A 57,671-nucleotide genomic window follows, 5' to 3' on the forward strand; every position below is an offset into this window, starting at 1 on the left:
GCGCATCTGCTCGACGCTGTGAGGCGCGGCGCGAAATTCGTCGCGTCGATGCAGCAGCGTGATGCGCTTGGCGATCGGGTGCAGGTTGAGGGTCCAATCGAGTGCGGAATCGCCGCCACCGACGATCAGGATGTTCCGGTCGCGGAACTGCTCCATTTTCCGCACGGCATAAAACACCGAGCTGCCTTCATAGGCCTCGATGCCCGGCACCGGCGGCCGCTTCGGCTGGAACGATCCGCCGCCGGCGGCGATCACCACCACCTTGCATTCGAACACCTTGTCCGCATCGGTCTTCACGCGGAAGGCGGGATCGCCGATCTTCTCGATCGTCTCCACCATCTCGTTCAGATGGAAGGTCGGATGGAACGGCTTGATCTGCTCCAACAGCGAATCCGTCAGTCCCTGGCCGGTGACGAGCGGAATGCCGGGAACGTCGTAGATCGGCTTCTCCGGATAGAGCTCGGCGCACTGGCCGCCGATCTTGTCGAGGATGTCGATCACATGGGTCTTCATATCGAGAAGGCCCAGTTCGAACACGGCAAACAGCCCGCAGGGACCTGCGCCGATAATCAACACGTCGGTTTTGATCGCTTCGCTCATATCCGCTTCTTTGTCAGTTGAGTACGAAATGGGAAGGCTGGGCCGGCCGGGCCAGACGGCCTGATCGGGAACGCCATAATAGGGGCGGCAGACGCCGCGGCAACCCCTTGCTGCAACTCGACAACTAGGCTGTAACGGACCGAACCACCTGGAGATTGTGCAAGTGAATGCCCCGATCCGTTCCGACGCCACGCCGCGCCTGGAGGACTATCCCTATCGGCTGTCAGACAATGTGCGCTTTGCCGACCTCGATCCCAATGGGCACGTCAACAATGCGGTCTATGCGAGCTATTTCGAGACCGGCCGCGTCACGCTGATGAAGGATCCCAGCAAGGGATTGGTGCCGGACCGGCTCGCCTGGATCATGGTGCGGCTCGACATCCACTTCCGCGCCGAGTTGCACTGGCCCGGCACGATCGAGCTCGGGCTCGGCGTCGTGAAGTTCGGGCGAACCTCGGTGACCTTCGATCAGGTGGTGTTTTCGCAAGGCCGATGCGTGGCCTCGGCGCAGGCGGTGACGGTGCTGATCGACGAAGCCAAGCGCAAGCCGGTTCCGCTGACGGATGAAGTGAAGGCTAAGCTAAAGCCCTGGATCCGCCGCGGCCTTGATATGGATCAATTGGATTAAGCCTGCCGTTCCGGCGTCGTCACGACGAGCCCGTCAAGCTCGTCGGTGACCTTGATTTGGCACGACAGGCGCGAGTTCGGCCGCACGTCGAAGCCGAAATCCAGCATGTCCTCTTCCATCGGCGTGGGCGCGCCGACCTTCTCGCGCCAGGCCTCGTCGATATAGACATGGCAGGTCGCACAGGCGCAGGCGCCACCGCATTCGGCCTCAATGCCCGGAATGCCGTTGCGGATCGCGCCTTCCATCACGGTCGCGCCGTTCTCCACCTCGATGGTGCGTCTTTCCCCGGAATGGTCGACATAAGTTATCTTGGCCATGATCGCTCGTGCTGCCGGAATACGGATCTGGATGAGGTCCCCGGCAGTCCCTATAAACGGCTCGATCCCGGGAGCGCCAGCGGCCGGGCCCCCTCACGCAAAACCTTTTGACGTGAATTTTGCCGGTCAATTCGGGCTTGATGGCTCGCCGAGGATGGCCTCGATCGCATTCCGCGCCCGCGCGACCGCTTCGGTGAGCGCGGCCAGCGGCTCGGCCGGTTCGGCGCCGCTCGCCAGGACATGTTCCAGCCGGGCGGCGGCATCCGCGACAGCGAAAGCGCCGATCGCACGCGCCGATCCCTTCAGCTTGTGCGCCAATTCGCGCCCATCATGGGGGAGCGAAGACAGGGCCCCGATCAGCTTGGCTGATTGCGCGGCGAACAACGAAAGCACTTCGCGCTCGAGGGCGGCATCGCCGAGCGACATGCGCGCAAGATGTGCAAGATCGATCGGACCGTCACCGGGGGCGAGCGGCGGTGAAGCTATCCATTGGGTCCGTTCGAGGTGACGTGGCATGACCTGATCCAAGGATTGGCCGCCACCTCCTTTTCGGTAGGGCCGTTTGGACGTAAACCAATCACGGAAGTAGTTAACGGATTGTTGGCCGAATTTGCCTCAACTTTGCCCTTTTTCAGACAAAGTACCACCTCAATGGCCGTCTGAAGGCGAGAATTCCGTGTAAGCATAAGGCCTTATGGCACAAAGCTGTTAACGATGATTAAGAATGTCTTAATCGCGGCCATTTCATTCGCATCGCTCAACCAATAGGATGTTTCCGGATGTAGCGGACAAGCGGCCGACGGGCGTGCTTGCGTACCGCTTTACGGGGACGGGACGGCTCGAGCTTGCGGGGGACGATGTTCGCAAGATCGCCGACGCGTAATAGTTGAGAGGGCTCAGACTTAACATGGCGAACAATCCCAAGAAGGTGAAAGATCCCACCGAAGTCGCACTGTCTGCCATTCAGGAAGCTCTGAACATCGGCGAGAACAGTGCCGAGCCCAACCGCGACGTGACCAGTACCAGTAGCGGCGAAGTCGCGCCGCCCGCGATTCCTGCAGCGACCACGCCGTTCCCCGAAACTCCGTTCGAGACGCGTCCGAGCGGCGAACGATCGGTGTTCGAACCGATCGAGGAGCAGCGCAGCCCCCGCCGCGCCGCCAATGACGATCGCGAGGCGATCGGACAGCTCCTGCAGGCGCTGCAGAAGGGCCGCCCTGCCCGCAACGTCTACACCTTTGCGGCGATCTTCACCGGCGTCTGGCTGGTCGGCTGCGGCCTGCTCACGGTGAGCTTCCTGCCATCGCTGCAGGCCACGATCGGCCAGAGCGGCGGCGTCTTGGTGCTCGCAGGCCTCGTCTGCCTGTTCCTGGCGCCGGTGCTGCTGTTCTACTTCCTCGCGAGCCTCGCCTGGCGCGGCCAGGAGATGCGGATGATCGCGCAATCGATGGCGCAGGTCGCAATCCGCTTCTCCGAGCCCGAAGGGGCGGCGAGCGATTCCATGGTCACCGTCGGCCAGGCGATCCGCCGCGAGGTTGCGGCGATGGGTGACGGCATCGAGCGCGCGATCGCGCGCGCCGGCGAACTCGAGACGCTGGTTGCCAACGAGGTTGCGGCGCTGGAGCGCGCCTATTCCGACAATGAGGTGCGCATCCGCGCACTGTTGCAGGACATCGCCCACCAGCGCGACAATCTGGTCGGACAGGCCGAGCAGGTGCGCAGCGCCATTTCCGGCGTGCAGATCGACCTGCGCCACGACATCGCGCTGATCTCGGACGCGATCGCCTCGCGCGTCGACGAAGTCGCCAAGAGCATCACCGGCGCGCTGGAAGAACGCGGCGCCCACATCACCCAGGCACTGAGCCATGCCGGCGACAACATGATCCTCGCGCTCGGCGAGCGCGGCGGCGACCTGCTCGACCGGCTCGAGGAAGCCAGCTCCGAGACCACGCGCGCGGTGCTCGATGCGTCCGAGCGGCTGACCAGCAGCCTCAACTTCAAGACCGGCCACGTCCACGACGAATTCGTCGACCTCGCCGACCGCGTCCATGAGATGCTGAACGAGCGCATCGACCGCATCACCGGCGAATTCGAGCAGCGCGCCGCGAGCGTTGTCGAGGGCATCTCCGAGCGCACCGAACAAGCGCACGATTCCCTGAAGAATTCCTCCGACTCGCTCCTGCTCGAGCTCGAACTGCGCAGCGGCGACCTCGTCAGCAAGATCGACGAAGCCGGCAACCGGCTGGCCAGCCACGTCCTCACCTCCGGCGACAAGGCGAGCGAAATGCTCGACCTCACCGTCAATTCACTGGTCGCCAAGGTGGTGGGCCAGACCGAAACCGCGCACGACTCGCTCTCGCTGCAGATGAACGCCTACGACGAACTGGTGAGAAACCAGGGCGCGGAGCTGGCGGAGAAGTTCGCCCGCGACTCCGGCACGCTCGGCGCGCTGATCACCCGCCACATCGCGGAATTCGACCGCACCGTGAAGATGTTTGGTGGCGAGATCGTCGATCGACTGGGCCAGCGCACCGAGGACATCGCGAGCACGCTGAAGAACTATGTCGACAATTTCGACGCCCGCCTCACCTCCAACAGCGGCGAGATCACGGCGACGCTCGACCAGCGCCTGCTGCAGTTCGAGACCACGCTCGGCGACCGCGTCACCGGCCTCGACTCGTCGCTGGACAGCAAGCTCGCCACGTTCGACAGCTCGCTGGAGAATCGGCTTGGCACGCTCAACGCCTCGCTCGAGACCCGGCTTGGCTTCCTCGACAACTCGCTCGACGGCCGCCTCAAATGGCTCGACGAGTCGATCGAGGGCCGCCTCAAGTCGTTGGAACAGACCTTCGACACCCGCGCCAGCTCGGTCACGCAGACGATCGACGGCCGGCTCGGCATGCTCGCGACCTCGCTCACCGAGGGCGCGGCGCAGGCGATCCAGTCGATCGACTCCCGCCTCGGCCTGCTCACCTCCTCGCTCACCGACGGCACCGCGCAGGCGATCGAGGCGCTCGATCGCCGCATCGCCAGCGTCACCGAAACGGTGGACGGCCGCAGCGCGCATCTGACCGACACCATCTCGGCCCGGTTCCTGGATATCCACCAGGGCATCGAGACCCGCGTTGGCGCCATCGCCAGCGATATCGATACCCGCGTGGCGCAGTTCGAGGACCTCCTCGGCTCGCGCGTGGAGGCGGTGGCGGGCCGCATCGAAAGCAGCGGACGCCAGGCCAGCGACGAGCTGATGGCGCGTGCCGAACTGCTCTCCTCCGGCATCAAGTCGCATGTCGAGGACGCCGAGCGCTCGCTCACCAATCTCGTGGTGAACACGAGCGAGACCATCCAGACCGGCGCGCGCACTGCGCAGCAGTCGCTGCTCACGGTCTCCTCCGATGTCGGCGCGCAGCTCAAGCTCACCGCCGGCGAAGTGGAGGCCGCGCTGACCGCGGTCGGCGCAGGTGCCGCGAGTTCGATCCTGTCCAGCGCCCGCGACGCCCAGGCCTCGCTGATGGCGGCCACGGGCGAGGTCGCCTCCCAGGTCAAGGCGCTGTCGACCGATGTCGAGCGCACCCTGCAGGCTGTCGGCAATACCACCGCCGCCTCGATCCTGTCGGGAGCACGTGAGGCCCAGACCGCATTGATCAGCGCCTCCGCCGACGCGGCAAGCCAGGTCAAGTCGCTGGCCGTCGACGTCGAGCGCTCGCTGACGCTCGCCGGCACCGCCACGGCCGAGGCCGTCACGGCCGGTGCGCGCGACGCGCAGAGCACGCTGATCACGGCATCCACCGACATCACGAACCAGATCAAGTCGCTGGCAGGCGATGTTGAACGCTCGCTCTCGCTTGCGGGCAGCTCGACGGCGGAAGCAGTCGTTGCCAGCGCACGCGAGGCCCAGAGCACGCTGACCACAGCCTCGACCGACATCGCGAGCCAGATCAAGTCGCTGGCGGGCGACGTCGAACGCTCGCTCTCGCTTGCGGGCAGTTCGACCGCGGAAGCAGTCGTTGCCAGTGCGCGCGAGGCCCAGAACACGCTGACCGCAGCTTCGACCGACATCACCGGCCACGTGAAGACGCTCACGATCGACGTGGAGCGCTCGCTATCTGCGGCAGGCACATCGACGGCCGAAGCCGTCGTCACCAGCGCCCGCGAGGCGCAAAATACCCTCGTGTCGGCCTCGACCGAGGCGGCAAACCTGATACGAACGCTGACCGCCGACGTGCAGAGCTCGCTGACGCTCGCCGGCACCGCCACCGCCGAAGCAATCACGACCGGTGCGCGCGAAGCCCAGAACAAGCTGGTCGCCGCTTCCACCGAAGCCGCGAACACGGTCACGGCGCTAGCCGCTGACATGCAGCGTTCGCTATCGATGGCGGGCGCGGCCACCGCCGAATCGATCACCTCAGGCGCCCGCGACGTTCAAAGCACGCTGGTTGCCGCATCGTCGGAGGCAGCCAACCACGCCAAGTCGCTGGCGATCGATATCGAGCGGACGCTGACCGCAGTCGGCGCCGACACCGCCGCGGCCATCCTCGGCAGCGCGCGCGAGGCGCAGACTTCGTTCGCGTCAACCTCCGCCGACGCGGCAAATCAGATCCAGGCCATCTCGGTCCAGATCGAGCGCTCGCTCGCTGCCGTCACCGCGAACACCACCGACACGATCCAGACCTCGGCGCAGAACGCGCAGAGTTCGCTGGTTGCCGCCGCCAACGAGGTCTCCTCGAAGGTCAAGACGACGTCCGCCGATATCGAGCGTTCAGTGCTCGCCGCCTCCAGCCAGTTCGGCTCGACCATGACCGGCAAGACCGACGAGATCGTCACCTATGTGCAGCAGCAGGCCGAGCGGCTGGCACAGATGGTCGACACAAGGCGCGGCACGCTGGTGGAAGCGCTGACCAACAAGAGCGCGCAGCTCGCCAGCGATATCGACCGCGCCACCGCGGACGCGCTGAAGTCGATCGAGATGCGCGGCCATACCTTCGCGCAAACGATGTCGGGCCATGGGGCCGAGGTCGCGCGCAACATCACCTCTGCCGGCGATCTTGCCACCGGCGCGGTGGCGAAGTCGCTGAAGGACCTCGAGCACTCCTCGCGCGCGGCAATCGACCAGTCGCGCCAGGTCTCGATTGCCGCCGTCACCGAGATGCAGGAGACCAGCAAGATCCTGCGCACGGATACGGTCGCGCTGTTCGAGCGGCTGCGCGAGGGCAACATCCTGCTGCAGGAAGTGCTCACCGGCGCCCACGACAACCTCAACTCGCTGGAGCGCGCGCTCGTGACCCGCGTCGCCGACTTCGTCTCGGCGATGAACGACGTCACCTCGCGCAACGGCGTTGCGACCCAGACGCTGGAAGACCAGCTCACCGTGTTCAACAGCAAGACGCAGAAGGCGCTGGAGGACCTCGGCGAGCTGTCGACCCAGTTCGACACCCACGGCCGCGCGCTGGTCGAAGCCGCCGCATTGGTGGAGCAGAGCAACCGCAACACCACGGGCTCGATCGCCGAACGCAAGGCGACGCTGGAATCGCTGGTCACCACCATCGACCTGCGTACCACCGATCTCGACCAGCGGCTGTCGCGCTTCACCGGCCTGCTCGATGAATCGCTCGCCGCGGCCGAGGAGCGCGCCCGCGACATCGCTCGCGTGGTGGCGGAGACCGCCGGCGCCGGTTCGGCGGCGATCAGCCGCCAGTTCGAGGCCGTACGCGCCGCCGCCGAGAACGAGCGGCAGCACACGCTCGATGCCATGAACGACCTGTACCAGCAGAGCACCCAGGAAACGGATGCGATGTTCAAGGAATCGACGGAGAAGTTCTCCGCGATGGTGCAGTCCATGAAGCAGATGGCATCCGAGATGCACAACGAGCTCGAGGCCACCCGCAACGAGCTGCGCCGCGGCGTGCTCGAGATGCCGCAGGAGGCCGCGGAGAACACCGCTCAGATGCGCAAGGTGATCGTCGACCAGATCGAGGCGCTGGCCGAGCTCAACCGCATCGTGGCACAGCACGGCCGCGGGCTCGACGTCGCGACCAACAACCGGGTCAGCGTGCAGCGCGAGGAGCCCGCGATGGTCGCTGCCGCGGGCGGTCGCGCAAGCGATGTGCGCATGCGCGACTATGGCAGCGCATCGACCCTGCCGCCGCCGGACCTCGGCGTGCCGGCGCCAAACTCGCGCCGCACCGAAGCGCCCCCGGTCAGCCCGGCGGCGCCCCCGGACAACGGCCGTGACGGCTGGTTGTCGGACCTGCTCAACCGCAGCGAGACCCCTGCCCCAACGCCGCGCGAAGCGCCGCGTCCCCGGCCGCAGGCTGCCGCCGCCAATCCGCTGGAATCGCTGTCGCTCGACATCGGCCGGCTGATGGACCGCAACCTCGCAGCCGAGATGTGGGACCGCTACCAGCGCGGCGAGAACAAGGCGTTCACCAAACGGCTCTATACCCCGGCCGGCCAGAAGGCCTTCGACGAGGTCGCCCGCAAGTACCGCTCCGACCGTGGCTTCAAGCAGACGGTCGACCGCTACATCGCCGAGTTCGAGCGGCTGCTCGACGAAGTCGCCCGCGACGACCGCGGCCCGCAGACGCTGCGCAACCACCTCACCTCGGAGACCGGGCTGGTGTACACGCTGCTCGCACATGCGGCGGGGCGATTGGGGTAGGACGCGAATAGCAAATGGCGAATAGCGGAACGGAGGCCGAAAGGCCTCCGTTCTGCTTCGGTCCTTGCCAATTGGCCTCCGATCGGCCCATCACGATATCTTGCGGCAAGGGCATAGCCGGATATATATCCAGATATGCCCAACTGAAGGTGATGGCGAACATGGGAAACACCGCGCAAAAGAAAGCGCTGCGGAACTACCGGTCCCGCCTGGTCAAGCGCGGCATGGCGCGATTTGAGGTTCTTGGCCTCGATGCCGATCGCGACCTGATCCGTTCCCTGGCAAGACGCCTGGCCGCTGGCGATGCTGATTCCGCGCAAATCCGAGCAACGCTCGGCCGAGCGATTGCCGGCGAGCCACGGAAGAAAGGTGGAATCCTCGCCGCCTTGCGGCGCTCGCCGCTGGTCGGCGCCGACCTTGATCTGACGCGCTCGCGTGAAACAGGGCGCAAGGTCGACATGTGACGCGCTATCTCCTCGACACCAACATCATCAGCAACATCACGAAACCCGCTCCATCCGCAGCCCTCATGGCATGGATGGCCGAACAAGCCGACGAGGACCTGTTCATTTCGGCGCTGACCGTTGGAGAAATCCGGCGCGGGCTGTTGGAGAAGCCGAAAGGAAGGAAGCGTGCGTTGCTGGAGACGTGGTTCAACAGCCCCGAGGGACCACAAGCACTTTTCGCGGGCCGTGTGCTGCCCTTCGACGAAAGGGCAAGTCTTGTCTGGGCGCGTCTCATGGCGGATGGCACAGCCGCCGGTCGGCCAAGAAGCGCGCTCGACATGATCATCGCAGCGATCGCAGAGGCCAACGATTGCATCGTCGTCACCGACAACGAGAAAGATTTCGTCGGGCTGAAAGTCTTCAATCCGCTTCGCGCTGCAGGCGCCAGCTAGATCACTGCCGCCTGCGTTCCGGCCCCGCCCGCTTCGGCGCGGGCTCAACCGGCCTGCTGTTGCCGGTGCCACAAGAGCCGGGTCGGGCACCCTGATGTCGGGACCTTGATGAGAAAGATTATCGTGATATATAAATAACCACAATCACCTAAACTAGATGTGGAAATCCATGGCCGCAGCCGACAAAACCATTGAGCTGTCAGGCATCGGAACGTTGAGCGGGACGCCGGAACAGGTCCGAACCAAACTCAGCCGCCTGCACGCGGAGCGCGTCATCGCATTGACGCTGGAGCACGGGAACGAAGCCGCCGTCCGAGCGCTTGCGGACACGCTCGCCAATCTCGCGCCGTTGGTCCGGACCATCGTTGAGCGCCGCCAGGACGAAGCGCTCCATTCGATCATAGAGGCGCTCGTCCCGGAGGTCCCCCTTCCTCGACACAAGCTGATCGAAGCGCGCATGACGGCTGAAGCCCGCAAGGCGGTGCTGGAGAGTGGCGATTGGTTAACCGCGGCCCAAATCGCAGAGATCGCAGGATTTAGCGCCAGCAATCCCAGCGCCCAGCCAAACAAATGGAAGAGGGACAGACAGATCTTTGCGGTACGCCACCGCGGCGTGGACTACTTTCCGAGCTACGCCTTAGACCCTTCGACCAACTATCGCCCAGCCAAAGGCCTGGCGCGAGTGCTGGCCGTATTCGGCGAGCGGAAGGACGACTGGGGCCTCGCTTACTGGTTCGCCTCGGTCAATAGTTTCCTTGGCGGCAAGCGACCGCAGGACCTGCTGATAAGCCAGCCCGCGCGCGTGATCGCTGCGGCGGAGGACGAGGTAGCCGGCGTGCTGCATGGCTAAACGGAAATCGGGGGCCGGCCATGCGGCGGCTCGGCCATCGGTTGTGCCGAGACCGCCTGATGATCTAGCCAAATTGGCGAAGATAGTGACTTGGCCGAAGGGCCGGGTCATTCATCGAATCCATCTGCAGATCTACGGGAGCAGCGAGTTCAATCCGGGCCTGAGAGGCAACGCGCGGTTCAGTCCGATCAAGGCCTCAGACGGCGCAAATATCCCCACGCTCTATGGCGGCACGACATTCGATTGTGCTGCCATGGAGACGGTCTTCCATGATGTCCCCTTCAGCGCGGGACTGAAGACGTTCGACAAGTGGAAGCTGACCGATCAGGTCTATTCGCAGCTAACGCCGAAACGCGACCTCAATCTGACTGACCTGAGCGCAACGGCACTCCGCAAGCTCGGCATCCAGCGCAACGAGCTCATTGATACTGAGAAGGACAAATACCCGGACACGCGGAAATGGGCCGAGGCCATCCACGCTGCGTGCCCTGGCGTCGAAGGACTTTTCTGGGTGTCGCGGCAGGATGATCGCGCGTTTGCGGTCGTTCTCTTCGGAGATCGCCTCGCCGCGGCCGACCTCTCGCCAAGTGGAGGTCCATACAGCGTGTTGGCCGACGTCACCGTCTACACGGACCTGCTGGCCCTCGCCGAACGGATCGGAGTCGACATTGTGGGCGGAAAGTAGGAAGCGGCCAGCAGACCAAGCGCCAGCATACCAGCTTTCGCCCCGGAATCCGACGTGTCCCCTACTCGCCACTCACCGATCACTACCGCCGGCGCTCCGGCCCCGCCAGCCTCGGCGGAGCCGGCGGTTCGGATGCGTTGCTGTTGCTGCTGCTGCCGGCGCCGAACAACAGGCGCGTCGGGTTGCGGTCGAGGTTGTTCACGGCACGGCTGATGTCGCCGAGCGTCCTGCGGCCGTCGGCCATCAGGGCGCCGGAGCGCTTGTCGAAATCTTCGGCGAGTTCGCGGATCGATTTCACCATCGCGGCCAGTTCACCGCCGCGATCGCCGCCGGCAACGCTGTTGAGGCCCAGCATCAAATTGTCGGCCTTGCCCATGACACCGTCGACCCTCAGCATCACGTTGTCGATCTTCTCGGAGTTGCGCGCGAGCGCCGCGGTGAAGGTTTCGAGATTACGCAGCGAGTTCTTCACCGACTCCTGATTGTCGGCGACGATGCGGTTGACGTTCTGCAGCGTCGCACGGATCGCTTCGGTGACGTCCTGCAGCGCCCTCGGATCGGCGGTCAGTACCGGAATGCCGTCCTCGTCGAGCGGCACCGGAGGTGCCGTCTCCTCGCCGCCCTTCAGCGAGATCGCGGCAACGCCGGTTAGCCCCTGGAATTCGAGGCCGACCAGCGTGTCCTTGCGGATCGGCGCGTTGTTCTCGACCATCGCCAGTGCGACCACGCGACGCGGATTATCGAGCTTTACCGAGATGACCTCCCCTATCCTGATACCATTGAAATTGACGTTGCCGCCGTTGCGCAGACCCGAGGCCGGGCCTTCGAAGATCACCCGCAGGGGGCTGCGCTGCTTGGTGGTATGCAGGCTCTGGAACCAGAGCACGAAGCCGAACGCAGCCGCGATCACCGCCAGCGTGAAGGCGCCGATCAGGACATAGTTCGCCCGGGTTTCCATCGATTGCTCCAGCTACTGGTCCAAGCTCAGGCGCCGCCGCAGCGGAGCCATCACTGATCCCTTCCTCTTGCGCATGATCTTGTCCGAAAACCGGTTTCCACCTGCCAGGATGACGGGCTAGCCGATGACGGCGCGGGCGCGTTTGCCATGGAAATACTGCCGCAGCCAAGGGTGCTGCGAGGCCTGCATGTCGGCGATCGATCCTGCGGCAATGATCTTACCGTTCCCTAAAACGGCGATGCGGTCGCACGCGGTGTATAGGCTGTCGAGATCGTGGGTTACCATGAAAACGGTCAACCCCAAAGTGCGCTGCAGGGTGCGCACCAGTTCGTCGAACTCGCCGGCGCCGATCGGATCCAGGCCCGAGGTCGGCTCGTCCAGGAACACGAGTTCGGGATCGAGCGCGAGCGCGCGCGCCAGCGCCACGCGCTTGATCATGCCGCCGGAAAGTTCCGAAGGATAGCGGTCGGCGACCTCGGGCTTCAGCCCGACCATCACCAGCTTCGCCACCATGATCTCGTCCAAGAGCCGCTGCGAGACCTTCAGATATTCGCGCACCGGAAACTGGATGTTCTGCCGCACAGTGAGCGAGGAGAACAGCGCGCCCTGCTGGAACAGGACGCCCCAGCGCCGTTCGACCCGGCGCCGCACGCTGGAGCTGGCGGCATCGAGGTCGATGCCGAACACTTCGATGCGTCCAGACACCTTCGGCACCAGCCCGATGATGGTGCGCGTCAGTACCGACTTGCCGGCGCCGGAGGGACCGACAAAGCCCAAGATCTCGCCGCGCCTCACATCGAGGTCGAGGCCGTCGAGCACGCGGGTCTTGCCGAATTGCACCGTGATGTCGCGAACGCGGATGATGGCGTCGGAAATGGGCTGCACCACCATGATCACATCCCGATCGACGCGAAGAAGATCGCGAACACGCCGTCCATCACGATGACGAAGAAGATGCCCTTCACCACCGATGACGTCGTGTGCTGGCCGAGCGATTCCGCGCTGCCCTGCACCGCCAGCCCCTCGACACAGGCGACGATCCCGATCACCGCCGCCATCACCGGCGCCTTGACCATGCCGACGATGAAATGATTGATCGAGATGGCGTCGCGCAGACGCTGCAGGAACGCTTCCGGATCGACGCCGCCATAGAGCCAGGCGACCAGGCCGCCGCCATAGAGCGCGGCCATCGCGCCGAGAAAGGCAAGGATCGGCAGCGCCAGCACCAGCGCCAGCATGCGCGGCAGCACCAGCACCTCGATCGGATCGAAGCCCATGGTGCGCAGCGCGTCGATTTCCTCGCGCATCTTCATCGAACCGAGCTCGGCGGTGTAGGCGCTGCCCGAGCGGCCCGCGACCATGATCGCCACCAGGAGCACGCCGATCTCGCGCAGCACCAGCACGCCGAGCATGTCGACCACGAAGATGTCGGCGCCGAACCTGCGGAAATGAAAGATGCCCTGCTGCGAGATGATGCAGCCGATCAGGAAGGTGATCAGCACCACGATCGGCACCGCGCGCCAGCACACCTGCTCCAGATGGTGGATGGTCGAGGTCAGGCGGAACGAGCGCGGGCGGACCAGGACATGCCCGCTCGCGGCGAGCACGGCGCCGAGCATATCGACCAATCCGATGATCGTGCCGCCGATGCCGACCACGGTGCGGCCGATCTGGTCGAGCATGGCCGTGAGCGACACCGGGCTGGTCTCGACGTCAGGCGTTTCCTTCACCCGCCGCACCTCGTCGACGAGGCTTGAATAGTTTTCCGAGAGGCCGGCGATGATCGCCTCACCGCCACCATGGCTCAGGCTGCGCCTGAGACGCTCGATCAGCCAGGCGCCGAACGTGTCGAGCTTGGAGACCTGGGAAACGTCGATGAAGATGTCGGGACGGGTGCCGCGGAGTTTTTCGGCATCGGCCACCATCCGCTCCAGCACCGGCGCAAAACGGGCCGTCCACGGCCCCGCGGCGCACAGGGCAAGGCCGTCGCCTTGTGCTATCCGTTCCAGTGTCGGGTCGCCGTTCAAAATGCCCACCCCAGGCTGGTTGGCTCGTTCGAAGGTTAAGAATTCGAACGCCGCATTGCCTTGTAGAATCTGGCGCTAACCAGCCATAGTTGGTAGCGCCCCGCAAGCGCACGGTGCAGAAATTGCGAGATTTTGAAATGACTTCCAGCCGACATCTTGCCGCTTTTATCGAGCGCTGGCCGATCGCGGGCGCCTTCACCATCAGCCGGGGCGCCAAGACGGAGGCCGTTACCGTCGTGGCCGAAGTCAGCCTGGATGGGGTCACCGGACGCGGCGAATGCGTGCCCTACCCTCGCTATGGCGAAACGCCGGAGGCGACGCTGGCCGCAATCCAGGCGATGCAAGAGGCGCTTGCGGCCGGGATGGACCGACAGGGCCTACAGGCGCAAATGCCGCCAGGCGCCGCCCGCAACGCGCTGGACTGCGCCCTGTGGGACCTCGAGGCCAAGGACGCCGGCAGCCGGATCTGGAACCTGCTCGGGCGGCCCGCCCCGCCCCCCTGCACCACGGCCTATACCATCTCGCTGGGAACGCCGGAGGCGATGGCGGAAGCGACCGCCAGGGCCGCGCACCGGCCGCTGCTCAAGATCAAGCTGGGTGGCGACGGAGATGAAGAACGCATCAAGGGGGTACGCAGGGCGGCGCCGAACGCCGAACTGATCGTCGACGCCAATGAGGCCTGGACGGCGGACAACCTCGCCGACAACCTTGCCGCCTGCGCGGACGCGGGCGTCACGCTGGTGGAGCAGCCTTTGCCGGCCGGCAAGGATGCGGCGCTGGCTGAGATCAAGCGGCCGCTTGCCGTCTGCGCCGACGAAAGCGTACATGCGCGCGCCTCGCTGGAAGGGCTCCGCGACCGCTACGACGCCGTCAATATCAAGCTCGACAAGACCGGCGGCCTGACCGAGGCGCTGGCGATGGCGGACGCGGCGCAGGCGCTCGGCTTCGACATCATGGTCGGCTGCATGGTCGCGACCTCGCTTGCCATGGCGCCCGTGATGCTGCTCACGCCACAGGCGCGCTTCGTCGATCTCGACGGCCCGCTCTTGCTGGCGCGCGACCGCGGCCATGGGCTGCGTTACGACGGCAGCCTCGTTTATCCGCCGGACGCCGCGCTCTGGGGATGATGGAGCATTTTCTTGACGCGTTTTCTTAACGCGAACCGGTATCCACTTCGTTTGAAAACGCTATCCGATGCCGCCCCAGCCACATGATGAGCGCACCTGACGCCGCCATTGCGGCCATCAGGTAATAGACGCCCTGGCCGTAGCGCGCATAGACCAGGCCACAGACGATCGAGGTGCCGCTCGAGACGATGCCGGCACAGGCGGCGAGATAGCCTTGCCCGCGCGCCATCATGTGTGCAGGCACCTGATGCACCAAAAGCCCCATGATGCCGACCTGCGTCAGGCCGAAGGTCAAGCCATGCGTGAGCTGCACGATGGCCAGGATTGGAAGCGGCGGGTCCAGTGCGGTGATCACCCAGCGCGCGATCCCAGCCAGCGCGCCGATCACGACCAGTATCGCCGACGGCAGCGTGAAGCGCGGCGACACCGCAAACAGCACGATCTCGGCGAGCACGCCGAGCGACCACAGCGCGGCAATGGTGAGCCCACCGAGGCCGGCCTGCTTCCAGACGATGGAGGCAAAGATGTAATAGGCGACGTGGCTGCCCTGGATCAGGGCGGAAGCCGCGATGATCGCGAGAAAGCCACGATCACGCAGCAGCGCGCCGCCGCGCTGTGCGGTCTCAGGCCTTTTCGCGACATCAAGCGGCCGAAGGCCGAGGCTCACGAGCGCGCTGACGCCGGCCACCGCGGCGATGATCCAGATCAGGTGTTCCGCCGCTACCACATCGACCAGCAGCCCGCACAACAGCGCGCCGACCACGAAGGCGGCTGAGCCCCAGAGCCGCAGCGGCCCATAATTCAGCCCGTAATGCGCCACGGCGCGCAGGGCGTAGGCGTCGGTGAGCGGCGCTATCGGCGTCCACAGGCAGCAGGTGACGACGAAGACCAGGAATACCGGCAGCGCCTGGTGCTGGGTGCCGACGAGGGCAAATCCGAGCGCGGTCGCTGCTGCGGTGATCGTGATGGCGGCACGCAGCATCTGCCGCCGCTCGGCAAGGGACGTGATCAGCGGCAGCACGGTGAAGCGGGTCACGGCCGGCACCGCCGTGATGATGCCGATCCAGTACGCCTCGATCCCGATCGCCTTCAGCCAGACCGGGAAGAACGGCAGATAGGTGCCGAGCATCCCGTACATGGTGCCGTAAAAGGCTCCGAGATGGCCTGCGAATCGCTTAGCCTCCGCTTGCGGCGCTGCAGGAATTTGTGATTCGGAAGCCATCAATCCAATTGCGATTCGCCTGATATCGTGGTGTTCGTTATCGCAGCGCGCCGCAATTTGCGCGACGAGATTTGCATGGCCAACGAAGCATTCGCCCTTTCGCCGATCACAGCCCGCCCGGTGCAGCCGGGCGAGGAGGATTACCACGCGATCAGCGAAGCCTTCATGGAGACGGCGCGCGGCCGCTGGTTCCTCACCGAATATGCCAAGCGCAACCGCAACGCCGATACCCGCCTGGTGCTGGATGCGGTGGCCCGGCTCGAGGAAAGCCTTGCCGCGCAGAAGCAGGCCGTCGAGCCGCCCGATCAGGGGCCGGCGGTCGCCGAGGCCATCGCCGCGATCCGCGACGCGGTGGAGGCCGCGCAGGCGTCTGCGGCCGAAGCACTCGACAGCCTGGCGCTGGAGCAGAAGCTCGCCCCCGTGCGCAAGGGCGCGCGGGTGATCCGCGAGATCGCGTGGCGGCTGCGTGAGATCGGCAATGACGGCCGCATCTGCGACCTCATCGATTCCCAGGTCGTCGCGATCGAAAACGGCGCCGCGCTGATTTCATCCGAGGAGGCGAAGGCCGCGCTGGATGCCGCCTTCGCCCCGATCGTGCAGCGCCTTGCCCAGTTCTCCGAAGCCGACGAGACGCCAGCGCCGAGCGCCGAAGCGCCGGTGGCTGCGCCCTCGCCTCCACCGGAGAGCCCCGCGGAGGAGCGCTCCCCTCGCACAACAGAGGTCGAAGCTCCAGCGGAAGCGCCAGCCGCCGTCGAGACGGTCGCCGCGCCTCCTGAGGCCGAAGCCGCGGAAGAGGCCATCACCGCCGGGCACGCGGAAGCCGCGCTCGCCGTCGCCGAGGCGGCGCTGGCGGAGGCCGAAGCCATCGAGCTTGCTCGCGCCACCGAGGAGGCTGCTGCCGACGCCCACGACGAGGCCGTGCTCGACATGATCGCGATGGAGATGGGCGCGCCCGACCCGTTCGAAGTTGAGGACGCCACGGCGACGATCGCCGAGCCGCTGCCGATCGAACCGGAAGCGCCGGCCGAGCCCGAGATCGTGCCGCAGGCGCCCGAGCTTGCCGCCACGATGCCGGAACCGCAGGCCGAGCTTCCACCGCAGCCCAGCTTCGTCGCGCTACCGGAACCGATCGAAATCTCGCTCGGCTCCACCATCATCGCCAGCGGCATCGTCAAGAAACCCATCGCGACCGCCAACGACCCGTTGGCACCGATCCGCCGCATGAGCCAGGCCGAGAAGATCGCGTTCTTCTCGTAGGCGCGAGTGCCGCCGCGCGTGGCGGCCGATGTCCGTGTTGCAAGACCTGTGATAAAATAACGCAGCAGCGGCGCACGCGAGGTCCATCCTGGCGACAGGGGCAAGCGACGGACTCATGTCATGAGGCGGTCGACATCGGCGGACAAACCGGAAAGCATTCAGCGCCGCCTGCTGCTCGATCCGCGCCTCGGCGATGTCGAGGACGATGCCGCCAGTCCCGGGCAGCGTTCGCTGCTCGCTATCGCCGGCAGCCTGCTCGTCGAGATCAGCCTGCCAAAACTCTTGTTCGCGTGGACGGCGTTGCTCCTGCTGCCGGCCGTGCTGCTCGGCCTCGCGCCGCTGCTGGCTTCCGCCTGGCTTTCAATCCTGTCCGAACAGATCCTGGTGCTGACGGAGATCGGCGCGGCATTGATGCTGATCGCGATCGTCGCGCTCGGATGGATCGGTTGGCGGCCGCTGCTCCGGATCGCCGAGACCAGTTTCTGGTCGCTCAACGCGCTCGCGGTGCAGCCGAGCTATGCGTTCTGCCGCGAGGCACTGCGCCATCTGACGGAACGAATCTGGCCGAACAGCCTGACCCCCGCTTTGCGCATGCGACTGCGGCGCGCGTGTTCGCTCGGCGCCGGTATCCTGCTCAGCGCAGGCGCGGGATTGATCGCGATCCTGGTTTGGCCGTCCTCGCAATGGACCGGCCTGATCGATCTTGCCGTGGTCCATCATCTCGTAATGACGACGCTGGCCAATGCCATCGTGCTCGTGTCCTGCTATCTCGCCGCTGCCTCACTGGCCTGGGGCTTTGCGGACGCCGGCATGGATCAGCCCGCCGATCTTGCCGCGTTCGATACACCCCGATCCGATGCCCGCATCTGGCGCGTCGCGCATCTGTCCGATGTCCACGTCGTCGGCGAGCGATATGGCTTTCGCATCGAATGCGGGCGCGCCGGCCCGCGCGGCAATGAGCGGCTCGCCGCCGTGCTCGCGCGTCTCGCCGCCATTCATGCATCCGATCCGCTCGATCATGTGCTGATCAGCGGCGACATGACGGACGCCGGGCGCGCGAGCGAATGGGCCGAGTTCCTCGAGGCGTTGTCAAAGCACCCCGATCTTGCCGCGCGGACGATCATGCTGCCGGGCAATCATGACGTGAACATCGTCGATCGAGCCAACCCGGCCCGGCTCGACCTGCCGTTCAGCCCCGGCAAGCGGCTCCGGCAAATGCGGACCCTGTCGGCGATGTCAGTCATTCAGGGCGATCGGGTGCGCATCGTCGACAAATCAAGGAAAGTAGCGGCCACGCTGGACGAGGAGCTCGCGCCGCATCGCGCGCGGATCGTGGCATTCGCGGACCGCGGCGGCCTGCGTCGGGCCGCCAAGCTTCGCCAGGTGTACGAAGACCAGTTCCCGATGATCCTGCCTCCCGACCAAGACGAAGGCCTCGGAATAGCCATCCTCGACTCCAACGCCGAAACCCACTTCTCCTTCACCAACGCGCTCGGGCTGGTCTCGATCGAACAGGTGCGGCGGCTGGAGGCCGCCATGGGCTATTTTCCGAAAGCACGCTGGATCGTCGCGCTGCACCACCACCTCGCGGAATATCCCATGCCGACGAAGAAGTTCTCCGAGCGCGTTGGAACGGCATTGATCAATGGGAGCTGGTTCGTCCGCAGGCTGCAAGCCTTTGCCGATCGTGCCGTAGTGATGCACGGCCACCGCCACATCGATTGGATTGGCGCATGCGGCGCATTGAAGATCGTTTCCGCCCCCTCGCCGGTGATGAACGCTACCGACGATGCGCCAAGCCATTTCTACATCCACCGGCTGGCAACCGGTCAGGGCGGAACGCTTTGCCTTGCCGAGCCCGAAAGGGTGGAGATTGCGGGGAGCTAGAGCATGATCCGATCAAGCTGAATCTTCACCTCTCCCGCTTGCGGGAGAGGTCGGCGCGAAGCGCCGGGTGAGGGCTCTCTCCACACGAAGAGTCCCGTCGTGGAGAGAGCCCTCTCCCCGACCCTCTCCCGCAAGCGGGAGAGGGAGCGCAGCTTCGCCTGCGTTTCAACCTGATCGCCGATTGCTCTAGGCCGGCTTGCCATCGCCCGGTCCCCCGAGCAGATCGGCGAGCCAGCGCGTCGACGGGTGCTCGGCGCAGAAGGTGAGAAGCGCAAGCGTGATTGGCACACCAATGAAGGTGCCGAACAGGCCCCACAGGAAGGTCCAGAAGAAGATCGCAAACAGCACGATGAACGGCGATATCGACAGCGTGGTGCCGGCAACGCGCGGCTCGACATAGCTGCCGACCACGAACTGGATGATGTTGAGGCAGGCAAAGACACCGAACACTGCCGGCCAGCTTTCAAATTGCGTCATCGCAAGAAGAGTAGGAAACAGCGTGGCGATGAAGGGGCCGATGAACGGAATGTAGTTGAGCACGAAGGCGATCACGCCCCACTCGAATGCGAATGGCAATCCGGTAACGGCGGCGAAAAGGCCGACCAGAAGGCCGGTGACGGCGCTCATCTGCGTGCGTACCAACAGATACTTCCGAAATTTGGCGGCAGTCGCCGCACTGCCGTCGCGCAACACGCGCGCGGCCGTGGCGTTCTCCAATCTGTCGATCCTTCGCCTGGCGTCCTCGACCTCGAGCAACCCCAGCACGACATAGACGAGCGCGATCAGCCAGAAGCTCAGCGTGGTGTTGACGCGGCCGGTGACGTATTGCGTCGCGCGCAGCAGCCAGCCGACGTTGAAATGCTCGGCCCAGAGGCTCGCAACCTCTATGCCATGGCCGTCGAGCCACACCACGGCTCGTTCATAGAATGTCTGATACCGCGCCGCGTCGGCGACGAGGAAGTGGCCGACGCGGCCAAAGCCCCATGCCGCCAGCGAAGCGAAGGCGAGGCAGACCGTCACCGTGACGAGCATGGTGATCGCGAGCGCTGCGAGTTTTGGCATCCACGACTGCAGCCATTTCTGCGCCGGCCAGACGATTGCGACGATGAAGAGCGCCGCCGCCAGCGGCGCCAGCACGGTGCTCGCCTGGCTTGCGGCCGCGCAGACGAGCACCCCGGCGATGATCACGGTTGCAACCTTCAGCCCGGAGCCGTCCCCCATGCTGGATTCCCTCGACCTTGCGCAACCAAACATTGTCAGGTGCTTCAAGCCGCCGCAAGGGCAGTCAGCCACTCGATAGGTCAGGGCCAGAGATTTGGAATCGCATATGAAATAAAACTTGGTGGGCGGTCTCTTCGCGGCCCATCCTTCGAGACGCCCGCCTTTGGCGGGCTCCTCAGGATGAGGTCTGATTTCGCGGCGGAATCTTAGACCCTCATGGTGAGGAGCGCCGCTTGCGGCGCGTCTCGAACCATGAGGCCCACCTCGTTCACAGCCAGCAAACAGCTATATGCGCTAGCCCTGCCTGCAAGCGGGAGAGGGGCGCAGCATCCATCGTTTCGAAACTGTATTCAGGCCACCAGCTTGGCGAACAGGTCGGCGTCGACATTGCCGCCGGAGAGAACGATGACGACGTTCTTGCCCTTGGCGTCGATGCGACCGGCGAGCAAGGCGGCAAGGCCGACGGCGCCGCCGGGCTCGACCACCAGCTTCAATTCGCGATAGGCGAACGCCACCGCTGCGGCGACTTCCTCGTCGGCGGCCGACACGCCACCCGCCAATAGCTTGCTGTTGATCGCGAATGTGAGCTCGCCAGGCATCGCCGCCATCAGCGCGTCGCAGATGGTGCGGGCGGCGGCGGGGTGCGGTTCGCGGTGTCCCGCCTGCAGCGACAGTGCGTGATCGTCATAGCCCTTCGGCTCGGCGACGATCACCTGGGCTTGCGGGAATTGGGCCTTCACCGCCGTCGCAACGCCCGCGATCAGTCCGCCGCCGGAGGCCGGCGCGACCACGATGTCGGGCGTAAGCCCAAGCGCAGCCATGTCCTCGGCGATTTCGCGGCCCGCGGTGCCCTGCCCTGCGATCACGAACGGATCATCATAAGGACGCACCAACGTCGCACCGCGCTTGCTCGCAATGCTATTGGCGATCGCCTCGCGATCCTCGCGGTCGCGGTCATAGAGCACGACCTCCGCGCCATAGGACTTGGTGCGCTCGCGCTTGGTGACCGGCGAGTCCGCCGGCATCACGATGGTTGCCTGCATGTTGAGGATCTTCGCCGCCGCAGCCACGCCCTGGGCATGGTTGCCGGAGGAGAACGCGACGACCCCGCCGCCGCGCTGTGCCTGCGGGATCGACGACAGCTTGTTGAAGGCGCCGCGGAACTTGAACGACCCGGTCCGCTGCAGCATTTCGGGCTTGAGGAAAACCTTGGTCCCGGCGCGCTCGTTCAGGACGGGAAAGGACAGAAGCGGCGTGCGCACCGCGAACGGCGCGACCACTCTTGCGGCGGCTTCGATATCAGCCGCGCCGACGGGGGGATTTGCGATGATTTCGGTCATCCGCGATTTGTAACGCCGACGCCGTCTGGCCGGCAAGACGCTTCTATGTGATGGGTTTTCTTCACCTCCCCCGCTTGCGGGGGAGGTCGGCGCGAAGCGCCGGGTGAGGGTTCTCTCCCCACGGGGGTCGTGAATCGCTGAGATACCCCCACCCCAGCCCTCCCCCGCAAGCGGGAGAGGGAGTGCAGCATCCATCGCGGACGCAATTCGAGTTCTAAGCCGCGAAATGCGGGTCCTCGGCGACGAATTCGGCCGCCTCGCTCTCGGGCGCGGATTCAGGCTCAACCGGCCGAAGATTGAGGGTGTGGTCGATAAAGACACGGGCGGAGGCTTGCCAGGTGTGGCGCGCCGCAAAATCGACGCAGGCCCGCGCGGGGATGCCAAGCGCCTCCAGACAGGCCTCGCGAAGGTCGTCCTTCAGCACGCCGACCGGCGCGTTACCGATCACGTCGCGCGGACCGATGACCGGGAAAGCGGCAACCGGCAGGCCGCTGGCCAGCGCCTCCAGCAGCACCAGGCCGAAGGTGTCGGTCCTGCTCGGGAACACGAACACGTCGGCGGCGGCATAAATGCGTGCCAGTTCCTCGCCATGCCGCGCGCCCAGGAAGACAGCGTCACGATATTTCCGCTCCAGGGCCGGCCGCGCCGGCCCGTCGCCGACAACGACCTTGGTGCCCGGCAGATCGAGGTCGAGGAAGGCTTCCAGGTTCTTCTCGACCGCCACCCGGCCGACGCTCAGGAAGATCGGTGGCGGAAGACAGAGGTCGACATGGCGCGGATGGAACAGCGCGGTATCGACGCCGCGCGACCATAGCACCACGTTGCGAAAACCGCGCGAGCGCAGTTCCGAGGCGAGCGCCGGCGTCGCCGCCATCACCGCCTGACTCGGCCGGTGAAACCAGCGCAAGAGCCGCCAGATCCAGTTTTTCCGGGATCGGCGAGCGCGCCGAAACGTAGTCGGGAAAGCGGGTGTGAAAGCTCGTGGTGAACGGCAGGCCGCGCTTGCGGCAATAGCGGCGTACCAACAGCCCGATCGGACCTTCGGTGGCGATGTGGATGCTGTCAGGCTTGTCCTGCTCGATCAGCGCGGCAATCGCGGCCGGATGAGGCAAGGCCAGCCTGAGGTCGCGATAGCTCGGCATCGCGAAGGTGCGAAACGACTGCGGTGTGAGAAACGCGATCTCAACGCCGAGGCCCTTTGCCGCTTCTGCCATCATGGTCAGCGTCCGAACCACCCCGTTGACCTGGGGATGCCATGCGTCGGTCGCGACCAGGATTTTCGTCATGCAGCGCGCGCCGTGACCCGTGGGACTGGTGCGATGCGCCGCACCGGATCCGTCCAGGTGATGATCTCGAAGCGGCCGTCCTCATGCTCGGCGAGCGCGGTGCAGCTCTCGACCCAGTCGCCGCAATTCATGTAGCGGATGCCGTGCTCGTCGCGGATCGTTGCATAGTGGATGTGGCCGCAGATCACGCCGTCGCAGCCATGGCGACGCGCTTCGCTCGCGAGCGTGGTTTCGAACGCGCCGATATAGTTGACCGCCTTCTTGACTTTCAGCTTCGCCCATTGCGACAGCGACCAATAGGGCACGCCGAACATGCGACGGAAGAAGTTGACGAAGCGATTCATCTGGATCGCGAAGTCGTAGGCCTTGTCGCCGAGATGGGCGAGCCAGCGCGCGTTCTGCACCACGAGGTCGAAGATATCACCGTGGATCACGAGATAGCGCTTGCCGTCGACACCGGTGTGGATGGTGTTCTCCATCACGTCGATGCCGCCGAAATGCGTGCCGTAGTACTTGCGCAGGAACTCGTCGTGATTGCCGGGGATGTAGATGACCTTGGCGCCCTTGCGTGCCTTGCGCAGCATCTTCTGGACGAAGTCGTTGTGGGTTTGCGGCCAGTACCAGCTCGACTTCAGCGCCCAACCATCGACGATGTCACCAACGAGGTAAATCGTGTCGGCATCGTGAGAGCGCAGGAAATCCAGCAATCGGTCGGCTTGCGACCCGCGGGCTCCGAGATGGACATCGGAGATAAACAACGTGCGAAAGCGCCGCTCGGGGCTCTCTTCACTGAAAGAGTCGCTTCCCATACCTGTGCACCTAACAAATCCCTGTGACAGGGCGATGACGATTCGTCGCAGCCAACGGTCCCACCAGAATCAGCTATGCGCCCCTCTGAAACGCGGATAACAGCGCCGTGCGACAATCAGGCGACACCAGGGGCCCGGATTTCCACGGAATGCATCTCCAGCGTCATTCCGGGCTTGCGTGCCGCGGCGAAGCCTTGGCGTAGCCGGGACCCGGGACCCATAACCACAGGGTGCGTGGAGGGAGTCAGACGTCGCCTCAGCTTCGCGTCAAATAACCATTCGTGGTTATGGGTCGCGGCTCAAGGCCGGGACGACACTCAATAAAATCTGTGAAAATGATGCACCGGCCCATGGCCGTGGCCGACGGTGAAGCGATCGGCGGCTTCAATCGCGGCGCTGATCCAGCGCTTGGCGTTGCGCACGGCCGACGCCATGTCCTCGCCCTTGGCAAGCTCGGCTGCGATCGCCGACGACAATGAGCAGCCGGTGCCATGGGTGTTTGCGGTGTTGATGCGCGGCGCCGCGAGCACGATCGTAGAGTCGGCATCGACGAGATAGTCGATGCTCTCGCTGCCCTGCCCATGCCCGCCCTTGATCAGCACCGCCTGACAGCCGAGCGCAAGCAGCCGCCTGCCCTGGCTCTCGATCGCGACCTCGTCCGAGGCCATCGGTTCATCGAGCAACGCGGCCGCTTCCGGCAGGTTCGGGGTGATCAACGACGCAAGCGGGATCAATCTCGTGCGGAGCGCATCGACCGCCTCCGCGGCAAGCAAGCGATCGCCCGACGTCGCAACCATCACGGGATCGAACACGACCTGCTTCGGCGACCAGCGCATAAGCCCGGCCGCGATCGCATCGATGATCGAGAGCTCCGCCACCATGCCGATCTTGACCGCGCCGACCGCGAGATCAGAGAACACCGCGTCGATCTGCGCGGTCACGAACTCGGCCGGCACCCGGTGGATGCCGCGCACGCCCATCGTGTTCTGCGCGGTCAGTGCCGTGATGATGGAGGCGCCGTAGACGCCGAGCGCGGCAAAGGTCTTCAAATCCGCCTGGATGCCGGCGCCACCGGAGGAATCAGAACCGGCAATGGTAAGCCCGATCGGCGTAGTCATGGTAAGGTTACCGCGAGATGAGCAAACAGGGGCATGATCTGTCCTAGCGCCACGGGCCAAAGCCGGCAAGCTGGCTTGCCATCGCGCGGCGAATTTGGCTCTATGGACCGGCTACCCTGCCCCGGAGACGACAGCGATGGTTCCCTTCTTCATCCAGATCAAGTGCAAGCTCGGCCAGTCCTATGCCGTCGCCAATGCGCTGGCGGAGGCCGAGATCGCCTCCGAGATCTACTCCACCGCGGGCGACTACGATCTGCTGGTGAAGTTCTACGTCGACAAGGACACCGACATCGGCCATTTCGTCAACGAGAAGGTGCAGGTCATCCCGGGCATCCAGGACACCCACACCATCATCACCTTCAAGGCCTTCGGGACCACCTAGGACGTGGATAGATTTATTTTCCGGCTTCGTATGCGGCGGCGTCCGTTTTGCCCCTGAAGGTGGACATTGGAGGCACAGGCCGGCCGGGTCTGCTAGGGGCCAGAAGGAGACATCCGGCTCGCCAGGCGGCAAGTATCCACATGAACCGCCCGGTTCTTTATTTCGTTTCGCTGGTAAACCAGGCGCGACCGAGAAGCAGCGATAGGATCAGGTGAACCACAACGGCGGGCCACAGAAGAACGCCAGTCATCCCTCCTGCGAATCCCAGGTAGGCCAGGTACACGGTAACAGCCGCACTATAGAACAGCATGCCGACAAGCGGCGGGCCGGGCCAACAACTGATCCCCAACGCAATCAGGGCGGCGCCGGTCACGCGCGCGACCGGTACGGTGACGCCGGCAAACTCCTGAGCGAGTAACAACTGCCCAACAAGCGACGGAACAAACAGCAACGCAAGTCCGGTCACAGCTTCGGCCACAGCAGAAAAAATCAGCACCTTCTTCATCGGCCGGCTACACTGCTAGAGCATGATCCGGAAAAGTGGAAACCGGTTTTCCTTGCGACAAACGCGAAGCGTTTGCGCGGAGATCATGCTCAAATTAAGAGATGAGATCATGATCCGATTCCGTCTAATCGGATCATGATCTAGCGTTTCGCTTCTTGCTGCTCCGGTTCGAGCTTGAAGGTCAGCTTGTCGATCTTCCCGGTGAACTTGAACGGAGGATCGTAGCGATACTCCACCAGCGCCAATCCGGTCCGCGTGTCCTGGCCGATGTCGAAGCTTTCATCCTCGGGGAATGTGATCGGGGTGGTGTGCTCCAACGTATTCCGGGCTACCTCCTTGCCGTCTACCGACAGCACGCCGGTACCGCCCTTGCCCAAACCTGGCTCGGCGGTTTTGAAATCGAACACGATGGTGTGCTTGCCAGCTTCCAGCTCAGGCCCCTCCCACGCCGTGCGCTTGAGGTCGAGCAGGTTATAGAGAAACACCGCCTTGCCTCGTCCGACTCCAAACTCCCCCTTGCTCAGGAATAAGCCATAGCCGCCGAAGCGTCCGCCCTCCGTGACGATCATCCCCTCGGCGCCGCCCGCGGGGATATCAACTTCCGCAGTGATCGTGTAGGACTTGTTCTTGATGCTCGGTGCCGCGCTCGCCGGCGTGCCGATCAGTTCGCCCGAATAGGTGAACTCCGTTCGCCCCGCCGTGAGGCTCGGACGCGGCGTGTTCCAGCGCGCGAGCGTCGTATTGTCGAGCGGCAGCACGTTGTATTTCTTCGCCTCGGCGTAGAAGAGGTCCTGCATCTGCTTGAGCTTGTCAGGCATCTTCGCAGCAAGATCGTCGAACTGGGTGGGATCTTCCGTCACATTATAGAGTTCCCAATTGTAGCCGGTGATCACGTCCGGCGGCGTCTTGGTGCTCAGCTCCCAGGGAAGCGTGACCGGGCTTGTGGCCGCCACCCATCCGTCGTGATAGATTGCCCGATTGCCAAGCATCTCGAAATATTGCGTGGTGTGTCGCGTGGGTGCGGCGGCGCTCGCGTTGTCCCAGGTGTACATCATGCTTACGCCTTCGATCGGAATCTGCTTGATCCCATTGATCGTGTCGGGCTGCGGAATGCCGGCCGCTTCGAGGATGGTCGGCACGATGTCGATGACGTGATGGAATTGACGGCGGATGCCGCCCAAATCCGTGATGTGGCCGGGCCATGACATCACCACGCCCTGAGCCGTGCCGCCAAAGTGCGACGGTACCTGCTTCACCCACTTGAAGGGCGTATCCATCGTCCACGCCCAGCCTGCGGCGAAGTGCGGGAACGTCCGCTCCGATCCCCAAAACGGATACCAGAGGAACTGGTCCTTCACCGGCACGGCAACGCCGTTGAAGGTGGTAAACTCGTTCGGCGTCCCGTTGAGCATGCCTTCGGCGCTCGCACCGTTGTCGCCGCCGATGTAGATGATCAAGGTGTTGTCAAGCTCGCCTAGGTCTTCGACGGCCTGGATGACCCGTCCGATCTCATGGTCGGCATAGGCGAGATAGGCTCCATAGATGTCCGCTTGCTTGATGAAGAGCTTCTTCTCGTCCCAGCTCAAGGAGTCCCATTCAGGCAGGTCCTTCGGCCACGGGGTCAGCTTGGCATTCTCGGGCATGATGCCGAGCCGCTTCTGATTGGCGAAGATTTTCTCGCGCACTTTGTTCCAGCCCTCGTCGAAGAGGTGCATGTCGCTGATCTTCTTGATCCACTCGGGCGTCGGATGATGCGGCGCGTGGGTGGCGCCCGGCACGTAATAGACGAGCCATGGCTTGCCCGGCGCAATCTCCTTCAACTGCCTCATGTACTGGATCGCCTCGTCGGCCATTGCCGTTTCGAGATTCCAGCCGGGATTGTTGAGGAAGGGATAGATGGCCGTCGTGTTGCGGAACAGGTTTGGTTGCCACTGGCTGGCATCGCCACCTACGAAACCGTAGAAATAGTCGAAGCCCATTCCATTCGGCCATTGATCGAACGGCCCGGCCTGGCTCGACTGGTAGAAGGGCGTGTTGTGGTCCTTACCGAACCAGGAGGTCGCGTAGCCGTTCGCCTTCAGAATCGTGCCAATCGTGCCTTTCTCGATCGGGATGATCGAGTCGTAACCCGGGAAACCTGTTGCGATTTCACCAACCACCCCAAAACCCACCGAGTGATGGTTGCGGCCCGTGATAATCGCCGCCCGCGTCGGTGAGCAGAGCGAGGTCGAGTGGAAGTTGGTGTAGCGCAGTCCGGCCTGTGCGATACGATCCATGGTCGGAGTGGGTATGACGCCACCGAAGGTGCCGGGTGCTCCAAAGCCCTGGTCATCGGTCATGATGAGCAGCACGTTGGGTGCACCCTTGGGAGGCACGACGCGCGGCGCCCACCATGGCTTCGATTCCGACGCCCTCTCCTTGATCACCCCGCCGAATTTTGGATCGGGCGGTGGGAGCTGGTTGCCGGGGATGGTGGTGGTGGCGCTTGGCGATCCCGGCGTGCCTGTTATCTGCTGAGCAGATGCCGAAACGCAAATAAGGATGAAAATTCCCGCGACCGAAAAAATGGCCCAGCGGATTGTCATGATACGCCTCCCGTGCAAATGCCGGCCCCTGAGATGGGCCGGCGCAGCACCGAAAAAATCCTGCGAATAATTCCTCCCGCAATTCGCGAGTTACTTTTCGCGCGGGACCCGCGCATTTGGATCTGCATCCTCGGATAAATTTGATCGGGTGGCTTGATCGGGATCAAAAGGTCCTAGGCGCTGACCTAAGGATGAATCGCGAGCGCCGATCCTGCTGTGTCCGGTTTCCCGGAAGTGAACAGCAAGCGCTTACGAGTAAACGCCCTAGCTCTTGCCCTCGGTCCGCTTTGGCCGCGTGGGACCCTCGACCGGCGGCAGCGATTTGAGATAATCCGCCATCGCCGCGCGGTCCTCGTCCGACAGTTGCGAGGTGTTCTTGATCACGCGCGCCATCAACCCGCTGGCGCTGTCGCCCTCCGGCAGTTCGCCGGTCTTCAGGAAATAGGCGAAGTCCTTCACGCTCCAGTCTCCGAGATTCTTTTGCGTGATGTTGGGCACCCAGCCCTCGCCTTCCGGGTTCGGTCCGCCGGCAAAGCGCTGCGCGCGGATGATGCCGCCCAGGACATTGCGCGGGCTGTGGCACTCCGCGCAATGACCGAAACTGTTCACGAGATAGGCCCCGCGATTCCATTGCGCGGAGCGCGTCAGATCCGGCGTGAACGGCTTGCCGTCCATGAACAGGAATTTCCAAACGCCGATATTGCGGCGGATATCGAAGGGAAACGGCAGGTCGTGATCGCGCACCTTGCCCGTGACCGGCGGCAGCGTCTTGATGAAGGCAAAGAGGTCGCGGACGTCCTCGACCTTCGCATGCTGGTAGGACGTGTAGGGAAACGCCGGGAAAAAGTGGGTACCGTCCGGCGAGGTGCCCTTCATGACCGCGGTGACGAAATCGTCCTCGCTCCATCGGCCGATGCCGTCATCGGGATCGGGCGAGATGTTCGGCGCGTAGAAGGTGCCGAACGGTGACGGGATCGCGAGCCCGCCGCCGAGCCGGGTGCGATCGGGCTGGTCGGGCACAGCATGGCAGGACGAGCATCCGCCCGCGTTGAAGATGGTAGAGCCGTTGCCGATGTCAGGCTGATAGGCCGGCAGCGCACTGGCCGCGATCGTCGAAGGTATGGTCAGCCACCAATAGACGCCGATGGCGATCACGGCGGCGAGGATGACAGCAGGGAATGTTCGTCGCGACATGGTCCGACCCGTTACTAGAGCGTTTTCGAGCGAAGTGGACACCGGTTCGCGTGAAGAAAACGCGTCAAAAAACAAGAATCCGGAGCTTCAGTTCAATCTGAACCGAATATGCTCTGGCTGCGTCGATCGAGCGGCTAATATGGCGAGAGTTTCGCTCATGCGCTTGCCGGAAATTTTCCACACTCGCGGCGATTTTGGGAATAAAGCGGAAGGGCCGTTGTTTTGAGGTCGACACTCATCCGCCGCCAACAGGGAGAAAAACCATGCCGAACAAGATCATGCTTACCACGCTCGCGCTCGGAGCCGCCATCGTGTTTGCGGGTCCTGCTTTCGCCGACAAGTACAAGGTGCCGTTGGACAGCAAGTCGCAAGTGCCGCCGAACAGCAGCACCGGAACCGGCACGGCCGATATCGACTACGATCCCGCGACCAAGAAGCTGAGCTGGAAGGTGACCTATTCCGGCCTCACAGGTCCTGCCACCGCGGCGCATTTCCATGGTCCCGCCGAAGCCGGCAAGAACAGCGGCGTCGCGGTCCCGATCCCGAACATCGCCTCGAGCCCCGCCGAAGGCAGCGCCACGCTCACGGATGCACAGGCCGCCGATTTCCTGGCCGGCAAGTACTACGTGAACATCCATACCGCAGCCCATCCAGGCGGCGAGATCCGCGGACAGGTCGTGAAGTAAGCGCGTCACAGACGCTCATCCCTGAAGGCGGATGCGACGGAATCCGCCTTTTTCGTTTTTCGCGATCACGTGGCGACCACGATGAAGCTGCGTTCCGACACCCGCCGCGCTCTTCGAGCGCAGCGACCTCCCCCGCAAGCGGGGGAGGTGAAGCGCCGCATCACTTCAATTTGACGCGATAGGTGTCGTGACACCCGCCGCAGCGATCGTTGATCGTGGTGTAGGCCACCTTCAACTGATCGAGATTCTTGACCTTGCCCTTGTAGTCGCCGATCGCCTGTCTGACCGGCGGGATCTTGGAATCGAAATCGGCCTTGTTCTGCCAGATCTTCGGCGACGATGCGTAGGTTGCGTCCTTCACGTGTTCCTTGGGGTTGGTGGTAAACACGTTCGCGATCTTGGCGACATCAGTATCGAGATCGGCGAGCGCCGTATCGACCGCCTTCTGGTCGTAAGGGATATCGCCCTTCACCATTTTCCCGATTACATTGTACATGCTCTTCGCCTGCGACCGCATCAGGTTTTGCTGCTGGACAGCAACCTCCTGCTGCGCCATCACCGCGCTCGCAAAGAGCAGCACGCCGCACGCCACCACAACCATCCGCTTCATCGGCGAATTCTCCTTTTTCGTGAAGTCTTGCCGGACGCCGCGGCGGTCGCGGCCTCTCCAATAGAACCCGTGCGCAGGCGTTTATTCCCGCGCACGGAATCGTCATCAGAGATTATGGCGGCGTTGCGCCTCGCGGATCGCGATCCAGACCCGCTCGGGGGTGGCGGGCATATCGATGTGGTCGATCTTGTATTCGCGCCACAGGCCTTCGACGATCGCGTTGACGACCGCAGGGCACGAGCCGATCGCGCCCGCTTCCCCCGCGCCCTTGACACCAAGCGGATTGGTCGCACAGGGCACGTTGTGGGTCTCGAACACGAAGGACGGACCATCGGAGGCGCGCGGCACCGCATAATCCATGAAGGTGCCGGTGACGAGTTGACCGTCGGTCGCGCTATAGACCGCCTGCTCCATCAGCGCCTGCCCGATGCCCTGCATCGCGCCGCCGTGAACCTGGCCCGCCAACAGCAGCGGGTTCAGTGTCACGCCGAAATCATCGACGATGACGTAGTTCACGATCTTGATGATGCCGGTCGCCGGATCGATCTCGACTTCGGCGAGATGCGTGCCGTTCGGATAGGTGCCGTCGGCGCTGGCGAAGGTCGCACTGGCGTTCAGCTTCGACGGATCGACGCCCGGACGCTTGGCGAGATCGGCAAAACTGATCGAGCGGTCGGTGCCGGCGATGCGGATCACGCCGTCCGATATCTCGAGGTCGCCAGTGCTCGCTTCCAGCGCCTGCGCCGCGATTTCCTTCAGCCTGTCGCCAAGCGCGGCGGTGGCGCGCTGCACGCTGACGCCGCCCGTCGGAATCGAGGCCGAGCCGCCGGTGCCAAGGCCGGTTGCGATCTTGTCGGTGTCGCCCTGCAGGATATGAACGCGCTCGGGCGGGACGCCGAACTGCTCGGCGACGATCTGCGCATAGGCAGTCTGGTGGCCCTGCCCGCTCGATTGCGTCCCGATCAGGATCGAGATGTCGCCATTGGGATCGAGCGCGACGTTGGCGGTCTCCTCGCCCATGGTGCCGCAGATCTCGACATAGGTGGCGAGCCCGATGCCGCGCACCAGGCCGAGCTTCTTCGCCGCCCTGGCGCGCTTGGAAAAGTCCTTCCACTCGGCGATCTCCATCGCGCGCTTCATATGCGCGGCGAAGTCGCCGGAGTCGTAGACCTTCCCGGTCGCGGTCTTGTACGGCAGCGACTTCGGCGGGATGAAGTTCTTCCGGCGGATGGCATCCGGCGTCATCTCGAGTTTTCGCGCGGCGGCATCAACCAGGCGTTCAACGACGTAAGCCGCCTCCGGCCGCCCGGCGCCGCGATAGGCATCGACCGGCACGGTGTTGGTGAAGATGGTGCGGACGCGACAATGGAAGGCCTGGATGTCGTAGAGGCCCGGCAGCATGCCGGCGCCGCCATGCGGAATATACGGGCCGAAGGTCGAGAGATAGCCGCCCATATCGCCCATCAGGTCGACGTCCATCCCCAGGAACTTGCCGTCCTCGGCGAGCGCCATCCGCGCGGTCGTGACGTTATCGCGCCCCTGCGAGTCGCCCATGAAGTGGTCGGCGCGGTCCGCTGTCCACTTGACCGTCTTCTTCAACTGGCGCGCCGCGACCGCGATCAGCGCATATTCGCGGTAGGGAAACAGTTTTGTGCCGAAGCCGCCGCCGACATCGGGGCAGATCACCCGCATGTTCTCGACCGGGATCTTCAGGATGTTCTGACACAGAATGTCGCGCAGGCGATGGCTGCCCTGGCTGCCGATCGTCAGCGTCAGATGATCCTTCTTGGCGTCATATTCGGCGACCGCCGCACGCGTCTCCATGAAGTTGGTGACGACGCGCGGATTGACGATCGAGATTTCCGCGACCGCATGCGCCTTGGCAAAGGCTTCTTCAGTCGCCTTCTTGTCGCCGATCGAGACGTCGAACAGCACGTTGCCGGGCTTGTCGGGCCAGACCAGCGGCGCGCCCGGCTTCACGGCATTGGCGACGCCGATCACGGCCGGCAGCGGCGTCCACTGCACGTCGATCGCCTCGATCGCGTCGCGTGCCTCGTCAATGGTTTCGGCGACGACGAACGCGACGGCGTCGCCGACATGGCGCACCTCGTCCTTGGCCAGGATCGGATAGGGCGGACCGGTGAACGGGTCGGTCTCCAGATTGAACAGGCATGGCAGGTCGCCGAGATCGGCGACCTCGGCCGCAGTCAGGATCAGGCTGACGCCCGGCAGGCCGCGCGCCTTGGCGACATCGATGGTGAACTTCGCATGCGCATGCGGCGAGCGCAGCACCAGCGAATGCAACGCCGGCTGCGGCGAGACGTCGTCGGTGTAGCGGCCCTTGCCGCGGATGAGCGCGTCGTCTTCCTTGCGGCGTACGCTCTGGCCGACGCCGAATTTGATGGGGGCTGCCATCGTCACTCCAATTGTCGTTGTTGTCTACGCCACGCTGGCGTTGTCCACGCCATGTCGGCGTGTTTCCCGCCATATTGGCGCGGTTGGGAAAGAAGCGCAAACCGCGAATTGCGGACCTTGGAAGCACCGCAACAAAAAACTGATTTGACTTGAAAAACTATCCGCGCCGCAGGGCGAACAGCCATCCGCGCCCGAACAGCACCAGGATCGAGAACCCATAGACGAAGGCGCCGACCGCAATCAGGAGCAGCAGGATGGTCTCGTCGCGCAGCACATGCATCTGCGCGAAATAGGCGGCCGCGAATCGCTGTGTCCACCAAAGCGCCCCCGCGAGCACGAGGCCGGAGACGGCGAATTTCGCAAAGGTCAGCATCAGCCGGCGGTCAAGCTCGAGATGGCCGGCGCGCACCGCAAAGCCGAGCACCAGCAACAGGTTGATCCAGGCCCCGACCGCGGTGGCGAGCGCAAGCCCGATCTGGGCGAGCGGCGCCATCAGGCCGATCTTGAGCAGCAGGTTGGCCCCCAACCCGGTCAGCGACGCCTTCACCGGCGTTGCCGTATCCTTGCGCGCGTAGAACGTCGCGACCGCGCTGCGGATCATCACGAACGGAATCAGGCCGATCGAATAGGCCGCCAGCGTCGCGGCGGCCACCGCCGCGTCGGCGTTGGTGTAGGCGCCGCGCGCAAACGCCGCACGCACGATGATGTCGGGCACGGTGAGGAAGGCCGAGACAAAGGGCACAGTCGCAAGCAAAGTGAAATCAAAGGCGCGGCGCTGCGCGGCCGCGGCCCCCGCCACGTCCTCCGCGGTGATCCGACGCGACATTTCCGGCAGCAGCACCGTGCCGACGGCGATCCCGATCACGCCGATCGGCAGTTGATAAAGCCGCTCGGCATAATAGAGCGCCGAGAGCGCGCCGGCCGCCAGGAACGTCGCGATGATGGTGTCGGCGAACACGGCGACCTGCGTGCCCATCGAGCCCAGCGTCGCCGGCCCGATCGCGCGGAAAAAGGCGCGGACATCCTCGTCGAGCCGCGGCACGGCAAAACGCGGCAGCGTGCCGTGGCGCGCCAGATCGCCCGCGAGCAGGAAATATTGCAGGAAGCCGGAGATCAGGACGCCCCAGGCCGCGGCGTGACCCGCGGTCGGGAAGAAGGCCGCCAGCGCCAGCGTCGCCATCATCGACAGATTGAGGAGGATAGAGGCCCCGGCGGCGCTGGCAAAGCGCTGCATCACGTTGAGCATGCCGCCATAGAGCGTCACCATCGTGATCAGGAGCAGATAGGGAAAGGTGATCCGCGTGAGTTCGATCGCAAGCTGACGCTGCTCGGCCTCATCGGTGAAGCCGGGCGCAAGCACGCGCAGCGCCTGCGGCATGAAGGCCAAGGCCAGCGCCAGCAGAATCAACTGCGACAGGAACAGCAACGTAAAGATGCGATCGGCGAACAGACGCGCTGACGTGTCGCCGCCCTTGCCGTGGACATGAGCGTAAGCAGGGATGAACGCGGTGTTGAACGCGCCTTCGGCAAAGATCGCACGAAAATTGTTCGGCAGGCGCCAGGCGACCAGGAAGGCGTCGGCGATCGGCCCCGCGCCGAGGATCGCGGCGAGCATGATGTCGCGCGCGAGCCCCGTCAGCCGCGAAAGCAGGGTGTAGCCGCCGACCGTGAAGATGCGCCCAAGCATGCGCCGCTTCTAGCGCATATTTGGCGCCGATGGCATCAGACCCGAACGACTAATTTTGCTGTGACGCGAAGCCGCGCCCAAAGCGGCGAAATCAAGACAGCGCGCCGCGCACCGCCTCGATGATTCGCCCCTGCGTCACCTCGTCAAGATAGGCGTGGATCGGCAGGCTGATGACGTCGTTCGAAAGCCTTTCGCTGACCGGCAGGCCGCCGTCGGCCACCGGGAAGTCGCGGTAGGCGGTTTGCTGATGCATCGACTTCGTATAATAGATCGCGGTGGGAACGCCCTGCGCCTTCAGCGCCGCGGCAAAGCCGTCGCGGTCGGTGCCCTCGGGCAGGCGAATGGTGTAGCACGCCCAGATCGAGCCGCAGCCGGCGGCAAGACGCGGCACGGTCACGACATTGCCGAGCCCGCGCGCGTAGCGCTCCGCGACCGCGTTGCGCGCGGCGATCTCGTCCTCGAATATCCTGAGCTTCTCGAGCAGCACGGCCGCCTGCATGGTGTCGAGCCGCCCGGTCAGGCCGAGACGCACATTGTCGTATTTGTCGGAGCCCTGGCCGTGCACGCGAATGCTGCGCAGCGTTTGCGCAAGCTCGTCATCGTCGGTGAAGATCGCGCCGCCGTCGCCGAAGCAGCCGAGCGGCTTTGCCGGGAAGAAGCTGGTCGCCGTGGCCAGGCCGAAGGTGCCGATCCGCCGCCCCTTGTAGCTGGCGCCGAAGCCCTGGGCCGCGTCATCGAGCACGAACAGGCCCTCGGCCTTGGCGACCGCGGCGATCGCATCGTGATCGGCGCTCTGCCCGAACAGGTCGACCGGGATCACGCCGACGGGCTCGAGTCCGCGCGCCTTCGCGGTCGCGATGCCACGCTTCAGCGAGGCGGCATCCATGTTGAACGTCGTCTCATCGACGTCGACGAAAACCGGCGTCGCGCCCGTCAGCGCCACCGATTCGCCGGTCGCGCAAAACGTAAAGGACGGGCACAGCACCGCATCGCCCGGGCCGACCTTCTTTGCCATCAGCACCATCAGCAGTGCGTCGGTGCCGCTGGCGCAGGTCACCACATGTTTGGCGCCCGAGAACTTCGCAAGCTCAGCCTCCAGCGCCGTCACCTCCGGCCCATTGATGAACTGGCAATGAGAGAGCACGCGGGAGACCGCCTCATCGACGGAGGCGCCAAGCCGGCGGCGCTGCGCGGCAAGGTCGATGAAGGGAATGGGTTCTGGGCGCATGTGCTGGTTCATGGGGCCTTGCGAGATGCTTGAATGACTGTCAGCCGGCGACGCGGCGCGGGGCCTTGCGAGCGGTGGTCGCCGCGGGCGTGGCCGGCGCTTCCAGACACTTGATCGCGATCTCCAGGCTCGCGACGCCCTCGTTGCCGGACACCGCCGGCTCCTTGCCGCTCCTCACTGCATCGAGGAACGCAATCAGTTCAGCGCGCAACGGTTCGTCGTGTCCAACAGGCAGATGCCGCATCGAATAGCTGCCGTCGGGCTTGAAGCCGAAGCACTCGGTGACCTGCCGGGTCAGCAGATCGCCCATCACATATTTGCCGCGCGTCGCGACTGTGACGCTGCGCGCCTTGAACGGCGTCAGCCAGTTGGTGTTGATATGCGCCAGCACGCCGGAGGCGGTACGGAATTGCAACAGCGCGATATCCTCGCGCTCGGCCACGGCACTGGAAAGCTGCGGCTGCACGTCGACGATTTCAGACTCGGTGAACCAGCGGATCAGATCGATGTCGTGCACGGCGAGATCGATAACGACACCGACATTGGACATCCGCGGCGGAAACGGACCGACGCGGGTGATGCCGATCGAAAGGATGTCTTCGCCCGATATCGCCTGCTTGATCGCAGCCACCGCCGGATTGAAGCGTTCGACATGGCCGACCATCAGCGTGACACCAGCCTGCCGCGCGGCGGCGACGATGTCGTTGCCCTCCTCGACCGTGGAGGCGACGGGCTTCTCGACCAGGATATGAACGTTGCGCGCGATGCAGGCGAGCGCGATCTCGTGATGCAGATGGGTCGGCGCCGCGATCGTCACGGCATCGACGCCCTCGGAGAGCAGTTCATCGAGCGTCGCAAAGGCCCGGCAGCCGACCAACGCAATGGCGCGCGCGCGGTGCTCGGCTAGGGGATCGACGATCCCGACCAGCGTGACCTCCGGCAATCCCGCCAGCACGCGGGCATGGTTGCTGCCCATGACCCCCGCGCCGATCACCCCGACGCGCAAGGCACGCCTGATCCCGGCTTTTGCCAACCCTGACCCTTTGGAACTCATGTGATTACCCCAACAGACTTCTGGTGGCGCCCATCGGTTGTGCGTTCTTCCCCGGACCAGTCCGATCCCACCGAATCAGGCCGCAGCCCTATCCCCTTGTTGTGACGTGCTTTCTTTCCCCGAAGCATCGTCACGCAAACGCTATAGCATGCCGTCACAAATGTGGCGAATGCCAACACGCAAATCCGGACACGTTTTGATTCAAAAGATTACACGGTAGATGACAGGGTCTTGGCCGGCCAGCGGGCACGAAATCGATGCACGGCGCAACCATCAGGTGCGCTGATAATCGTCCTCGATGCGGATGATATCGTCCTCGCCGAGATAGCTGCCGGTCTGCACCTCGATCAATTCCAGGAGGATCTTGCCCGGGTTCTCGAGCCGGTGCACCGCGCCGATCGGGATGTAGATCGATTCGTTCTCGTGCACGGTCTTCACCGTCTCGTTGACGGTCACGCGCGCGGCGCCACGCACCACGATCCAGTGCTCGGAACGATGGTGATGCTTCTGCAGCGACAGCCGCTCGCCCGGCTTGACGATGATGCGCTTGACCTGATGGCGTTCGCCATTGTCGACCGACTGGTACGAACCCCAGGGCCGATGCACCTTGATGTGGTTCTCGGTGACCTCAGGCGCCACCGTCTTCAGTTTCGCCACCAGCCGCTTCAGGCCGTTGGCATCCTTCTGCCGCGAGACCAGGATGGCATCCTGCGTCGCGACCACCACGAGATCGTCGACACCCTCGAGCGCGACCAGCGCGCGGTCGGTCGAGACGTTGCAGTTGCGGGAGTCCTCGAACACCGCAGCGCCGCGCGCGGCATTGCCCTGCCCGTCCTTTTCAGACAACTCCCACACCGCATGCCAGGAGCCGACATCGGACCAGCCGCAGGACACCGGCACCACGGCTGCGCGCGCGGTCTTTTCCATCACCGCGTAATCGATCGAGATCGCTTTCGCCGATCCGAACGCATCCACATCGAGCTTGACGAAGCCGAGATCGCGCTCGGCCTTCGTCACCGCCTCGGTCACCGCCTGCACGCTCGCGGTATCGAAATTGCGGTACTCGTCAAGCAGCACGGCAGCACGGAACATGAAGTTGCCGCTGTTCCAGAGATAGCCCGACTTGATGTAATCGGCCGCGGTTGCGGCGTCCGGCTTCTCGACGAATTTTGCGACTGCGCGTACCTGCCCCGAAATCGTATCGCCGGGGCTGATATAGCCGTATTCGGTCGCCGGGCGTTCGGGATTGACGCCAAAGGTGACGATGCGGCCTGCTTTCGCCGCAGCCAGCCCTTCGCGGCAGGCAGCGACGAAGGCTTCGGTGTCGCCCACCACATGATCGGCGGCGAGCGCCAGCACGATCGCGTCCCGGTCGCGCGCTTGCGCAAAGGCGGCGCCGGCTGCGATCGCAGGCCCGGAGTCGCGCCGCGCCGGCTCGAGCAGCACGTCCGCCTCGCCCCCGATGCCGGCCAGTTGCTCCAGCACCATGAAGCGATAAGCGGTGTTGGTGATCACGATCGGCCGCTCGAACAGCGCCGGATCCGACACCCTGAGCAGCGTCTCCTGGAAGGTCGAGCGCGTCCCGAACAACGGCAGGAACTGCTTCGGATGGACCTCGCGCGACGCCGGCCACAGCCTCGTGCCCGCCCCGCCGCACATGATCAGTGGAATAATTCGGTCCATCCTAACCTCGAATTCTGTAGTGATCTCGCTGCCCGACGATCGTTAACGGCCTCATCGTCCCCAGCCGAAGCCAGGAACCGATGTCCCTGTCCCTGCACGATGTCCCTTCACATTGTCGACATCGGCGAAATGTGTGGGCCACGGACGTGACCAACAGCACATGACAGCCCTTGCCGGACGGATTTTCCGCCCGATAAGCGCTACCACACCGGCTAGCCCCTTCAGATGAATTTTTGTGGGCAGCGTAAACCTTTATGAGTATGCAAGCCAAACGCCCGGGCAACCCGGCAGTCCCCGTTCCGGCTCTCTTTAGCCACCGGTTCGAGGATGCCGCAAGAGCGATCGAACGGCTATTGCAAGATCGGTCCTAAACCCATACCAAGGCGACGAAATTCGGCGCGCGGCGCCGATTTGCGCCGTTTTTGACGTCTTTCTCGAACCTGGCAAGCGCGGACGAGATGCGCCGGATACTGCTTTCGACCATCAAGATATTGATCTCGGCTGCGCTGCTTTACCTCTCGCTCCGCAAGGTCAACCTGTATGACCTCGCCGCGCGCATCCGCGTCGAGAGCCTCGGCTGGATCGGTCTCGCGATCGCGGTGACGTTCCTGCAGATCTTCCTGGGCGTGCTGCGATGGCGCGAGATCAGCGCCGAATGCGGCGCGCCGCTCGAAACCCGGCAGGCGATGCGCTTCAACGTGATCGGAACCTTTTTCAACCAGACGCTGCCGTCGTCGATCGGCGGCGATGCCGTGCGGCTGTGGCTGGTCGCGCGCGCCGGCGCGGGCTGGCGCGCGGCGACCTATTCGATCTTCGTCGACCGCGCCATCGGCCTGATCGCGCTCGCCGTGCTCATCGTTGGAAGCCTGCCGTGGAGCTATCGGTTGATCAGCGATCCGCACGGACGATCGGCGCTGCTGCTGGTCGACTTCGCGGCGCTTGCGGCCGGCGGCGGCTTTCTCCTGCTCGGCGCATTGAAGTGGCCGTGGCTGAAGCGCTGGTGGGGGACGCACCACATCCACGCCTGCGCCGTTATCGCAAACAAGGTGTTGTTCAGCCGGGATCGCGGACCGAAGATCGCGGTGCTCTCCCTGCTCGTTCACGTCCTGACCGTCGTCATCGCCTGGTGCGTGGTGCAATCCATTTCCGCGCCGCTGCTGTTCGGCCAGATCTTCCAACTGGTGCCGCCGGTGATGTTGATCACCATGCTGCCGATTTCGATTGCCGGCTGGGGCGTACGCGAGGCGAGCATGGGTCTTGCCTTTGGCTATGCCGGGCTCGCGGCCAACGAGGGCGTCAATGTTTCGCTGCTGTTCGGCGCCGTGTCGTTCATCGTCGGCGCGTTTGGCGGCTTGGTGTGGATTCTCAGCGCCGAAAAGAAAGCGCAAGGGGACAAGCCGATCGAGGTCCCCGAACAATCGTTGTCGCCAATCGAATGACCAGCACTGATATTGCGCTTTCGCTCGTCGCCGCAGCGCTTGCTGCGTTATTGTCGGGGTTCCTCACTTGGCTGCTGCGGCCAATGCTGTTGCGCGTGGCGCTCGCCAAGCCGAACGCGCGCTCATCCCATCGGATCCCGACGCCGCAGGGCGCGGGCATCGCCGTGATCGTGGCGACGCTGGTCGCAGCAGGCACGCTCGTCGCATTGAGCGGCAACGACACTCTCCAAGTGCCCTTCGCGGTCTTCGGTGCGACCTTGTTCATCGCCGTCGTCGGCTTTGCCGATGACGTCAAGCCGGTGCCGGTGCTGCCGCGCCTGTTGCTGCAGGGATTGGCGGTGGCCGTGGTCGTGTTTGTGGCGTCCGGCGATCTCAGGATCGTGCCGGTGGTCCCGCTCTGGATCGAGCGCGGCCTGCTGCTGATCGCGGGCCTCTGGTTTGTGAACCTCGTCAACTTCATGGACGGGCTCGACCTGATGACGGCAGCCGAAGCCGTGCCGATCACGGCCGCAGTCGCACTGCTCGGCCTTTGGGCACAGGTCCCGCCGTCGACCGCGCTGGTGGCAGCGGCGCTGTGCGGCGCGCTGCTCGGCTTCTCGCCCTTCAATCGTCCCGTGGCAAAGATCTTCCTCGGCGACGTCGGCAGCCTGCCGATCGGGCTCCTGCTCGGCTGGTGCCTGCTGCAGCTTGCCTATCACCAGCATGTCGCGGCGGCGTTGCTGCTGCCGCTCTATTACCTCGCCGATGCCACGATCACGCTGCTGCGCCGGTTGATCAAGCGCGAACCATTCTGGGCGGCGCACCGCTCGCACTTCTACCAGCGCGCAACCGACAACGGATTTGCGGTAGGGCGCGTCGTCAGCGAGGTCTTTGCGCTCAATGTCGCGCTCGTGCTGCTCGCGATGTTGTCGATCCGCCTGGATTCGACGGCGGCGAGCCTCGTCTCGCTGCTCGTGGGCGCGAGCGCAGTGGCGTGGGTGCTCTACAGGTTTTCACGCAGGCGGGGACGATAGGCCGATCAGCGGTCGAAACCGCGCAAGGCGCGCTTCAAGCCCTCGTTGAGGCCGATGACGGGCCGCCAGCCGGTGGACGCGACCTTGGACAGGTCGAGTTCGAGCGAGCCGAACAGGCTCTCATTGGCCTCGTTGCGGCCGGTAATGCTGAACAACGAAGTCAACACCAGCCGCGGCATGGAAAACAGGCGCGCCGGCTTCCCTGCTGCGGCGGCGAGCCGCTCGATGAATTCGGGCGTCGACACCTGCTCGTCATCCGCGACAAGAAAGATGTTGAACTGGCCCTCCGGATGCGAAAGTCGATGCAGAACAAACGACGTCAGATTCTCTACCGAGACGAACGCACGACGGTTGCGCACGTTGGCGAACGGTAGCGGAATGCCGCGAGCGATCGCCTTTTCAAGCAACGCCATGTTGCCCTTGGCGCCGGAGCCGTAGATCAATGGCGGCCGAATGATGGTGACCTTCATGTCGCAACCTTGCGACAACTGCCTCAATCCTGCCTCCGCCGCCGCTTTCGACATTCCATAGAGGCCGCGCGGGGTCAGGACATCGTTTTCGTTGAACGGCTTGCGGCCGTCGGTGCTTCGGCCATGCACCAGCACGGTGCTGACGAAGATGAAGTGGCGGACACCGGCATCGGCCGCGCAACGGGCCAGATGCAACGCGCCTTCGTGATTGACCTTGCGATAAAGCTCGACGGCGTGTTCCTCGTGCCTGTGATGCACGCGCGCCGCCAGATGTACGACCGCGTCGACGCCTGCGAGTGCGGCCCGCCAGTCGGTGACGGGACCGATCGAATCGATCGTCACCTCGTCGGCGCTGCCTGTCGGCTGACGGACGGCGCGTCGCACGACCCAGCCGCTGCGCGCCAGCACCGGCGACATATGTCGGCCGACGAACCCGCTCGCCCCCGTCACCAGCACCACCGGCTGGTTATTACTCACGACCGCAACTCCGACACCGCTCTTCCGATCCGATCAGTCTCTGAATGAGGGCTGCATATCCTGTCAAGGCACGCTCGGGACTATAGCTCCCCGCCACCGCAACGGCGCGCTCCGACAGCGTCGGATCTGGAGCCCGCGATGCCGCGCGGATCGCCTCGGCCAGTTGCTCCGGCATGCCCGGCGTCACAACCCGCCCAAGATCGTGCTCGGCTACCGTCAGCGCGGCTTCGGCATCCGGCTCGGACACGAGGATGACCGGCCGGCCCACCGCAAGCAGATTGTAGAACCGGCTCGGCACCGAGACGCCGGCGACGTCCTTGCGATAGGGAATGAGCCAGATGTCCGCGGCCGACAGGAAATCCTGCAGCTCTCCGTCCGCAACGCGGTCCACGAGCGTGATATTGGCGAGCTTCGCTTCCGACTGCATCGATCTCAGCTCGTCGAAGCCTATCCCCCAGCCCGAGAGCAGGAAATGAATGCCGGGATCATCCTTCAGCCGGCGCGCCGCTTCGAACACGATCACGGGATCGTGGGTGAAGCCGAGATTGCCGGAAAGGCCGACGATGAAACGGCCGCCAAGCCCGCGACGGAAGGGATTGTCGGCCGCAACCGGGCGAACCGCGGGGTTGATGGTGGTCCAATTCGGAATGAATTCGATCTTGTCCCGCGTCATGCCGCGATAGTTCAGCAGCAACTTCTCGCTGTCGCGGCCGATAATGACGACGGTGGTCAAGGCGCGGAACATCAGCGCGTTCATGGCGCGCATCGCTTTGGTGACGATCGAGCCCGGCTTCAACAGGCCGCTGAGGACGAGCACCTCCGGAAACAGATCGTGCATGATCAGGATCGACCGGGCGCGCTTCAATCTGGCCGCGGCGGCGACGCCGTAAGGCAGCACGAAGGGGGCCGTCACCGTCAGCGCGACATCGCCGGGCTCGAGCCGCCTGAGAACGGCGAAGAAGGTGCGCACGGTGAACAGCAGTTCGGCGGTGGCTCGCTTGAGGAGTGCGGCCTTGCCCGGCATCCAGTTCTTGATCTCCTCGACCGCCGGCCGATCGGCGGCCGGTTTTGATGCGGAGCCCGGCCATCCCGTCAGCACCAGCACGTCCACCTCCTTCGCAAGGTGGTTCGCTATCGCGGCCATGATCGCAGCAGTCGTGCTCTGGTCCGGCGGATAGTGCTGACTGACGACGACGAGTTTTCCGGGCTTCTGCATCGATGGTTTCTGACAAATGGCCTGGCGGATCAGAACCGGATCACGCGGCGTTCGATCCGAATTCAGGCACGGCATCCTTCAGCACGGCGCGGATGGTGGTGCGATCGTCCTTGGCGATCGCCTCTTCCAGCGCGGCGAGCCATTTGCGCAAGGTCGCCATCGGCGGCTCGTTCGGCTTGGCCGCCATGATGCCGGCAATCCCGATCTCGACCGTCGGCTCCTCACTCGCGAACAGGATCTCGTTCAGCCGCTCGCCCGGCCGCATCCCGCTGAAGACAATATCGACGTCGATACCGGGCTGCAGGCCGGACAGGCGTATCATCCGTTCGGCAAGCTCGACGATCTTGACCGGCTGGCCCATTTCGAGAACGTAGACGGAGACGTCGGGCCGCGCCGGCGTCAGCGCATGCGTGGCCGCCGTCAGCACGAGATCGCAGGCTTCGCGGATGGTCATGAAATAGCGCACCATGTCAGGGTGGGTGACGGTGACCGGACCGCCCGCCTCGATCTGCGCCTTGAATTTCGGCACCACCGACCCGTTCGACGCCAGCACATTGCCGAACCGGACCGAGATCAGACGCATATGCGGCTTGTCGCCGAACTGCACCGCGAGATCGTGATCGAGCGCCTGGCAATACATCTCGGCAAAGCGTTTGGTCAGGCCCAACATCGAGACCGGCTCGATTGCCTTGTCGGTGGAGATCATCACCATCGCCTTGGCGCCGGCTTCGCGTGCGGCGTCGGCGACGTTCACCGATCCGAAGATGTTGGTCTTGACGCCCTCGCTCCAGTCGCGCTCGAGGATCGGCACGTGTTTCAGCGCCGCGGCGTGGAACACGATGTCAGGCTTGAATTCGCACATCAGCCGCACGATGCGTTCGCGATCGCGGATGTCGGCGATGCGGCCCTCCACCGTTGCCTGGGTGCCGCGCGCGGCGAGCGACTCGGTGACTGCATAAAGCGCCGGCTCCGAATGCTCGATCACCAGCAGGCGGGCGGCGCCGAACGTCACCACGCGGTCGCAGATTTCGGCACCGATCGAGCCGCCGCCGCCGGTGACGATGACGCTCTTGCCCTTCACCAACCCTTCCAGTCGCGCATAGTCGATGGTCGCGCTCGGGCGCAGCAGGAGGTCCTCGACCGCGACATTGGTCAGCCGCGGCGTGTCGCCCCCCTCGAGCGATGGCAGACGGCTGACCATCAGGCCCAGCCGCTTTGCCCGCATCAGCACCGACTCCGGATGCGCGTCGGGCTCGAACGCCGACGGCGTCATCACCACGCGCTTGATCGGCTTCTCGCGGCTCTGGAACTCGCGGATCACGGTTTCGACGTCGTCGACGCCGCCGAGCACCGGGATGTTGCGGATCTGCTGGCCGAGGTCGGAATTCGACGGCGACAGCACACCGATCGGCCAGATCCGCTTGATCGCGCCGTTCTCGATCCCGCGCAGCACGATCTCGGCATCTGCCGCACGCCCGACCAGGAGCGTCGGCGCGGCGTCCTCGATGCGGGCATGGTGGCGCGTGCGCGAGTAGCGGAAATAGCGGTAACCGAAGCGGAGCGCGCCCAGCGAGAACACCTGGAGGAAGAAATAGAGGATGATGGTGATGCGGCCGAAAAACACGGTTCCGTGGAAGCTCGGCGCGATGAAGATGAAGACGTAGTCGAGGACGACCAGCGCCAGCGTCAGGACCGCCGAGGCACGCAGGATGTTGAGGGCGTCCGGCAGCGAGATGAAACGCCATTTCGAGGTGGTGAGATTGAAGACGTAACAGACGATCACGCTGAAGGCGACGAACCACGGCAGGATGCGCAGCAGCAGCGGCAGGCGATCGGTGAGCAGATCGCCCTCAAAACGCAGATAGAATGCCGCCAGCAGTGCGAACGCGGTCGCGACCGCGTCGTGCATCACGATCAGGAAGTTGCGTGCCGTGAATTGGGAGAAGCGCGTCATGTGACGGATGGGCCAGGGACCAACAAGTTTGCAGCGTTCGGGGCTGCTGATAGCCCATATACAGCGCGCATGCCAGAGATCATGGCGAGACCGAGCTCGCCGGTTTTGCGGCCGCGCCGTCCGATTTCGCCTTCAGCACCATGCCGCCGGCGACGCCGACGCCGAGCACATACATCCAGCCCTCGTGAAAATCGAAGATGTGCGAGTTGAACAACGACGTAAAGATATTCTGCACCACCACCAGGAGCCCGATCCAGTTGACGAGCCCCTCCCCCCGAAACAGTCTCAGATGCCAGAACCAGATGGCATAGAGGATGACGACGCCGACAATGCCCCACTGCACGGCGACATTCAATGTCTGGTTGTGCGGATTACCGACCACGTCGCTGGTCGCCTTGAGCTCCTCGGCGGTCCCCCCGGTCGCGACCTGCGCGAACAGCCCGCGGGTGGAGCCGGTGCCGTGGCCGATCAAGGGTGCATCGGCGATGAAGCCCAGCGATTTGCGCCAATATTCGAGCCGAAGCCCGATCGAGGTCGCCCGGTTCTGCTCCTTGTATTCCCGATAGTCCTTGCTGAAACTCTCCGCCGTTGAGCGCAGTTGCGGCGAGGTCTGCCAGGCGACCGTCGCCAACACCGCCACCGCTCCAACTATTATCAGGATGTTGCGCCATCTCAGATGCAGGAACGCGAACACCGCAAACATCACGGGCACGGTGACCAGCGCCGTCCGCGAAACGATCACAAAGGCCATGTTGACGAAAAAGCTCAAGGCGATCACGGCCAGCAGGCCGGCCAGCGCGAATCTTTTCGCTCGCAGGAGCGTGATGATCGGATAGGCGAGCGCCACCGCACAGAGCGTGAACTCCTGGCTCTGGTCGATGTAGTTCTTCACGAAGATGCCGCGCTCGGCGTCGACAGGCGGTTTCAGCGACAGGCCGGGCTGCAGGAGCACCAGCCAGGACATCACCACCAGGAGTGTGCAGGAGATCAGGAAGGCAGTGAACACCCACATGCCGCGGGTCGAGCGCTCGAAGTGATAGAGCAGGAACGGCAGCACCAGGAGCTTGGCCGTCGGGCTCACGGCATAGGTGCGCGCGCCCCAGGCCGCGTCCGACCACAGCATGCCGACGACCGCGAGCAGGAACAGCGCGATCGGCAGCGCCGCGATCGGCCGCTTCAGCGATTGCAGGAAAGACTTCAGATCGAGCGTCGGCGCGACCACGACCACGAACACCGCGCCGAAGATGCCGACCAGCGAGGTCGACCATGGCAGCGACAGTGCGATCAGCACGGCGACGATGTCGGCCGCTTTGGCCCAGGCGGCCGGGTTGCGCCAGGCCGGCAGCGCCGCGCTTGCGGGAGAAAAGCCCGCCGTCGTGCTCACGCCTTGCCTCCGCGGGCGCGGGCGACCAAGGAGGTCGTGCTGAAGCCGGGCAGGATGTCGACCAGCAGCACCTCGCCGCCATGGGCTTCGACGATTTCATGGCCGACCACCTGCTCGCGGGTATAGTCGCCGCCCTTGACCAGCACGCTCGGCTTGATCGCCGTGATCAGGTTGATCGGCGTGTCCTCCTCGAAAATGGCGACGAGATCGACCGCCTCCAGCGCCGCCAGCACTTCAGCGCGCGCGCGCTCGTCCTGCACCGGGCGTCCCTGCCCTTTCAGCCGCCTGACGGAAGCGTCGCTGTTGAGCCCGACGATGAGCCGATCGCAGGCGCCGCGCGCCGCCGTCAATACCTTGACGTGGCCGGGATGCAGGATGTCGAAACAACCATTGGTGAAGCCGACGCGGAGGCCCTGCCGGCGCCACTCGCTGAGCTGGGCGCCGAGATCGCCGCCGGCCGCGACGATCTTCTCCTCCGCCGCAAGCGAGGCATGCGGCAGGATCTTGCGCCTGAGCTCGGCCGGGCTCACCGTCGCGGTGCCGGTCTTGCCGACGGCGACCGCCGCCGCCGCGCTCGCCACCCGCAGCGCGGTCTCCCAATCGGCCTTGGCCGCGAGCGACAGCGCGAGTGCCGCGGCAACGGTGTCGCCGGCGCCGGAGACGTCGCGGACCTTCACCGGCAACGCCGGCACGTGAACGGCTTCGCCCTCACGCACCACCAGCGTCATGCCGTGCTCGCCCTGCGTCACCAGCATCGCCTCGCAATCGGCGAGCCGCATCGCATCCTCAGCGGCTTCCGCGATCGCATCGGGCGAATCGGCTCGGCTCCGCGTCGCCTCGGCGAATTCCTTGCGGTTGGGGGTGAGCATCGTCGCGCCGCGATAGATCGCCAGATTGAGGCTCTTGGGATCGACGATCACGCGCTTGCCAAGCTTGCGCGCGGCATCGATGGTGTTGCGGATCACGCGCGCCGTCAGCACGCCCTTGGCATAATCGGACAGCAGCACGATGTCGGCGCGGGCGAGCTCGGGGAGGATCGTGTCGATCAGTTGCTGCTCGATTTCGCCTGTCGCTGGCTGCGGCTGCTCCCAGTCCGCGCGCAGCATATGGGTGGAAAAATGCTCGGAGACGAAACGCACCTTCCGCGTGGTCGGGCGCGCGCTGTCGCACACCAGCCGGCTTTCGATGCCGCTCTCTTCCGCCAGCGCCGCTTTCAGCTTCGCGCCCGTTTCGTCCTCGCCGATCAGGCCGACAAAAATGCAACGGCCGCCGAGCGAAGCGATGTTGCGTGCGACATTGCCGGCGCCGCCGACATTGGTCTCGCTGCGCTGGACCGCGATGACAGGCGCCGGCGCCTCCGGCGAGATCCGCGACACCTCGCCATAGACGAATTCGTCCAGCATGAGGTCGCCGATGCAGAGCACGGTCTGCCGGGAAAGCGCCTGCGACAGGGTTTCGAAATCGAGCATCTGTTACCTTGGCCCGTCAGCGATAGCGGTCGGGACGATCGAGGAAGCCGTTCACGTAAGCATCGACGGCGTCCTCGAGCCGCGTGAAACCGCCGTTATAGCCTGCGCGCTGCAGGCGATCGACATCGGCCTGCGTGAAATATTGATAGCTGCCCCTGATATGTTCGGGCATGTCGACATATTCGATGTTCGGCGGCCGCCCAAGCGCGGCATAGGCCGACAGCATCAGATCGCGGAAACTGCGCGCGGTGCCGGTTCCGACATTGAACAGCCCGCTGACCGATGGCGTCGCGAGCAGCCACATCATCACCCGCACGGTATCGTCGACGTAGATGAAATCACGCCGCTGGTCGCCGTCCGCAATGCCATCGCGATGCGACTTGAACAATTGCACCGCGCGGCCGGCCTTGACGTCGTCGAAGCGCCGCGCCAGCACGCTCATCATCGTGCCCTTGTGATATTCGTTCGGGCCAAACACGTTGAAGAATTTCAGTCCCGCCCATTGCGGCGGCAATTTCTCGCCGCGCGCGGCGCGCTCGGCCACAGTGAGATCGAACAGATGCTTGCTCCAGCCGTAGAGATTCATCGGCCGCAGCTTCTTCAGCGCCTCGACGGTCTGCTCGTCGCGAAATCCGGCTTCGCCATCGCCATAGGTCGCGGCCGAGGACGCATAGATCAAAGGCGTCTCATTCGCCGTGCACCAATCGAGCAGCCGCAGCGACAGGCGGAAATTGGTCTCGATCACGAGATCGCCGTCGATCGCCGTGGTCTCGGAGATCGCGCCGAGATGGATGACCGCGTCGAGCCGGCGGCCCGACAGCCAGGCCGGAAGCTCCGCGGGCGGCACGAAATCGGCAAGCTGGCGCTTTGCGAGGTTACGCCATTTGCCGTCATGGCCGAGCATGTCGCAGACGACGACGTCCGTGCGGCCGGCGTCATTCAACGCGGCCACGACATTCGACCCGATAAAACCGGCTCCGCCGGTCACCAGCAACATGCCGATCCCTGCCCTGATTTGTGCGGCGCCAGCTTTGCCCCAGTCCGGCGGCGCAGGCAACTTACTCGGTGGATGAAATGCGGCTCACTTTACCGCCGGATAGAGACGGGCTACCGACGGGGCCGTAACGGCGGCGGGTTCCTGCATAAAAGATATGAATATTGATTCAATAGAAGGCATTGAGGTCGAGGATGCCGGCGATACCCGCCCGATCCTGATCATCCCCTATATGTGGATCGGCGATTTCGTGCGCGGCCATACCGTCGTGCGGGTTCTGAAACAGCGCTGGCCGAATCGCCCCATCGACGTGCTCACGACCTCGCTGTGCGCGCCGCTGGTCGACTACATGCCTGATGTCCGCGGCAAGGTGGTTTGGGATCTGCCGCGCGGCCGGCTTGCGGTGGCGAAACAATTCGGTCTGGCCCGGGAAATTCGCGCCCGCGGCTATCAAACCGCCCTCATCATGCTCCGCACCTGGAAATCGGCGATCGCGCCGACGCTGGCCGGCATTCCGGAGCGGGTGGGCTTCTTCGGCGAGGCGAGGTTCGGCCTCATCAACCGGATGCGCTGGGGTGAAAAGAAGCTGGCCCGCATGGTCGACCAGATGTCGGCACTTGCCCTGCCCGTGGGTGCGCAATTCCCGGCGGAATGGCCGGTGCCGCAGCTTCGGGTTCCCGCTGAGGAAACCGAGCGCTGGCGGGAGGCCAACGGGTTGGGCAGCGGCCCAGCGATCGCGCTGGCGCCGGGCTCGGTCGGTTCGGGCAAACGCTGGACCTACTACGGCGAGGCCGCACGGCTGCTTGCCGCGCGCGGCTTTAACGTCTGGGTGGTCGGAGGGCCCGGCGAGAAGGCGCTGGCCGCGGAGATCGTCGCCGCCGGCGGCGCTGGCGTCCGCGACCTGACCGGCACGGATTTGCGCAACGGCATCCTGGCGATGGCTGCAGCGAGCGTCGCGATCTCGAACGATTCCGGTCTGATGCATGTGGCGGCAGCGCTCGGCACTCCGACCATGGGCATTTTCGGCCCCACCAGCCCCTACCACTGGGCGCCGCTGAACGGCCTGGCCGCCACCGTGGTGACCAAGACGCAGGTGCCATGCCAGCCCTGCCATCGTCCGGTCTGCACTATGAACGACCACCGCTGCATGCGCGACATCCCGGCCGCCGACGTGGCCGACATCGCCGAACGCGTGCTGGCTCAGGCGAGCGCGCGATAGACCGCGGCGATCCCGTTTGCCTCCGCGTCGAGACTGAATTTCTCCACCACGCGCGCCCGCGCCCGCTCCCCCATCGCAGCCGCCACCGCGGGATCGCGCATCAGCGGCTCGAGCGCCGCACAGAGTGCATCGACGTCGCCCGGCGGCACCAGCACGCCGGTGACGCCATCCTCGACCACGAATTCGGCCGCGCCTGCGCGCGCCGCCACGAGCGCCGCGCCTGATGACATCGCCTCGATCAGCGTCAGTCCAAAGCCCTCGTTACGCGAGGTGAACGCGTAGATGGTCAGCCGCTGGTACCAGCGCTCGACCTCCTCGATCGGGACTTCACCGGTGATCCTGATGCGCGACGTCAGCCCAGCAGCCTCGATCGTCTGCTTCAGCCCGTTGGCAAAGCCCTGCTGCTCCGGCACAACGGCGCCGACAAGCACCGCGGAAAAATCCGGATAGCGCGGCAACAGCCGGCACATCGCCTCGACAAAGACGTCGCTGCCCTTCTGCGCACGCACGCGGCCAAAGCAGCCGATCGCATAGCGGCCGGGCAGCCCGCTCTCGGCGAACGCCGCCGCGCGGTCAGCCGGCGGCGCGTAGCGGTCGGTATCGACGCCATGCATCACCACCGTCGCTTCGCGCTTGAGGAAGGACGCAGACAACGCGCTGGTCGCGATCACCGCATCCATCTGCCCAATCAGCCAGCGCGTCAGCCAGGTGTGATGCCGTTGCGCGGCGGACGTGAACACCAGCTTCAAGGGCCAGCCGAGTGCGCGCAACAGGACGCCTGCGATCATCTCGTCGTTGCGCCGCGCGTGCCAGATCAGCGGCGCAGGGCGGCGCCAAAGCTTCAAGAGGTCGACGAAGCCCATGCGCGCGATGCCGTCCGGCGCATGCGAGCCGAGCCAGGCGGCACGGAACATCGCCGCAAGGCGCGGCGCGACCATACGGTTGGTCGCGGTCACGCCCGAATAGCGCCTGTGCAGATTCGGCACGATCAACTGCAGATCAGCGGCCCGATTGTTCTCGATCGGCACGTCAGCTCCCCTTTGCGGGAGTTCGTATACGCAACATTAAGCATAGGGGCCAGTTCTGAAGCTGCGAAACCCCCTCTTCATCGCGACCCCGCTAACATCCCGCGAAAATAACGGGGAGAGGTGAAGTCATGACCGTGCTCGTCACCGGCGGCGCCGGTTATATCGGAAGTCACATGGTGCGCGCGCTGGTCGATGCCGGCGAAACCGTCGTGGTGGTCGACAACCTCTCCACCGGCTTCTCCGCCCTCTTGCCCGAAGGCGTGCCGCTGTTCATCGGCGATGCCGGCGACGAAAATCTCGTCGAGGGCGTGATCGCCCAGCATGGCGTCGAGAGCATCATCCATTTCGCCGGCTCGGTGGTGGTTCCGGAATCGATGCGCGATCCGCTCGGATACTACCGCAACAACACGATGACCACGCAGAGCCTGTTGAACGCCGCGGTCAAGTCCGGCGTCAGCCGCTTCGTCTTCTCGTCCACCGCCGCCGTGTACGGCAATCCCGACGAGGTCCCTGTGCCGGAGACCGCGCCGACGCGCCCGCTGTCGCCCTACGGCATGTCGAAGCTGATGACGGAGATCATGCTGCACGACGTGGCGTCAGCCCATGGCATGAGCTATGCCGTGCTGCGCTATTTCAACGTCGCCGGCGCCGACCCGCTGGGCCGCATCGGGCTTTCCACCATTGGCGCGACGCACCTGCTCAAGGTCGCCGTTGAAGCCGCCACCGGCCAGCGCGCCAAGGTCGACGTGTTCGGCGGCGACTATCCGACACCGGACGGGAGCTGCATCCGCGATTTCATCCATGTCACCGATCTCGCCGAGGCGCATCGCGCCGCGCTGTCTTATTTGCGTGCCGGCGGCAGTTCGGTGACGCTGAATTGCGGCTATGGCCGGGGCTATTCGGTGCTGGAGACGATCGAGGCGGTACGCCGCGTCTCCATGCGCAATTTCGCTGTTTCCTATGCGCCCCGCCGCCCCGGCGACATCATGACCATGGTCGCCGACACCAGCCGCATCCGCGCGCTTCTGGACTGGACGCCGAAATATGACGATCTCGAAACCATTGCGGCACACGCGCTGGCCTGGGAGCAAAAGCTGTTCCTGGAACGCGGCGGCCCGCTCCAGCAGGCGGAATCGGCCTGAAAATCAAGCCGTTATTTGACTTGAAATTGGCTTGAAAAAACACGCTTTCGCAGGCAAGGAGTCATCGGCCTGACGTTGGCGCGCGCCCGCTTCGGGGAACGCGGCGTCAAGGGAACGCGGATGACCGAGCCTCCAAGAAAGATAACCGACGATCCCTATGGGGCGGCGATCCTGATTCGCCGCCTGATCGCCGAGCAAGGATTCGCCTATTGGCGGCGCTATCTGCAGGCGTTCGTCCTGATGGCGATATCGGCCGGCGCCACCGCCGGCGCCGCCTATATCCTGGGTCAGGTGATCAATCAGGCTTATATCGACAAGAACATTCCCGGCATCGCTCTTCTCTCCGGCGTCACCGTCCTGCTGCTGTTCGTCAAGGGCGTGGCGACCTACGGCCACACCGTGATCCTGTCGAAGATCAGCAACGCCATTCTCGCCAACAACCAGCGGCAGCTATTCGCCAAGCTGATGAGCGAAAGCATCGGCTTCTTCTCCGAGCGGCATTCGTCGGAATTCCTGGCGCGGCTGACCGCCGGCGCCAAATCCATCACCGACGTCCTCAACATGCTGATCAACGCCATCGGGCGTGATCTGTTGATGCTGATCGCCATGATCGGCGTAATGGTGTTTCAGGATCCGGTGTTGTCGTTCATCGGGCTTGTGGTGGTGCCGCCGGCGATGCTGATCCTGCGCAAGCTAGTGAAGCGCATCAAGGGCCTCGCCTACAACCAGTTCACCGGCACCGCCGACATTATGGAGACTATGCAGGAATCGCTGCAGGGCATCCGCACCGTGAAGGCGTTCACGCTGGAAGAGACGATGAAGCGGCGCATCGACGAGAACATTACGGCCGTCGAAAACAACGCCAACAAGATGGCGCGCGTCGCCAACCGCTCGAACCCGCTGATGGAGATGCTCGGCGGCTTCGCGGTGGCCGGCTGCCTGATGTATGGCGGGTACAGCGTGGTCGCGCTCAACGCGACTCCCGGCGCATTCTTCTCCTTCATGACGGCCTTCCTGATGGCGACCGAGCCCGCAAAACGTCTGTCGCGGCTCAACATCGACCTCAACAGCCAGTTGGTCGGCGCGCGGATGCTGCTGGAAGTCGTCGATAGTCCCGCAAGCGAACGCTCCGACGACGACAAGCCCCCGCTGAAATTGACGGAAGCGCGGATCGAATTGCGCGATGTCGGCTTTGCCTATCGCCCCGGCGAGCCCGTGCTCGACCACATGAGCTTCGTCGCCGAGCCCGGCAAGGTTACCGCGCTGGTCGGCCCCTCCGGCGGCGGCAAATCGACGGTGCTGGCACTGCTCCTTCGCTTCTATCAGGCGAGCGAGGGCGACATCCTGATCGACGGCCAATCGATCGCCTCGGTATCGCGGCGCTCGCTGCGCCAGCAGACCGCCTATGTCGGCCAGGACGTCTATCTGTTCCGCGACACCATCCGCAGCAACATCGCCTTCGGCAAGCCCGGCGCGACCGAAGATGAGATCGTCGAGGCAGCCAAGGCGGCCTGTGCGCATGACTTCATCACCGGCTTCCCGCTCGGCTACGACACGCCGGTCGGCGAACTCGGCACGCAGCTTTCCGGCGGACAGCGCCAGCGCATCGCGGTGGCACGCGCGCTGATCAAGAACGCGCCGATCATCCTGCTCGATGAGGCCACAGCGGCGCTCGATTCCGAATCCGAGAAGCAGGTGCAGGAGGCGATCGAGCATCTCTGCCAGAACCGCACCACGATCGTGATCGCGCATCGTCTGCACACCATCATGCATGCGGATGCGATTTTGGTGGTCGAAGGCGGCCAGATCGTCGAGCGCGGACGCCATGACGAGCTGTTGCGTCGCGGCGGCCGCTACGCCTCTTTCTTCCGCCTGCAGCATCACGACACCCGCCCGACCCTGGCTCCCATCAGCGCCACGGGTTAGCACATGAAATTGGATCGCATAGCGAACCAGAACGCCGCCGCGCCCCCTCTCCCGCTCGCGGCAGAGGGTTGGGGTGAGGGTGTCTCCACGATGGGACTGTCCCTGTGGGGAGAGAGCCCTCACCCGGATCGCATCTGGCGATGCGATCCGGCCTCTCCCGCAAGCGGGAGAGGTGTTCAGCCAAATCATAGACCACTCACCAACGAGAGCGCTTCATGACCGCCACAGATTACGTCATCCCCGCCCCGCCGCAGGCTTCGCTCCCCGTGGTCGGCGAAACGAAATTGTATCCCGTCCGCCGCATCTGGTGCGTCGGGCGCAACTACCTCGAGCACATCCGCGAGATGGGCAACGACGAACGTGCGCCACCCTTCTTCTTCGCCAAGCACGCCGACATGCTGGTGCCTGACGGCGCCACGATCCCCTATCCGCCGCTGACCAAGGACCTCCACCACGAGGTCGAGCTGGTGGTCGCGATGAAGAGCGGCGGCCTGAACATTCCCGCCGACAAGGCTCTCGACCATGTCTATGGCTATGCCGTCGGCATCGACCTCACCCGCCGCGACCTGCAGATTGCCTCACGCAAGAAAGAGCGGCCGTGGGAGATCGGAAAGTCGTTCGACTATTCCGCACCCTGCTCCGCGCTACAGCCGGCCTCCAAGATCGGCCATCCGTCGAAGGGCAGGATCTGGCTCACGGTCAACGGCAAGGAAACCCAGAAGGGCGACCTCACCGAGCTGATCTGGAACGTGCCCGAGATCATCTGGCAGCTCTCGCAGCAGGTGAAGCTCGCCGCCGGCGATCTCATCATGACGGGAACGCCGGCCGGCGTCTCCCAGCTCCAACCCGGCGACAAGCTCGAATGCGGCGTCGACGGCGTCGGCACGCTGAAGGTGTCGATCGGAGAACCGGAGTAACACTCCGGCGCGTCACCACGCCCACGGCTGTCATTCCGGGCTCACGCTGCGCATCGTCCCGGAATGACGGCTGAGATTGGTAGGGTGGGCAAAGCGCCGCGTGCCCACCATCCAGGGGCAGCGCAAGAACGGTGGGCACGCTCCGCTTTGCCCACCCTCATATGGGGCTTTGTGAGTCAAGGCTCTTGAACCGGTGCGGGTTGGGTTTTTGCAGTGAGAGGGCGGCGCGCGGAGCCATGCGTAGCGTAGCGCGACGACCGGGCCCCGGGCGAGGATTGGCTTCCGAAGATTTCTGCAGCTCACTGCATCACCTCATATCCGGTCGGATCGGCTGATCCGTACCCACATTCCGCATGCTTGCGGCGAGGAAGCCAAGAGGATGAGACCCATCTACAAAGCGGCCTGGTTGGGCCCCTGGGTGGCACGGTCATCATCCATCCTGTACGGGGCGCGCGGCGCGGAGCCGCCTCGCCCTGGTGGCGTGGTCCGGTGCTAGGCCTTCATCACGGCCTGCTCCGGAACAAGGCCGGTGGTGAGATAGCGCCACAGCGCCACGATCAGCTTGCGCGCCAGCGCGACGATGGCGATGCGCTTGGCGCGCTTGCCGGCGTTTTCGGTGCGGGTGCGGAACCAGCGGCTGAGCGCGCTGTCCGGCTGATGGCGCAGCCAGAGCCAGGCCAGTTCGATCGTCTTGTGGCGGGCGCGCCGGTTGCCGGCCTTGCTGATCCCCTGCTCGCGATCGATGCTGCCGCTTTGCCAGGGACTGGGCGCCAATCCGCAATAGCTGGCGACCTCGCGCCGGTTGCGGAAGTCCTTGTAGAACACCTCGTTCACCAGCGTCGTGGCAAACGCCGGGCCGAGCGCCTTGAGCTGCTGCAACTGATCCCGTCGCTTCGCCATCGGCGCCGGCGCCGCGGCGGCTTCCGCCGCGACTTCTGCCGCGACTTCTGTAGCGACTTGGGCCTGCTCCAGCGCCTTGAGCTGGTCGCGCACCAGCATCAGCCGGGCATGCTCGCGCTTCACTTCGGCCAGAAGCTGCGGCGGCAGCGGCTGCCCTTGCCAGTCCCGCTGCTGCTCCAGCCAGGCGAGCCAGGTCCGTCGTCGCAAGGTGCCGGCCGCCATGCCCAACAGGCGCAGCAGCGCCTTGATCCGGTTGGTGTGCCCCGTCTGCTCATTCACCAGTCGTTCGCGTTCGCGGCTGGCGCGCCGGGCGTCCTCCTCGGCCACGCTCGGCACCCGGACGATTCGCACCACCCGCGGCTCGCCTCGCAAATGGGCCATCAAGGTGCGCAGCAGAAGCTCACCATCGATCCGGTCTGTCTTCGCCCGCCGCGCCCGTTGCTCCACCGCGATGCTCGCCGGGTCGAAGATGAAGTTGGTGATCCCAGCCGCCGCGAGCAGCCGGTGCAGCCAGAAGCCGTCATAGCCAGCCTCGTAGCAGCTCACCACCCGCGGCGCCGCTCCAAGCTTCGCAGTCGCCCGGGCCTTGACCTGCTCGATCAGCGCCAGCAGCCCGGCGTGATCGCCGCCTTCCAGCTTGTGGCGCGATATCCGGTCCCGATCCGGACTGTGCAGCGTCACCAGCCACGTCTTCTGACTCAGTTCGATCGCAACGAAAATCGTGCCACAATGCCCGGCGGTGGGCGTGTTCTTGGTCAATGCTTGCATCAGACTCTCCGATGGTTCGAGTGTGGAAACCCAAACCTACCGGAAAGGGCACGCTCACCGCCCCATGGAATCTACAATTCTACGAATTCACGTGCCTTTCCGAAGCCTGCGATGCGGCCGGGCCGAGATGCGTCTTCTCGTACTCCAGCCACAACTCAAGCAGAGACATGAACATCACCACGGCGCCAGCGACGATGCTGAAATGCATCGCGCGGGTGTGCGCGAAGCTGAGCAGCCATGGTGACACGATCAGCCAGCCCCCGACGAAGAGGTTGATCCATTCTTCCCAAACGGAAAATGCAATCATCGCCGCCAGCGACAGGATCGCGATCGCCGCACCGCTTAGGCGCAGATCGATCGCTGCCGTCGGGTTGGCATGGGCAAACATCCACGGTGCGGCAATCAGGAAGATCGCTGCTGCCAGATTGTAGAGATCGA

Annotated in this window: 46 protein-coding genes and 1 pseudogene (2 of these 47 running past the window's edge); 17 read left to right on the top strand and 30 right to left on the bottom strand. The window is 64.5% G+C overall.

Annotated features, from left to right (window positions below):
- A protein-coding gene (locus ACVJGD_RS13065; protein ID WP_456634715.1) for an NAD(P)/FAD-dependent oxidoreductase crosses the window boundary here: on the bottom strand, window positions 1–600 show its 5' portion. The gene continues 429 nt to the left of window position 1, outside the view; only the first 600 of its 1,029 coding nucleotides appear in the window; the start codon lies at window positions 598–600; the stop codon falls past the left edge of the window.
- 163 nt (window positions 601–763) lie between these two features.
- On the opposite strand from ACVJGD_RS13065, the gene ACVJGD_RS13070 reads away from it, so the two are divergent.
- The gene (locus ACVJGD_RS13070; protein ID WP_456634716.1) at window positions 764–1,228 is read left to right on the top strand and encodes an acyl-CoA thioesterase; all 465 of its coding nucleotides are present in this window, start codon (window positions 764–766) and stop codon (window positions 1,226–1,228) included.
- On the opposite strand, the gene ACVJGD_RS13075 is transcribed toward ACVJGD_RS13070, so the two are convergent.
- Both ACVJGD_RS13075 and ACVJGD_RS13080 read right to left on the bottom strand, forming a co-directional pair.
- Window positions 1,225–1,545, bottom strand: a complete 321-nt coding sequence (locus ACVJGD_RS13075) for a 2Fe-2S iron-sulfur cluster-binding protein (protein ID WP_225122296.1) — start codon at window positions 1,543–1,545, stop codon at window positions 1,225–1,227. The genes ACVJGD_RS13070 and ACVJGD_RS13075 overlap by 4 nt on opposite strands.
- Window positions 1,546–1,671: 126 nt before the next feature.
- Entirely contained in the window at window positions 1,672–2,061 is a 390-nt protein-coding gene (locus ACVJGD_RS13080; protein WP_456634717.1) for an Hpt domain-containing protein, read from the bottom strand.
- Between the two features lie 391 nt (window positions 2,062–2,452).
- Between ACVJGD_RS13080 and ACVJGD_RS13085 the strand changes: the two genes are divergently transcribed.
- The 5 genes from ACVJGD_RS13085 to ACVJGD_RS13105 all read left to right on the top strand — a co-directional run bounded on the left by ACVJGD_RS13085 (window position 2,453) and on the right by ACVJGD_RS13105 (window position 10,636).
- A complete protein-coding gene (locus ACVJGD_RS13085) occupies window positions 2,453–8,203 on the top strand; it encodes an apolipoprotein A-IV repeat region-like domain-containing protein (RefSeq protein WP_456634718.1) in 5,751 nt (1,916 codons plus the stop codon).
- A gap of 161 nt (window positions 8,204–8,364) precedes the next feature.
- Entirely contained in the window at window positions 8,365–8,667 is a 303-nt protein-coding gene (locus ACVJGD_RS13090) for a hypothetical protein (RefSeq protein ID WP_456634719.1), read from the top strand.
- The gene (locus ACVJGD_RS13095; RefSeq protein ID WP_456634720.1) at window positions 8,664–9,101 is read left to right on the top strand and encodes a PIN domain-containing protein; all 438 of its coding nucleotides are present in this window, start codon (window positions 8,664–8,666) and stop codon (window positions 9,099–9,101) included. The genes ACVJGD_RS13090 and ACVJGD_RS13095 overlap by 4 nt, the downstream gene beginning before the upstream one ends.
- Before the next feature lie 169 nt (window positions 9,102–9,270).
- Entirely contained in the window at window positions 9,271–9,951 is a 681-nt protein-coding gene (locus ACVJGD_RS13100) for a hypothetical protein (protein ID WP_456634721.1), read from the top strand.
- 85 nt (window positions 9,952–10,036) lie between these two features.
- Window positions 10,037–10,636: an RES family NAD+ phosphorylase gene (locus ACVJGD_RS13105; RefSeq protein WP_456634722.1), complete on the top strand. Its 600-nt coding sequence runs from the start codon at window positions 10,037–10,039 to the stop codon at window positions 10,634–10,636.
- 82 nt (window positions 10,637–10,718) lie between these two features.
- Here ACVJGD_RS13105 and ACVJGD_RS13110 read toward each other — a convergent pair whose 3' ends face one another.
- The 3 genes from ACVJGD_RS13110 to ACVJGD_RS13120 form a co-directional block, all read right to left on the bottom strand.
- Entirely contained in the window at window positions 10,719–11,594 is an 876-nt protein-coding gene (locus ACVJGD_RS13110; RefSeq protein ID WP_456634723.1) for an MlaD family protein, read from the bottom strand.
- Between the two features lie 117 nt (window positions 11,595–11,711).
- On the bottom strand, window positions 11,712–12,485 hold the full coding sequence (locus tag ACVJGD_RS13115) for an ABC transporter ATP-binding protein (RefSeq protein ID WP_456634724.1): 774 nt from the start codon (window positions 12,483–12,485) through the stop codon (window positions 11,712–11,714).
- A gap of 2 nt (window positions 12,486–12,487) precedes the next feature.
- Window positions 12,488–13,621 carry an MlaE family lipid ABC transporter permease subunit gene (locus ACVJGD_RS13120; RefSeq protein WP_456640247.1) on the bottom strand — a complete coding sequence of 378 codons (1,134 nt, stop codon included), beginning with the start codon at window positions 13,619–13,621 and terminating at the stop codon, window positions 12,488–12,490.
- A 137-nt stretch (window positions 13,622–13,758) separates the two neighbouring features.
- Here ACVJGD_RS13120 and dgcA point away from each other — a divergent pair, with 137 nt between their 5' ends.
- The gene (gene dgcA / locus ACVJGD_RS13125; RefSeq protein ID WP_456634725.1) at window positions 13,759–14,748 is read left to right on the top strand and encodes an N-acetyl-D-Glu racemase DgcA; all 990 of its coding nucleotides are present in this window, start codon (window positions 13,759–13,761) and stop codon (window positions 14,746–14,748) included.
- A gap of 25 nt (window positions 14,749–14,773) precedes the next feature.
- On the opposite strand, the gene ACVJGD_RS13130 is transcribed toward dgcA, so the two are convergent.
- Window positions 14,774–15,970 carry an MFS transporter gene (locus ACVJGD_RS13130; protein ID WP_456634726.1) on the bottom strand — a complete coding sequence of 399 codons (1,197 nt, stop codon included), beginning with the start codon at window positions 15,968–15,970 and terminating at the stop codon, window positions 14,774–14,776.
- 75 nt (window positions 15,971–16,045) lie between these two features.
- Between ACVJGD_RS13130 and ACVJGD_RS13135 the strand changes: the two genes are divergently transcribed.
- Window positions 16,046–17,227, top strand: coding sequence for a hypothetical protein (locus tag ACVJGD_RS13135; protein ID WP_456634727.1), 1,182 nt, complete (start codon window positions 16,046–16,048; stop codon window positions 17,225–17,227).
- Window positions 17,228–17,347: 120 nt separating this feature from the next.
- Window positions 17,348–19,114 (top strand): metallophosphoesterase family protein, encoded by a 1,767-nt coding sequence (locus ACVJGD_RS13140; protein ID WP_456634728.1) that lies wholly within the window; start codon window positions 17,348–17,350, stop codon window positions 19,112–19,114.
- Between the two features lie 186 nt (window positions 19,115–19,300).
- On the opposite strand, the gene ACVJGD_RS13145 is transcribed toward ACVJGD_RS13140, so the two are convergent.
- From ACVJGD_RS13145 to thiD, 5 genes and pseudogenes are all read right to left on the bottom strand, one after another.
- Window positions 19,301–20,335, bottom strand: a complete 1,035-nt coding sequence (locus ACVJGD_RS13145) for an AI-2E family transporter (RefSeq protein ID WP_456634729.1) — start codon at window positions 20,333–20,335, stop codon at window positions 19,301–19,303.
- A 350-nt stretch (window positions 20,336–20,685) separates the two neighbouring features.
- Window positions 20,686–21,675: a threonine/serine dehydratase gene (locus ACVJGD_RS13150; protein WP_456634730.1), complete on the bottom strand. Its 990-nt coding sequence runs from the start codon at window positions 21,673–21,675 to the stop codon at window positions 20,686–20,688.
- A 214-nt stretch (window positions 21,676–21,889) separates the two neighbouring features.
- Window positions 21,890–22,961: pseudogene (locus ACVJGD_RS13155) on the bottom strand (glycosyltransferase family 4 protein).
- Window positions 22,958–23,770: a UDP-2,3-diacylglucosamine diphosphatase gene (locus tag ACVJGD_RS13160; RefSeq protein ID WP_456634731.1), complete on the bottom strand. Its 813-nt coding sequence runs from the start codon at window positions 23,768–23,770 to the stop codon at window positions 22,958–22,960. Before ACVJGD_RS13160 ends, ACVJGD_RS13155 begins: the two are co-directional and overlap by 4 nt.
- Window positions 23,771–24,087: 317 nt before the next feature.
- Window positions 24,088–24,888, bottom strand: a complete 801-nt coding sequence (gene thiD, locus ACVJGD_RS13165; protein ID WP_456634732.1) for a bifunctional hydroxymethylpyrimidine kinase/phosphomethylpyrimidine kinase — start codon at window positions 24,886–24,888, stop codon at window positions 24,088–24,090.
- Window positions 24,889–25,024: 136 nt separating this feature from the next.
- Between thiD and ACVJGD_RS13170 the strand changes: the two genes are divergently transcribed.
- Window positions 25,025–25,270: an Lrp/AsnC ligand binding domain-containing protein gene (locus ACVJGD_RS13170; protein ID WP_027579940.1), complete on the top strand. Its 246-nt coding sequence runs from the start codon at window positions 25,025–25,027 to the stop codon at window positions 25,268–25,270.
- A 157-nt stretch (window positions 25,271–25,427) separates the two neighbouring features.
- Here ACVJGD_RS13170 and ACVJGD_RS13175 read toward each other — a convergent pair whose 3' ends face one another.
- The 3 genes from ACVJGD_RS13175 to ACVJGD_RS13185 all read right to left on the bottom strand — a co-directional run bounded on the left by ACVJGD_RS13175 (window position 25,428) and on the right by ACVJGD_RS13185 (window position 29,554).
- Window positions 25,428–25,775, bottom strand: a complete 348-nt coding sequence (locus ACVJGD_RS13175) for a hypothetical protein (RefSeq protein WP_456634733.1) — start codon at window positions 25,773–25,775, stop codon at window positions 25,428–25,430.
- A gap of 140 nt (window positions 25,776–25,915) precedes the next feature.
- A complete protein-coding gene (locus ACVJGD_RS13180) occupies window positions 25,916–28,360 on the bottom strand; it encodes a sulfatase-like hydrolase/transferase (protein WP_456634734.1) in 2,445 nt (814 codons plus the stop codon).
- Between the two features lie 264 nt (window positions 28,361–28,624).
- Entirely contained in the window at window positions 28,625–29,554 is a 930-nt protein-coding gene (locus tag ACVJGD_RS13185) for a c-type cytochrome (RefSeq protein WP_456634735.1), read from the bottom strand.
- A gap of 263 nt (window positions 29,555–29,817) precedes the next feature.
- Between ACVJGD_RS13185 and ACVJGD_RS13190 the strand changes: the two genes are divergently transcribed.
- On the top strand, window positions 29,818–30,240 hold the full coding sequence (locus ACVJGD_RS13190) for a CHRD domain-containing protein (protein WP_456634736.1): 423 nt from the start codon (window positions 29,818–29,820) through the stop codon (window positions 30,238–30,240).
- A gap of 160 nt (window positions 30,241–30,400) precedes the next feature.
- On the opposite strand, the gene ACVJGD_RS13195 is transcribed toward ACVJGD_RS13190, so the two are convergent.
- The 6 genes from ACVJGD_RS13195 to ACVJGD_RS13220 all read right to left on the bottom strand — a co-directional run bounded on the left by ACVJGD_RS13195 (window position 30,401) and on the right by ACVJGD_RS13220 (window position 38,917).
- On the bottom strand, window positions 30,401–30,850 hold the full coding sequence (locus ACVJGD_RS13195) for a c-type cytochrome (RefSeq protein ID WP_456634737.1): 450 nt from the start codon (window positions 30,848–30,850) through the stop codon (window positions 30,401–30,403).
- Between the two features lie 105 nt (window positions 30,851–30,955).
- Window positions 30,956–33,265 carry a xanthine dehydrogenase family protein molybdopterin-binding subunit gene (locus tag ACVJGD_RS13200; protein WP_456634738.1) on the bottom strand — a complete coding sequence of 770 codons (2,310 nt, stop codon included), beginning with the start codon at window positions 33,263–33,265 and terminating at the stop codon, window positions 30,956–30,958.
- A 157-nt stretch (window positions 33,266–33,422) separates the two neighbouring features.
- Window positions 33,423–34,952 carry a murein biosynthesis integral membrane protein MurJ gene (gene murJ, locus ACVJGD_RS13205; protein ID WP_456634739.1) on the bottom strand — a complete coding sequence of 510 codons (1,530 nt, stop codon included), beginning with the start codon at window positions 34,950–34,952 and terminating at the stop codon, window positions 33,423–33,425.
- Between the two features lie 91 nt (window positions 34,953–35,043).
- Window positions 35,044–36,192, bottom strand: a complete 1,149-nt coding sequence (locus ACVJGD_RS13210; protein ID WP_456634740.1) for a DegT/DnrJ/EryC1/StrS family aminotransferase — start codon at window positions 36,190–36,192, stop codon at window positions 35,044–35,046.
- Window positions 36,193–36,220: 28 nt separating this feature from the next.
- Window positions 36,221–37,234, bottom strand: coding sequence for a Gfo/Idh/MocA family oxidoreductase (locus ACVJGD_RS13215; protein WP_456634741.1), 1,014 nt, complete (start codon window positions 37,232–37,234; stop codon window positions 36,221–36,223).
- Between the two features lie 273 nt (window positions 37,235–37,507).
- Window positions 37,508–38,917 (bottom strand): mannose-1-phosphate guanylyltransferase/mannose-6-phosphate isomerase, encoded by a 1,410-nt coding sequence (locus ACVJGD_RS13220; protein WP_456634742.1) that lies wholly within the window; start codon window positions 38,915–38,917, stop codon window positions 37,508–37,510.
- Between the two features lie 458 nt (window positions 38,918–39,375).
- Here ACVJGD_RS13220 and ACVJGD_RS13225 point away from each other — a divergent pair, with 458 nt between their 5' ends.
- Window positions 39,376–40,356, top strand: a complete 981-nt coding sequence (locus ACVJGD_RS13225) for a lysylphosphatidylglycerol synthase transmembrane domain-containing protein (protein ID WP_456634743.1) — start codon at window positions 39,376–39,378, stop codon at window positions 40,354–40,356.
- The gene (locus tag ACVJGD_RS13230; protein ID WP_456634744.1) at window positions 40,353–41,369 is read left to right on the top strand and encodes an MraY family glycosyltransferase; all 1,017 of its coding nucleotides are present in this window, start codon (window positions 40,353–40,355) and stop codon (window positions 41,367–41,369) included. Before ACVJGD_RS13225 ends, ACVJGD_RS13230 begins: the two co-directional genes overlap by 4 nt.
- Before the next feature lie 5 nt (window positions 41,370–41,374).
- On the opposite strand, the gene ACVJGD_RS13235 is transcribed toward ACVJGD_RS13230, so the two are convergent.
- The 6 genes from ACVJGD_RS13235 to rfaD all read right to left on the bottom strand — a co-directional run bounded on the left by ACVJGD_RS13235 (window position 41,375) and on the right by rfaD (window position 49,336).
- Window positions 41,375–42,316: an NAD-dependent epimerase/dehydratase family protein gene (locus ACVJGD_RS13235; protein WP_456634745.1), complete on the bottom strand. Its 942-nt coding sequence runs from the start codon at window positions 42,314–42,316 to the stop codon at window positions 41,375–41,377.
- On the bottom strand, window positions 42,309–43,532 hold the full coding sequence (locus ACVJGD_RS13240) for a glycosyltransferase family 4 protein (RefSeq protein WP_456634746.1): 1,224 nt from the start codon (window positions 43,530–43,532) through the stop codon (window positions 42,309–42,311). Before ACVJGD_RS13240 ends, ACVJGD_RS13235 begins: the two co-directional genes overlap by 8 nt.
- A gap of 40 nt (window positions 43,533–43,572) precedes the next feature.
- Window positions 43,573–45,486, bottom strand: coding sequence for a polysaccharide biosynthesis protein (locus ACVJGD_RS13245; RefSeq protein ID WP_456634747.1), 1,914 nt, complete (start codon window positions 45,484–45,486; stop codon window positions 43,573–43,575).
- 79 nt (window positions 45,487–45,565) lie between these two features.
- Window positions 45,566–46,870 carry an O-antigen ligase family protein gene (locus ACVJGD_RS13250; RefSeq protein WP_456634748.1) on the bottom strand — a complete coding sequence of 435 codons (1,305 nt, stop codon included), beginning with the start codon at window positions 46,868–46,870 and terminating at the stop codon, window positions 45,566–45,568.
- The gene (rfaE1, locus tag ACVJGD_RS13255) at window positions 46,867–48,339 is read right to left on the bottom strand and encodes a D-glycero-beta-D-manno-heptose-7-phosphate kinase (protein ID WP_456634749.1); all 1,473 of its coding nucleotides are present in this window, start codon (window positions 48,337–48,339) and stop codon (window positions 46,867–46,869) included. The genes ACVJGD_RS13250 and rfaE1 overlap by 4 nt, the downstream gene beginning before the upstream one ends.
- A 16-nt stretch (window positions 48,340–48,355) precedes the next feature.
- Window positions 48,356–49,336 (bottom strand): ADP-glyceromanno-heptose 6-epimerase, encoded by a 981-nt coding sequence (gene rfaD / locus ACVJGD_RS13260; RefSeq protein ID WP_456634750.1) that lies wholly within the window; start codon window positions 49,334–49,336, stop codon window positions 48,356–48,358.
- 154 nt (window positions 49,337–49,490) lie between these two features.
- Between rfaD and waaF the strand changes: the two genes are divergently transcribed.
- Window positions 49,491–50,552, top strand: coding sequence for a lipopolysaccharide heptosyltransferase II (gene waaF, locus ACVJGD_RS13265; protein WP_456634751.1), 1,062 nt, complete (start codon window positions 49,491–49,493; stop codon window positions 50,550–50,552).
- Here waaF and ACVJGD_RS13270 read toward each other — a convergent pair.
- Window positions 50,534–51,580 (bottom strand): glycosyltransferase family 4 protein, encoded by a 1,047-nt coding sequence (locus ACVJGD_RS13270; RefSeq protein WP_456634752.1) that lies wholly within the window; start codon window positions 51,578–51,580, stop codon window positions 50,534–50,536. The two genes, waaF and ACVJGD_RS13270, sit on opposite strands and share 19 nt — an antisense overlap.
- Before the next feature lie 128 nt (window positions 51,581–51,708).
- Here ACVJGD_RS13270 and galE point away from each other — a divergent pair, with 128 nt between their 5' ends.
- From galE to ACVJGD_RS13285, 3 genes are all read left to right on the top strand, one after another.
- Window positions 51,709–52,722: a UDP-glucose 4-epimerase GalE gene (galE, locus tag ACVJGD_RS13275; RefSeq protein ID WP_456634753.1), complete on the top strand. Its 1,014-nt coding sequence runs from the start codon at window positions 51,709–51,711 to the stop codon at window positions 52,720–52,722.
- Window positions 52,723–52,842: 120 nt separating this feature from the next.
- Window positions 52,843–54,648: an ABC transporter ATP-binding protein gene (locus tag ACVJGD_RS13280; protein WP_456634754.1), complete on the top strand. Its 1,806-nt coding sequence runs from the start codon at window positions 52,843–52,845 to the stop codon at window positions 54,646–54,648.
- 215 nt (window positions 54,649–54,863) lie between these two features.
- On the top strand, window positions 54,864–55,565 hold the full coding sequence (locus tag ACVJGD_RS13285; protein ID WP_456634755.1) for a fumarylacetoacetate hydrolase family protein: 702 nt from the start codon (window positions 54,864–54,866) through the stop codon (window positions 55,563–55,565).
- A gap of 492 nt (window positions 55,566–56,057) precedes the next feature.
- Here the strand turns inward: ACVJGD_RS13285 and ACVJGD_RS13290 are convergent, their stop codons facing one another.
- Both ACVJGD_RS13290 and ACVJGD_RS13295 read right to left on the bottom strand, forming a co-directional pair.
- On the bottom strand, window positions 56,058–57,233 hold the full coding sequence (locus ACVJGD_RS13290; RefSeq protein WP_456633344.1) for an IS110 family RNA-guided transposase: 1,176 nt from the start codon (window positions 57,231–57,233) through the stop codon (window positions 56,058–56,060).
- A gap of 79 nt (window positions 57,234–57,312) precedes the next feature.
- On the bottom strand, window positions 57,313–57,671 hold the end of the coding sequence (locus ACVJGD_RS13295) for an SPW repeat domain-containing protein (RefSeq protein WP_456634756.1). Its footprint extends 376 nt past the window's final position; only the last 359 of its 735 coding nucleotides appear in the window; the start codon falls outside the window, past its right edge; its stop codon occupies window positions 57,313–57,315.

The organism is Bradyrhizobium sp. USDA 10063, assembly GCF_054063735.1.

Bases quoted from the DNA above. Each gene is read 5' to 3' on its own strand.
- ACVJGD_RS13150 (WP_456634730.1), bottom strand. From the start codon at position 21,675: ATGACCGAAATCATCGCAAATCCCCCCGTCGGCGCGGCTGATATCGAA.
- waaF (WP_456634751.1), top strand. From the start codon at position 49,491: ATGAATATTGATTCAATAGAAGGCATTGAGGTCGAGGATGCCGGCGAT.
- ACVJGD_RS13075 (WP_225122296.1), bottom strand. From the start codon at position 1,545: ATGGCCAAGATAACTTATGTCGACCATTCCGGGGAAAGACGCACCATC.
- ACVJGD_RS13200 (WP_456634738.1), bottom strand. From the start codon at position 33,265: ATGGCAGCCCCCATCAAATTCGGCGTCGGCCAGAGCGTACGCCGCAAG.
- ACVJGD_RS13220 (WP_456634742.1), bottom strand. From the start codon at position 38,917: ATGGACCGAATTATTCCACTGATCATGTGCGGCGGGGCGGGCACGAGG.
- ACVJGD_RS13225 (WP_456634743.1), top strand. From the start codon at position 39,376: ATGCGCCGGATACTGCTTTCGACCATCAAGATATTGATCTCGGCTGCG.
- ACVJGD_RS13085 (WP_456634718.1), top strand. From the start codon at position 2,453: ATGGCGAACAATCCCAAGAAGGTGAAAGATCCCACCGAAGTCGCACTG.
- ACVJGD_RS13285 (WP_456634755.1), top strand. From the start codon at position 54,864: ATGACCGCCACAGATTACGTCATCCCCGCCCCGCCGCAGGCTTCGCTC.
- ACVJGD_RS13080 (WP_456634717.1), bottom strand. From the start codon at position 2,061: ATGCCACGTCACCTCGAACGGACCCAATGGATAGCTTCACCGCCGCTC.
- ACVJGD_RS13135 (WP_456634727.1), top strand. From the start codon at position 16,046: ATGGCCAACGAAGCATTCGCCCTTTCGCCGATCACAGCCCGCCCGGTG.
- ACVJGD_RS13185 (WP_456634735.1), bottom strand. From the start codon at position 29,554: ATGTCGCGACGAACATTCCCTGCTGTCATCCTCGCCGCCGTGATCGCC.
- ACVJGD_RS13245 (WP_456634747.1), bottom strand. From the start codon at position 45,486: ATGACGCGCTTCTCCCAATTCACGGCACGCAACTTCCTGATCGTGATG.
- ACVJGD_RS13115 (WP_456634724.1), bottom strand. From the start codon at position 12,485: ATGGTGGTGCAGCCCATTTCCGACGCCATCATCCGCGTTCGCGACATC.
- ACVJGD_RS13210 (WP_456634740.1), bottom strand. From the start codon at position 36,192: ATGAACCAGCACATGCGCCCAGAACCCATTCCCTTCATCGACCTTGCC.
- ACVJGD_RS13180 (WP_456634734.1), bottom strand. From the start codon at position 28,360: ATGACAATCCGCTGGGCCATTTTTTCGGTCGCGGGAATTTTCATCCTT.
- ACVJGD_RS13230 (WP_456634744.1), top strand. From the start codon at position 40,353: ATGACCAGCACTGATATTGCGCTTTCGCTCGTCGCCGCAGCGCTTGCT.
- ACVJGD_RS13140 (WP_456634728.1), top strand. From the start codon at position 17,348: ATGAGGCGGTCGACATCGGCGGACAAACCGGAAAGCATTCAGCGCCGC.
- ACVJGD_RS13290 (WP_456633344.1), bottom strand. From the start codon at position 57,233: ATGCAAGCATTGACCAAGAACACGCCCACCGCCGGGCATTGTGGCACG.
- ACVJGD_RS13195 (WP_456634737.1), bottom strand. From the start codon at position 30,850: ATGAAGCGGATGGTTGTGGTGGCGTGCGGCGTGCTGCTCTTTGCGAGC.
- ACVJGD_RS13160 (WP_456634731.1), bottom strand. From the start codon at position 23,770: ATGGGAAGCGACTCTTTCAGTGAAGAGAGCCCCGAGCGGCGCTTTCGC.
- rfaE1 (WP_456634749.1), bottom strand. From the start codon at position 48,339: ATGCTCGATTTCGAAACCCTGTCGCAGGCGCTTTCCCGGCAGACCGTG.
- ACVJGD_RS13110 (WP_456634723.1), bottom strand. From the start codon at position 11,594: ATGGAAACCCGGGCGAACTATGTCCTGATCGGCGCCTTCACGCTGGCG.
- galE (WP_456634753.1), top strand. From the start codon at position 51,709: ATGACCGTGCTCGTCACCGGCGGCGCCGGTTATATCGGAAGTCACATG.
- ACVJGD_RS13130 (WP_456634726.1), bottom strand. From the start codon at position 15,970: ATGGCTTCCGAATCACAAATTCCTGCAGCGCCGCAAGCGGAGGCTAAG.
- ACVJGD_RS13145 (WP_456634729.1), bottom strand. From the start codon at position 20,335: ATGGGGGACGGCTCCGGGCTGAAGGTTGCAACCGTGATCATCGCCGGG.
- murJ (WP_456634739.1), bottom strand. From the start codon at position 34,952: ATGCTTGGGCGCATCTTCACGGTCGGCGGCTACACCCTGCTTTCGCGG.
- ACVJGD_RS13170 (WP_027579940.1), top strand. From the start codon at position 25,025: ATGGTTCCCTTCTTCATCCAGATCAAGTGCAAGCTCGGCCAGTCCTAT.
- ACVJGD_RS13240 (WP_456634746.1), bottom strand. From the start codon at position 43,532: ATGCAGAAGCCCGGAAAACTCGTCGTCGTCAGTCAGCACTATCCGCCG.
- ACVJGD_RS13215 (WP_456634741.1), bottom strand. From the start codon at position 37,234: ATGAGTTCCAAAGGGTCAGGGTTGGCAAAAGCCGGGATCAGGCGTGCC.
- ACVJGD_RS13280 (WP_456634754.1), top strand. From the start codon at position 52,843: ATGACCGAGCCTCCAAGAAAGATAACCGACGATCCCTATGGGGCGGCG.
- ACVJGD_RS13100 (WP_456634721.1), top strand. From the start codon at position 9,271: ATGGCCGCAGCCGACAAAACCATTGAGCTGTCAGGCATCGGAACGTTG.
- rfaD (WP_456634750.1), bottom strand. From the start codon at position 49,336: ATGTTGCTGGTGACCGGCGGAGCCGGTTTTATCGGGTCGAATGTCGTG.
- ACVJGD_RS13175 (WP_456634733.1), bottom strand. From the start codon at position 25,775: ATGAAGAAGGTGCTGATTTTTTCTGCTGTGGCCGAAGCTGTGACCGGA.
- ACVJGD_RS13090 (WP_456634719.1), top strand. From the start codon at position 8,365: ATGGGAAACACCGCGCAAAAGAAAGCGCTGCGGAACTACCGGTCCCGC.
- dgcA (WP_456634725.1), top strand. From the start codon at position 13,759: ATGACTTCCAGCCGACATCTTGCCGCTTTTATCGAGCGCTGGCCGATC.
- thiD (WP_456634732.1), bottom strand. From the start codon at position 24,888: ATGACTACGCCGATCGGGCTTACCATTGCCGGTTCTGATTCCTCCGGT.
- ACVJGD_RS13190 (WP_456634736.1), top strand. From the start codon at position 29,818: ATGCCGAACAAGATCATGCTTACCACGCTCGCGCTCGGAGCCGCCATC.